The sequence below is a fragment of the Microbacterium sp. NPDC055502 genome (assembly GCF_053643635.1).
The window spans coordinates 451,168-506,767 of the sequence record NZ_JBSHKJ010000002.1 but is presented as its reverse complement, the minus strand read 5'-3'; the positions used below and the strand labels follow the sequence as shown (position 1 = coordinate 506,767).

General features: G+C 70.0%; 57 protein-coding genes (2 of these 57 running past the window's edge). 18 read left to right on the top strand and 39 right to left on the bottom strand.

Going from position 1 to position 55,600, the window contains the following annotated elements; genetic code table 11:
- The 4 genes in view from ACWH95_RS13440 to ACWH95_RS13425 are tightly spaced (at most 33 nt apart) and all read left to right on the top strand, a layout consistent with a single transcriptional unit that may run on beyond the window.
- A protein-coding gene (locus ACWH95_RS13440; protein ID WP_136037380.1) for a LysE family transporter crosses the window boundary here: on the top strand, window positions 1-74 show its end. It extends 556 nt beyond the left edge of the window; 74 of the gene's 630 nt are visible here — the last part of the coding sequence; the start codon falls outside the window, past its left edge; the stop codon is at window positions 72-74.
- A 33-nt stretch (window positions 75-107) separates the two neighbouring features.
- Window positions 108-455: a metallopeptidase family protein gene (locus ACWH95_RS13435; RefSeq protein ID WP_136031862.1), complete on the top strand. Its 348-nt coding sequence runs from the start codon at window positions 108-110 to the stop codon at window positions 453-455.
- Window positions 456-457: 2 nt separating this feature from the next.
- The gene (gene clpS / locus ACWH95_RS13430) at window positions 458-748 is read left to right on the top strand and encodes an ATP-dependent Clp protease adapter ClpS (RefSeq protein ID WP_136031860.1); all 291 of its coding nucleotides are present in this window, start codon (window positions 458-460) and stop codon (window positions 746-748) included.
- On the top strand, window positions 745-1,227 hold the full coding sequence (locus ACWH95_RS13425) for a DUF2017 family protein (protein WP_206251291.1): 483 nt from the start codon (window positions 745-747) through the stop codon (window positions 1,225-1,227). The genes clpS and ACWH95_RS13425 overlap by 4 nt, the downstream gene beginning before the upstream one ends.
- A 16-nt stretch (window positions 1,228-1,243) precedes the next feature.
- On the opposite strand, the gene ACWH95_RS13420 is transcribed toward ACWH95_RS13425, so the two are convergent.
- The 6 genes from ACWH95_RS13420 to gatC are packed head-to-tail and all read right to left on the bottom strand — an operon-like array spanning window position 1,244 to window position 6,802.
- The gene (locus tag ACWH95_RS13420) at window positions 1,244-1,825 is read right to left on the bottom strand and encodes a hypothetical protein (protein ID WP_454120807.1); all 582 of its coding nucleotides are present in this window, start codon (window positions 1,823-1,825) and stop codon (window positions 1,244-1,246) included.
- The gene (locus tag ACWH95_RS13415; RefSeq protein ID WP_136031854.1) at window positions 1,809-2,126 is read right to left on the bottom strand and encodes a hypothetical protein; all 318 of its coding nucleotides are present in this window, start codon (window positions 2,124-2,126) and stop codon (window positions 1,809-1,811) included. Before ACWH95_RS13415 ends, ACWH95_RS13420 begins: the two co-directional genes overlap by 17 nt.
- A gap of 38 nt (window positions 2,127-2,164) precedes the next feature.
- Window positions 2,165-3,424, bottom strand: a complete 1,260-nt coding sequence (locus tag ACWH95_RS13410; protein ID WP_136037383.1) for a DNA polymerase IV — start codon at window positions 3,422-3,424, stop codon at window positions 2,165-2,167.
- Between the two features lie 47 nt (window positions 3,425-3,471).
- Complete coding sequence (gene gatB, locus ACWH95_RS13405) at window positions 3,472-4,989, bottom strand: Asp-tRNA(Asn)/Glu-tRNA(Gln) amidotransferase subunit GatB (protein ID WP_454120806.1); 1,518 nt, start codon at window positions 4,987-4,989, stop codon at window positions 3,472-3,474.
- Window positions 4,989-6,506: an Asp-tRNA(Asn)/Glu-tRNA(Gln) amidotransferase subunit GatA gene (gene gatA, locus ACWH95_RS13400; protein WP_136031847.1), complete on the bottom strand. Its 1,518-nt coding sequence runs from the start codon at window positions 6,504-6,506 to the stop codon at window positions 4,989-4,991. The genes gatB and gatA overlap by 1 nt, the downstream gene beginning before the upstream one ends.
- Window positions 6,503-6,802, bottom strand: coding sequence for an Asp-tRNA(Asn)/Glu-tRNA(Gln) amidotransferase subunit GatC (gatC, locus tag ACWH95_RS13395; RefSeq protein WP_136031845.1), 300 nt, complete (start codon window positions 6,800-6,802; stop codon window positions 6,503-6,505). Before gatC ends, gatA begins: the two co-directional genes overlap by 4 nt.
- A 64-nt stretch (window positions 6,803-6,866) precedes the next feature.
- On the opposite strand from gatC, the gene ACWH95_RS13390 reads away from it, so the two are divergent.
- Genes ACWH95_RS13390 through ACWH95_RS13380 form a run of 3 tightly spaced genes read left to right on the top strand, consistent with a single transcriptional unit; the run spans window position 6,867 to window position 10,931 of the window.
- Window positions 6,867-8,567 (top strand): long-chain-fatty-acid--CoA ligase, encoded by a 1,701-nt coding sequence (locus ACWH95_RS13390; RefSeq protein WP_454120805.1) that lies wholly within the window; start codon window positions 6,867-6,869, stop codon window positions 8,565-8,567.
- A 46-nt stretch (window positions 8,568-8,613) separates the two neighbouring features.
- Entirely contained in the window at window positions 8,614-10,467 is a 1,854-nt protein-coding gene (locus ACWH95_RS13385) for a DEAD/DEAH box helicase (protein WP_378803671.1), read from the top strand.
- A 2-nt stretch (window positions 10,468-10,469) separates the two neighbouring features.
- Entirely contained in the window at window positions 10,470-10,931 is a 462-nt protein-coding gene (locus ACWH95_RS13380; protein WP_454120804.1) for an N-acetyltransferase family protein, read from the top strand.
- A 15-nt stretch (window positions 10,932-10,946) separates the two neighbouring features.
- Here ACWH95_RS13380 and ligA read toward each other — a convergent pair whose 3' ends face one another.
- The 3 genes from ligA to ACWH95_RS13365 are packed head-to-tail and all read right to left on the bottom strand — an operon-like array spanning window position 10,947 to window position 15,583.
- Window positions 10,947-13,262: an NAD-dependent DNA ligase LigA gene (ligA, locus tag ACWH95_RS13375; RefSeq protein ID WP_454120803.1), complete on the bottom strand. Its 2,316-nt coding sequence runs from the start codon at window positions 13,260-13,262 to the stop codon at window positions 10,947-10,949.
- Between the two features lie 38 nt (window positions 13,263-13,300).
- Window positions 13,301-14,398 (bottom strand): tRNA 2-thiouridine(34) synthase MnmA, encoded by a 1,098-nt coding sequence (gene mnmA / locus ACWH95_RS13370; RefSeq protein WP_136031836.1) that lies wholly within the window; start codon window positions 14,396-14,398, stop codon window positions 13,301-13,303.
- Between the two features lie 9 nt (window positions 14,399-14,407).
- Window positions 14,408-15,583, bottom strand: a complete 1,176-nt coding sequence (locus ACWH95_RS13365) for a cysteine desulfurase family protein (protein ID WP_454120802.1) — start codon at window positions 15,581-15,583, stop codon at window positions 14,408-14,410.
- 104 nt (window positions 15,584-15,687) lie between these two features.
- Here ACWH95_RS13365 and glgX point away from each other — a divergent pair, with 104 nt between their 5' ends.
- The 3 genes from glgX (at window position 15,688) to glgB (ending at window position 22,101) form a co-directional block, all read left to right on the top strand.
- The gene (gene glgX / locus ACWH95_RS13360; protein WP_247981636.1) at window positions 15,688-17,760 is read left to right on the top strand and encodes a glycogen debranching protein GlgX; all 2,073 of its coding nucleotides are present in this window, start codon (window positions 15,688-15,690) and stop codon (window positions 17,758-17,760) included.
- 64 nt (window positions 17,761-17,824) lie between these two features.
- Complete coding sequence (locus ACWH95_RS13355; RefSeq protein ID WP_454120801.1) at window positions 17,825-19,897, top strand: maltotransferase domain-containing protein; 2,073 nt, start codon at window positions 17,825-17,827, stop codon at window positions 19,895-19,897.
- Entirely contained in the window at window positions 19,894-22,101 is a 2,208-nt protein-coding gene (gene glgB, locus ACWH95_RS13350) for a 1,4-alpha-glucan branching protein GlgB (protein ID WP_454120800.1), read from the top strand. The genes ACWH95_RS13355 and glgB overlap by 4 nt, the downstream gene beginning before the upstream one ends.
- A 51-nt stretch (window positions 22,102-22,152) precedes the next feature.
- On the opposite strand, the gene ACWH95_RS13345 is transcribed toward glgB, so the two are convergent.
- Window positions 22,153-23,088, bottom strand: coding sequence for a tetratricopeptide repeat protein (locus tag ACWH95_RS13345; RefSeq protein ID WP_454120799.1), 936 nt, complete (start codon window positions 23,086-23,088; stop codon window positions 22,153-22,155).
- Complete coding sequence (locus ACWH95_RS13340) at window positions 23,085-25,046, bottom strand: glycosyl transferase (RefSeq protein ID WP_378803664.1); 1,962 nt, start codon at window positions 25,044-25,046, stop codon at window positions 23,085-23,087. The genes ACWH95_RS13345 and ACWH95_RS13340 overlap by 4 nt, the downstream gene beginning before the upstream one ends.
- 177 nt (window positions 25,047-25,223) lie before the next feature.
- On the opposite strand from ACWH95_RS13340, the gene ACWH95_RS13335 reads away from it, so the two are divergent.
- Entirely contained in the window at window positions 25,224-26,285 is a 1,062-nt protein-coding gene (locus ACWH95_RS13335; RefSeq protein ID WP_136031823.1) for an AI-2E family transporter, read from the top strand.
- Between the two features lie 27 nt (window positions 26,286-26,312).
- On the opposite strand, the gene ACWH95_RS13330 is transcribed toward ACWH95_RS13335, so the two are convergent.
- The 9 genes from ACWH95_RS13330 to rpsB all read right to left on the bottom strand — a co-directional run bounded on the left by ACWH95_RS13330 (window position 26,313) and on the right by rpsB (window position 33,039).
- Window positions 26,313-27,035 (bottom strand): alpha/beta hydrolase, encoded by a 723-nt coding sequence (locus ACWH95_RS13330; RefSeq protein WP_168442836.1) that lies wholly within the window; start codon window positions 27,033-27,035, stop codon window positions 26,313-26,315.
- Complete coding sequence (locus ACWH95_RS13325; protein WP_136031821.1) at window positions 27,032-27,319, bottom strand: hypothetical protein; 288 nt, start codon at window positions 27,317-27,319, stop codon at window positions 27,032-27,034. Before ACWH95_RS13325 ends, ACWH95_RS13330 begins: the two co-directional genes overlap by 4 nt.
- Before the next feature lie 9 nt (window positions 27,320-27,328).
- Window positions 27,329-28,003, bottom strand: coding sequence for an aggregation-promoting factor C-terminal-like domain-containing protein (locus tag ACWH95_RS13320; protein WP_136031819.1), 675 nt, complete (start codon window positions 28,001-28,003; stop codon window positions 27,329-27,331).
- 65 nt (window positions 28,004-28,068) lie between these two features.
- Window positions 28,069-28,650 carry a DivIVA domain-containing protein gene (locus tag ACWH95_RS13315; protein ID WP_247981632.1) on the bottom strand — a complete coding sequence of 194 codons (582 nt, stop codon included), beginning with the start codon at window positions 28,648-28,650 and terminating at the stop codon, window positions 28,069-28,071.
- Window positions 28,650-29,792: a phosphatidate cytidylyltransferase gene (locus ACWH95_RS13310; protein ID WP_205814445.1), complete on the bottom strand. Its 1,143-nt coding sequence runs from the start codon at window positions 29,790-29,792 to the stop codon at window positions 28,650-28,652. The genes ACWH95_RS13315 and ACWH95_RS13310 overlap by 1 nt, the downstream gene beginning before the upstream one ends.
- Window positions 29,793-29,798: 6 nt before the next feature.
- Entirely contained in the window at window positions 29,799-30,353 is a 555-nt protein-coding gene (gene frr / locus ACWH95_RS13305) for a ribosome recycling factor (RefSeq protein WP_136031814.1), read from the bottom strand.
- 66 nt (window positions 30,354-30,419) lie between these two features.
- Window positions 30,420-31,136, bottom strand: a complete 717-nt coding sequence (gene pyrH / locus ACWH95_RS13300; protein ID WP_136031812.1) for a UMP kinase — start codon at window positions 31,134-31,136, stop codon at window positions 30,420-30,422.
- A gap of 90 nt (window positions 31,137-31,226) precedes the next feature.
- Complete coding sequence (gene tsf, locus ACWH95_RS13295; protein WP_136037397.1) at window positions 31,227-32,054, bottom strand: translation elongation factor Ts; 828 nt, start codon at window positions 32,052-32,054, stop codon at window positions 31,227-31,229.
- A gap of 43 nt (window positions 32,055-32,097) precedes the next feature.
- Complete coding sequence (gene rpsB, locus ACWH95_RS13290; RefSeq protein WP_136031920.1) at window positions 32,098-33,039, bottom strand: 30S ribosomal protein S2; 942 nt, start codon at window positions 33,037-33,039, stop codon at window positions 32,098-32,100.
- Window positions 33,040-33,343: 304 nt separating this feature from the next.
- Between rpsB and ACWH95_RS13285 the strand changes: the two genes are divergently transcribed.
- Window positions 33,344-33,991, top strand: coding sequence for a murein hydrolase activator EnvC family protein (locus tag ACWH95_RS13285; RefSeq protein ID WP_454120798.1), 648 nt, complete (start codon window positions 33,344-33,346; stop codon window positions 33,989-33,991).
- Window positions 33,992-34,086: 95 nt separating this feature from the next.
- Here the strand turns inward: ACWH95_RS13285 and ACWH95_RS13280 are convergent, their stop codons facing one another.
- The 9 genes from ACWH95_RS13280 to ACWH95_RS13240 all read right to left on the bottom strand — a co-directional run bounded on the left by ACWH95_RS13280 (window position 34,087) and on the right by ACWH95_RS13240 (window position 41,162).
- Entirely contained in the window at window positions 34,087-34,989 is a 903-nt protein-coding gene (locus tag ACWH95_RS13280; RefSeq protein ID WP_136031809.1) for a tyrosine recombinase, read from the bottom strand.
- Window positions 34,990-35,065: 76 nt separating this feature from the next.
- Window positions 35,066-36,244 (bottom strand): DNA-processing protein DprA, encoded by a 1,179-nt coding sequence (gene dprA, locus ACWH95_RS13275; RefSeq protein WP_136031806.1) that lies wholly within the window; start codon window positions 36,242-36,244, stop codon window positions 35,066-35,068.
- Window positions 36,241-37,770: a YifB family Mg chelatase-like AAA ATPase gene (locus tag ACWH95_RS13270; RefSeq protein WP_454120797.1), complete on the bottom strand. Its 1,530-nt coding sequence runs from the start codon at window positions 37,768-37,770 to the stop codon at window positions 36,241-36,243. Before ACWH95_RS13270 ends, dprA begins: the two co-directional genes overlap by 4 nt.
- Window positions 37,767-38,129, bottom strand: a complete 363-nt coding sequence (locus ACWH95_RS13265) for a YraN family protein (RefSeq protein ID WP_454120796.1) — start codon at window positions 38,127-38,129, stop codon at window positions 37,767-37,769. Before ACWH95_RS13265 ends, ACWH95_RS13270 begins: the two co-directional genes overlap by 4 nt.
- Window positions 38,130-38,276: 147 nt before the next feature.
- On the bottom strand, window positions 38,277-38,603 hold the full coding sequence (locus ACWH95_RS13260) for a DUF2469 family protein (protein ID WP_017204525.1): 327 nt from the start codon (window positions 38,601-38,603) through the stop codon (window positions 38,277-38,279).
- Between the two features lie 53 nt (window positions 38,604-38,656).
- Window positions 38,657-39,316: a ribonuclease HII gene (locus ACWH95_RS13255; RefSeq protein WP_136037023.1), complete on the bottom strand. Its 660-nt coding sequence runs from the start codon at window positions 39,314-39,316 to the stop codon at window positions 38,657-38,659.
- Window positions 39,313-40,038 carry a signal peptidase I gene (gene lepB / locus ACWH95_RS13250; RefSeq protein WP_136034606.1) on the bottom strand — a complete coding sequence of 242 codons (726 nt, stop codon included), beginning with the start codon at window positions 40,036-40,038 and terminating at the stop codon, window positions 39,313-39,315. Before lepB ends, ACWH95_RS13255 begins: the two co-directional genes overlap by 4 nt.
- A gap of 118 nt (window positions 40,039-40,156) precedes the next feature.
- Entirely contained in the window at window positions 40,157-40,504 is a 348-nt protein-coding gene (gene rplS, locus ACWH95_RS13245) for a 50S ribosomal protein L19 (RefSeq protein ID WP_136034604.1), read from the bottom strand.
- Window positions 40,505-40,673: 169 nt separating this feature from the next.
- A complete protein-coding gene (locus ACWH95_RS13240) occupies window positions 40,674-41,162 on the bottom strand; it encodes an MFS transporter permease (RefSeq protein WP_136034602.1) in 489 nt (162 codons plus the stop codon).
- Window positions 41,163-41,271: 109 nt separating this feature from the next.
- On the opposite strand from ACWH95_RS13240, the gene map reads away from it, so the two are divergent.
- Complete coding sequence (gene map, locus ACWH95_RS13235) at window positions 41,272-42,054, top strand: type I methionyl aminopeptidase (RefSeq protein ID WP_136037021.1); 783 nt, start codon at window positions 41,272-41,274, stop codon at window positions 42,052-42,054.
- 9 nt (window positions 42,055-42,063) lie between these two features.
- On the opposite strand, the gene ACWH95_RS13230 is transcribed toward map, so the two are convergent.
- From ACWH95_RS13230 to rpsP, 6 genes are read right to left on the bottom strand one after another with little or no spacing between them, the layout of a single operon-like run.
- Window positions 42,064-42,495, bottom strand: a complete 432-nt coding sequence (locus ACWH95_RS13230; protein ID WP_454120795.1) for a pyrimidine dimer DNA glycosylase/endonuclease V — start codon at window positions 42,493-42,495, stop codon at window positions 42,064-42,066.
- Window positions 42,492-43,223, bottom strand: coding sequence for a class I SAM-dependent methyltransferase (locus tag ACWH95_RS13225; RefSeq protein WP_454120794.1), 732 nt, complete (start codon window positions 43,221-43,223; stop codon window positions 42,492-42,494). Before ACWH95_RS13225 ends, ACWH95_RS13230 begins: the two co-directional genes overlap by 4 nt.
- A gap of 46 nt (window positions 43,224-43,269) precedes the next feature.
- Window positions 43,270-43,977 (bottom strand): tRNA (guanosine(37)-N1)-methyltransferase TrmD, encoded by a 708-nt coding sequence (trmD, locus tag ACWH95_RS13220; RefSeq protein WP_454120793.1) that lies wholly within the window; start codon window positions 43,975-43,977, stop codon window positions 43,270-43,272.
- A gap of 12 nt (window positions 43,978-43,989) precedes the next feature.
- Window positions 43,990-44,598 (bottom strand): ribosome maturation factor RimM, encoded by a 609-nt coding sequence (rimM, locus tag ACWH95_RS13215; RefSeq protein WP_136034591.1) that lies wholly within the window; start codon window positions 44,596-44,598, stop codon window positions 43,990-43,992.
- 1 nt (window position 44,599) lies between these two features.
- Entirely contained in the window at window positions 44,600-44,830 is a 231-nt protein-coding gene (locus ACWH95_RS13210; RefSeq protein WP_136034588.1) for an RNA-binding protein, read from the bottom strand.
- A gap of 6 nt (window positions 44,831-44,836) precedes the next feature.
- On the bottom strand, window positions 44,837-45,271 hold the full coding sequence (gene rpsP / locus ACWH95_RS13205; protein WP_136037018.1) for a 30S ribosomal protein S16: 435 nt from the start codon (window positions 45,269-45,271) through the stop codon (window positions 44,837-44,839).
- Between the two features lie 207 nt (window positions 45,272-45,478).
- Between rpsP and ACWH95_RS13200 the strand changes: the two genes are divergently transcribed.
- Complete coding sequence (locus ACWH95_RS13200) at window positions 45,479-46,630, top strand: glutamate--cysteine ligase (protein WP_136034584.1); 1,152 nt, start codon at window positions 45,479-45,481, stop codon at window positions 46,628-46,630.
- Window positions 46,631-46,645: 15 nt separating this feature from the next.
- On the opposite strand, the gene ACWH95_RS13195 is transcribed toward ACWH95_RS13200, so the two are convergent.
- Window positions 46,646-47,617 (bottom strand): sugar-binding transcriptional regulator, encoded by a 972-nt coding sequence (locus tag ACWH95_RS13195; RefSeq protein WP_136034582.1) that lies wholly within the window; start codon window positions 47,615-47,617, stop codon window positions 46,646-46,648.
- Window positions 47,618-47,720: 103 nt separating this feature from the next.
- Between ACWH95_RS13195 and ACWH95_RS13190 the strand changes: the two genes are divergently transcribed.
- The 3 genes from ACWH95_RS13190 to glpK all read left to right on the top strand — a co-directional run bounded on the left by ACWH95_RS13190 (window position 47,721) and on the right by glpK (window position 51,825).
- On the top strand, window positions 47,721-49,430 hold the full coding sequence (locus ACWH95_RS13190; protein WP_378803660.1) for a glycerol-3-phosphate dehydrogenase/oxidase: 1,710 nt from the start codon (window positions 47,721-47,723) through the stop codon (window positions 49,428-49,430).
- 91 nt (window positions 49,431-49,521) lie between these two features.
- Complete coding sequence (locus ACWH95_RS13185) at window positions 49,522-50,277, top strand: MIP/aquaporin family protein (RefSeq protein ID WP_136034578.1); 756 nt, start codon at window positions 49,522-49,524, stop codon at window positions 50,275-50,277.
- 33 nt (window positions 50,278-50,310) lie between these two features.
- The gene (gene glpK / locus ACWH95_RS13180) at window positions 50,311-51,825 is read left to right on the top strand and encodes a glycerol kinase GlpK (protein ID WP_136034574.1); all 1,515 of its coding nucleotides are present in this window, start codon (window positions 50,311-50,313) and stop codon (window positions 51,823-51,825) included.
- A 52-nt stretch (window positions 51,826-51,877) separates the two neighbouring features.
- Here the strand turns inward: glpK and ACWH95_RS13175 are convergent, their stop codons facing one another.
- Complete coding sequence (locus ACWH95_RS13175; RefSeq protein WP_247638734.1) at window positions 51,878-52,771, bottom strand: LysR family transcriptional regulator; 894 nt, start codon at window positions 52,769-52,771, stop codon at window positions 51,878-51,880.
- 78 nt (window positions 52,772-52,849) lie between these two features.
- Here ACWH95_RS13175 and ACWH95_RS13170 point away from each other — a divergent pair, with 78 nt between their 5' ends.
- Complete coding sequence (locus tag ACWH95_RS13170; protein WP_136034570.1) at window positions 52,850-53,764, top strand: EamA family transporter; 915 nt, start codon at window positions 52,850-52,852, stop codon at window positions 53,762-53,764.
- 3 nt (window positions 53,765-53,767) lie between these two features.
- On the opposite strand, the gene ffh is transcribed toward ACWH95_RS13170, so the two are convergent.
- Window positions 53,768-55,324, bottom strand: a complete 1,557-nt coding sequence (gene ffh / locus ACWH95_RS13165) for a signal recognition particle protein (RefSeq protein ID WP_136034568.1) — start codon at window positions 55,322-55,324, stop codon at window positions 53,768-53,770.
- Between the two features lie 36 nt (window positions 55,325-55,360).
- On the bottom strand, window positions 55,361-55,600 hold the 3' portion of the coding sequence (locus tag ACWH95_RS13160) for a TetR/AcrR family transcriptional regulator (protein ID WP_136037014.1). It continues 348 nt past the right edge of the window; the window shows 240 of its 588 coding nt (coding positions 349-588); its start codon lies off the right edge, out of view; the stop codon is at window positions 55,361-55,363.

Here is a 55,600-nt window from a genome sequence, read left to right as displayed (position 1 = left end):
GGCAGCGCATCCTCAACGCCGTCTTCGGCGGCCTGTTCATCCTCGTGGCAGCGCTGCTGGTCCTGCTGCACTGACCGGTGTCCCGAATGGCCCCTAGGCTGGTCTGGATGGACATGGACGCCGGCGCATTCGAGGCCCTCGTGATCGAGGAGCTGGACCTGCTGCCCGACGACATGGTGGACCGCCTCGACAACGTCGTGTTCGTGGTCGAGGACCGCCCCGAGGACGGCAGTCTCGACCTGCTGGGGATGTACGACGGTCTCGCACTGACGGAACGCACACAGTACGGCATGGGCGAACTCCCGGATCGGATCATCGTCTACCGCGAGCCGCACCTCGCCCAGTGCGAGACCCTCGATGAACTGCGCGACGAGATCCACACGACGCTCGTGCACGAGATCGCGCACTTCCACGGCATCGACGATGCGCACCTGCACGAGCTGGGATGGGCGTGACGATGAGCACGGCACTCCCCGATCTCGACGAGAGCACGGATCTGTCCGCCGCACCGCTCGAGCCCTGGCAGGTCGTCGTCTGGAACGACCCGGTGAACCTCATGAGCTACGTGGTCCGTGTCTTCCGCACCTACTTCGGCTACACCGAGGAGCACGCCACCGCACTCATGCTCGCCGTGCACAACGAGGGCCACGCGATCGTGGCGACAGGGCCGCGCGAGACGATGGAGGTCCACGCGCAGGCGATGCACGACTACGGGCTCTGGGCGACCGTGCGGAAGGCATCCGCATGACCGCCCCCCTCATCCTCACCGTCGCCGCCATCGAGGGCGCCCAGCTCCTGCGGATCGTCGACGACTTCCTCGCCCTCATCGCCGAGCAGGATCCGAATGACCCCGCGATCGCCCGACTGACGCCCAACCCCTATCCCGACGACGAGGGTGCCGCGGCCGCGTTCGCAGCGGCCACTCGCGACGACGTGACCGACCGGCGTGTCCTGGATGCGCGCACCGTGCGGTCGGCGCTCTCCGCCTTCGACCCGGAGGCGCCGTTCACGCCGGAACAGGCCCGCGAGCTCCGGGAGGTGACGATCCGGCGAAGCGACATCGACTCCTGGCTGCGCACCCTCACCGCCATCCGTCTGGTGATCGCGACGCGGCTCGGCCTCACCGTGGAGGAGCCCGTCGCGGGTGGTGAGGCGATGGCCGTGTACGACTGGCTCGGCTACCGGCTCGAACTGCTCATCGAAGCGGCCGACGACATCGGGGCCTGAGACCGGATACCGGCGGTCACGGCACCGTGACGATGCGCGTCGCCAGCTCGCGCGGGTGGTGCTGCAGGCGGTGCTGACGCTCCTGCGCCGCCCACCGCTCCCAGTGCGGTCGGTACGTGTCGCCGTCCCTCGCGAGCGCGCGCGCCTTTCGCGACTCCTCCCCCGCCTCCACCCAGATGCGGACATCGGCGAGGTCGGCCGTCGACGGACGGAGGATGCCGCTGCCTTCGACGATCACACCGAGCGATGGGTCGACGGCATGACTCTCCGCCTCCGTGTTCTGCTCCCAGTCCCACCGACGCCAGGAGCCGAGCAGGCCCCGCCCGTGCGGCCGCAGGATTCCGTCCACCGCTCGCTCCACGCCGGACTCCAGGCCGTCCCAGCCCGGGTACAGCGAGTCGAGGGCGATGACCTGCACCCGTCCGACGAGCGGCCAGTTCCGCGCGAGCAGCTCCGCCAGCGAGGTCTTGCCAGCACCGCTCCCGCCGTCGATGACCACCATCGGGTTCGCCGCAGCGAGGCCGCGGATGTCCTGCGCGATCAGTGCCGCGGCCTGGCGAAGCGCCGCCGCGACGGGATCGTCACTTCTTGAGGGCACGGATGATGCGCGTGAGGGCACGACCGGTGACCCACACGAAGGGCACCGCCACGACGAGCAGCGTCACGATGTTCGGCTCGAAGCGGAGCCCCTCCTCGCGGCGCACGTAGACGCCGACGGGAATCGAGACACCGCCCCCGCCGCCGCCCTCGGCACCGTCGCCGCTGCCGCCCCCGAAACCGGAGTAGGTGAATGCGACCGGCGTCACGCTCACGCCGTCGACATCCTGCGGCTCACCGTACGCGCTCTTCACGCCGAAGGACGCGACCTGCTTCCCGAGTTCCAGTGCAATGTTCGGCATGCTCCCACGGTAGCCGACCCCGCCCGCGTGCGCGCCCCTCAATCCGCGATGCCGTGGTCTTTCGGATGCCGCGCGGCCCCGCGACCCTCGCCGCGACCGATGTGACGCGCGCGGCTGATCGTCGCCGTCCCGAAGCGGGCGATCGCCTCGTCCACCGCCCCCTCCACGCGGCGCCAGTCCTCGTCGTCGTCCCAGAGCGCCAGGGCGGAGCCGCCCGCCGGCTGCAGTCTCTCGGCCCGCACGCCGACCAGACGGATCGGATCGCGCCGATCGATCTGCTCGAACAGACTCTGCGCCGCTTCCCCGATGCGCTGGCTCACGGCGGTCGGGTCGCTCAGGGTCTGCGACCGGGTGACCGTGCGGAAGTCGGCGAAGCGGATCTTGATCGACACGGTCGACGTCTCCCACCCGGCACGACGCAACCGCGCGCCCACGCGATCGGCAAGCCGCAACAGCTCCGCACGCAGGAACGCGCGGTCGTCGACATCGACGTCGAACGTCTCCTCGTGTCCGATACTCTTCTCCACGCGCTCGGTGTCCACCGCCCGCGCATCCCGGCCCCACGAGAGCTGCGCCAGCCGCGCACTCAGCGCCGGGCCCACTGCACGGTCGAGCATGTCGGCCGTGGTCGCCCTGATGTCGCCGATCGTACGGATGCCTCGCGCCTCCAGCGCCTCCGCCGCCTTCGGCCCCACACCCCACAACGCGCGCACCGACCGCGGGGCCAGGAAGTCGAGCGTCTCCGCGGCCGATACCACGAGCATGCCGTCGGGTTTCGCGATCGTCGACGCCATCTTGGCGACGTGCTTCGTCTCGGCCACGCCCACAGAGCACGTGATGCCGACCTCCGCCGAGACGCGCTCCCGGATCTGCGCGGCGATCCTCGCCGGGCTCCCCCACAGCCGACGCACGCCCTGCACATCGAGGAACGCCTCATCGACGGACAGGGGCTCCACCAGCGGGGTGAACGACTCGAAGATCGCCATCACCTGGCGCGAGACCGCCTGATAGCGGGGGAAGTGCGGCGGTACCACCCTGGCCGTCGGGCACAGGCGGAGAGCCTGCGAGACGGGCATCGCGGACCGCACGCCGTAGCGCCGCGCCTCGTACGAGGCGCTGGAGACGACGGAACGACCGTCCGGCGAGCCGATGATGAGGGGCAGGCCCCGCAGACTCGGATCGTCGAGCACCTCGACCGCGGCGTAGAACGCGTCCATGTCGACATGCAGGATGCGGGTTCCCGTGTCGTCGGCATCGGCCGCGGACACCATGCGCCCTCTGCCGTCACCGTGTCCCATGCGTCCATTCTCTCCCGGGCCCCGGACACGAGGCCCGGGAGAGACGGCTACTGGGCAGCGCGCTCGAGGATGAGCTCGCGCACGCGTGCGGCGTCGGCCTGACCCTTCATGGCCTTCATGACCGCACCGATGATCGCACCGGCGGCCTGCACCTTGCCGTCCTGGATCTTCGCCATCACGTCGGGCTGTGCGGCGAGGGCCTCATCGATCGCCGCGACGAGCGCGCCGTCGTCGGACACCACGGCCAGGCCCCGGGCATCGACCACCTGCTGCGGAGTGCCCTCGCCGGCGATGACGCCCTCGAGCACCTGGCGGGCGAGCTTGTCGGTGAGGGTCCCCTCGTCGACGAGCTTCTGCAACGCCGCGACGTTCTCGGGGGTGATCAGCTCCGCGGCGTCCTTCTCCTGCGCGTTCGCCAGGCGGCTGATCTCACCCGTCCACCACTTGCGCGCGGTCGCCGGCGTCGCGCCCGCCGCGATCGTCGCCTCGACGACGTCGAGCAGACCGCCGTTGCGGACGTCCTGGAACTCCAGCGGCGTGAAACCCCAGTCGGCCATGAGCCGGCGGCGCCGCGCGACGGGCTGCTCGGGCAGTGCCGCGCGCAGCTCCTCGATCAGCTCCGGGGCCGGCTGCACCGGGAGGAGGTCCGGCTCGGGGAAGTACCGGTAGTCGTCCGCGTCGGACTTCGGACGGCCCGGCGAGGTGGTGCCGGTGTCCTCGTGCCAGTGGCGGGTCTCCTGGATGATCGTGCCGCCGTCGGCGAGGATCTGCGCCTGGCGCTGGATCTCGTACCGGACGGCGCGTTCCACGGAGCGCATCGAGTTGACGTTCTTCGTCTCGGTACGCGTGCCGAGCTTCTCCTGCCCCCGCGAACGAAGCGACACGTTGGCGTCGCAGCGCAGGTTGCCCCGCTCCAGCCGGGCCTCCGAGATGCCCAGACCGCGCACGATGTCGCGGATCGCCGCCACGTACGCCTTCGCCACCTCCGGCGCCCGCTGCTCGGTGCCGAAGATCGTCTTGGTGACGATCTCCACCAGCGGCACCCCTGCGCGGTTGTAGTCGACCAGCGAGTACTCCGCGCCCTGGATGCGTCCGGTCGCGCCGCCCATGTGGGTGAGCTTGCCCGCGTCCTCCTCCATGTGCGCGCGCTCGATCGGGATGGTCACCATGGTGCCGTCTTCGAGCTCCACCTCGACCGACCCCTCGAACGCGATCGGCTCGTCGTACTGCGAGATCTGGTAGTTCTTGCCGAGGTCGGGGTAGAAGTAGTTCTTCCGCGCGAACCGGCTCGACTCCGCGATCGAGCAGCCCAGTGCGAGTCCGAGGCTGATCGACGAGCGCACGGCCGTCTCGTTCACGACCGGCAGCGACCCGGGCAGACCGAGGTCGACCGGGGCGATGAGCGTGTTGGGCTCGGCGGCGTGATACGCCTCGTTCGCCGGGTTCGGCGCGTCGGAGAACATCTTGGTGTTCGTGTTGAGCTCGACGTGCACCTCGAACCCGAGCACAGGCTCGAACAGCTCGAGAGCCCTGTCGAAGTCCATCAGCTTGGCTGCGGCGGCCATCAGCGGTTCCCTCCTGCGAGCTGCGGTGCGCGGGTGAGGAGCGGCGCCCCCCACGAGTCGACGAGGAGTGTCTCCAGCGCCGCTCCCACGCGGTAGAGACGGGCGTCCTCCCTGGCCGGAGCCAGGAACTGGATGCCCACGGGCAGGCCGTCGTCGTCGGACAGGCCGCTCGGGATCGAGATGCCGGGCACACCCGCGAGGTTCGCGGGGATCGTGGTGATGTCGTTGAGATACATCTGCAGCGGATCGTCGATCTTCTCGCCGAGCTTGAACGCCGTGGTCGGCGCCGAAGGCGTGGCGATCACGTCGACCTGGCCGAAGGCGGCGGCGAAGTCCTGCTGGATGAGCGTGCGGACCTTCTGGGCGCTGCCGTAGTACGCGTCGTAGTAGCCCGCGGACAGCGCGTAGGTGCCGAGGATGATGCGTCGCTTCACCTCGTCGCCGAATCCGGCGTCGCGCGTGGCGGACATGACGTCCTCGACCGTGGGGTTGCCCTCCGGCGTCACGCGCAGACCGAAGCGGACCGAGTCGAACTTCGCCAGGTTGCTGGACGCCTCCGCCGGGAGGATCAGGTAGTACGCGGCGACGCCGTACTCGAAGTGCGGCGCATCGATCTCGACGATCTCGGCGCCCTGAGCCTCCAGGAGCGCGAGGGCGCTGCGGAACGACGCGGCGACCCCCGGCTGGAAGCCGCTGTCGGGAAGCTCGCGGATGACACCGACGCGGAGACCTCTGAGGCCGTCCCCGCTCGCACCTTCACGCGCTGCAGCGGCGAACGACGGCCACCGCTCGTCGAGCGACGTCGAGTCCTTCGGGTCGTGGCCGCCGATCGCATCGTGCAGCAGACCGGCGTCGAGCACCGTGCGCGTGACCGGGCCGACCTGGTCGAGGCTCGACGCGAGGGCGATCGCGCCGTAGCGGCTGACTCCGCCGTACGTGGGCTTCACCCCGACCGTGCCGGTCACGTGAGCAGGCTGACGGATCGAGCCGCCCGTGTCCGAGCCGAGCGCGAGCGGGGCCTCGAACGCGGCCACGGCGGCGGCCGAACCGCCGCCGGATCCACCGGGGATCCGGTCGAGATCCCAGGGGTTCCGCGTCGGGCCGTACGCGGAGTGCTCCGTCGACGAGCCCATGGCGAACTCGTCCATGTTCGTCTTGCCGAGCGGGATGAGACCGGCCGCGCGCGAGCGGGCGACGACGGTCGCGTCGTACGGCGACCGATAGCCCTCGAGGATGCGCGAGCCGCTGGTCGTCGGCTGGTCGGTGGTGACCAGGACATCCTTGATGGCGAGCGGGACCCCCGCGATCGGGCCGAGCTCCTCCCCTGCCGCACGGCGTGCGTCGACGGCAGCGGCCGCGTCGAGCGCGTGCTCGTTGATGTGGAGGAACGCGTGCACGTCGCCGTCGACCGCGGCGATACGGTCCAGGTGCGCCTGGGTGGCCTCGACGCTGGAGACCTCACGCGCCGCGAGCTTGTCGGCGAGTTCCGCCGCGGTCAGCCGGATGATGTCGCTCACTGCTCTTCTCCCAGGATCGCGGTCACCCGGAAGCGGCCGTCGGCGGCGTCGGGGGCGTTCTGCAGCACCTGCTCGTGCGTGAGCGTCTGCCCGACGACGTCCGGACGGAAGACGTTGCTCAAGGGGATCGGATGGCTCGTGGCGGCGACGTCGGCCGTGGCCACCTCCGACACCTTGGCGATGTTGTCGACGATGGCGTCGAGCTGGCCCGTGAGCCGCGTCACCTCGTCGTCGTTCAGCTGGATGCGCGCGAGCACGCCGAGATGGCGCACAAGATCAGGGGTGATTTCAGACACGACCCCAGTCTAGTTGGGGTGCCGTCGCCCGCTCGGCGCGTCGCGGCGCGCCTAAGCTGGGCGCGTGAGCACGTTCCAGCCTCCTCGCCCGTGGATCGCCAGCTACGCCGACGGCGTCCCCGAGGATCTCGCCCCCGTCACCGGTTCCCTCGTCGACATCGTCGCCGCGTCCGCCCGCGACTACCCCGACGCTCCCGCGCTGCAGTTCTTCGGCCGTGAGACCACGTACGCCCGACTGCAGGACGCGATCGACCGGGCCGCCACCGGACTCCGCGACCTCGGCGTGCGTGCGGGCGACCCGGTCGCGATCGTGCTGCCGAACTGCCCACAGCACATCATCGCCTTCTACGCCGTGCTGCGTCTGGGCGCCGTCGTCGTCGAGCACAACCCGCTCTATACGCCGCGCGAGCTGCGGAAGCAGTTCGAGGATCACGGCGCCAAGCACGCGATCGTGTGGAACAAGGTCGTCGCCACCGTGCAGGACTTCCCCGCCGACCTCGCCGTGACGAACCTCGTCTCCGTCGACGTGACGCGCGCGATGCCCGCCCTCACCCGCTTCGCTCTGCGGCTGCCCGTCGCGAAGGCGCGCGAGTCCAGGGCAGCGCTGACCGAGCGCGTGCGCGGAACCGTGGTGTGGGACTCGCTCGTGGCCTCCGACCCGCTTCCGGCGTCGCATCCGAGACCGAACACGGACGACCTCGCGATCATCCAGTACACCTCGGGCACCACCGGAACTCCGAAGGGCGCCGCGCTGACGCACCGCAACCTGCTGGCGAACGCGGCGCAGGCGCAGGCATGGGTGCCGTCGATCCAGCGCGGCAAGGGCTGCGTGGTGTACGCCGTGCTGCCGATGTTCCACGCCTACGGGCTGACGCTGTGCCTCACGTTCGCGATGTCGATGGGGGCGCGGCTCGTGCTGTTCCCCAAGTTCGACCCCGACCTCGTGCTCGATGTCGTCAAGAAGCACCCCGCGACCTTCCTCCCGCTCGTGCCCCCGATCGCCGACCGGCTGCTCGGGGCCGCGCAGGCGAAGGGCATCTCCCTGGACGGCATCGAGGTCGCGATCTCCGGGGCGATGGCCCTGCCGCACGAGCTGGTCGTCCCCTTCGAGGCCGCGACCCACGGGTACCTCGTCGAGGGCTACGGGCTGAGCGAGTGCTCGCCCGTGCTGATGGCGAACCCCGTGGCCGACAACCGCGTGCCGGGCACCGTCGGCCTCCCCCTCCCCGGAACGGAGTGCCGCGTGGTCGACCCTGAGAACCCGACGCAGGACGTACCGGCGGGGTCGGCGGGCGAGCTCGTCGTCCGCGGCCCGCAGGTGTTCTCCGGCTACTACGGCAAGCCGGAGGAGACCGACGCCGTGTTCGTCGACGGCTGGTACCGCACGGGAGACATCGTCACGATCGACGAGGCCGGCTTCGTCCGCATCGTCGACCGCATCAAGGAGCTGATCATCACCGGCGGCTTCAACGTCGCCCCCACCGAGGTCGAGAACGCGCTGCGGCAGCACCCGTCGGTCGTGGACGCCGCCGTCGTCGGACTGCCCAGCGAGCACTCGGGCGAGGAGGTCGTCGCCGCGATCGTCGTCGACGGAGGAGCCGATGTCGACGTCGAAGCGATCCGCGCGTACGCCCGCAGAATCCTCACCCCGTACAAGGTGCCGCGCCGCGTGTTCGTGGTCGACGAGCTGCCGAAGTCGCTCATCGGCAAGGTCCTGCGCCGCCAGGTCAAGGAGAAGCTGCTCGCGCTCACCACCGGCGCCTGAGCCGTCTGCACAGGTGGTGGCGGCCGGCGCGCGCTACCCTTGGGAAGTGACCCCTGAAGACGCAGTGCCCACCGACGCCCCCGACGAGTCCCCCGCAACCCCCGGATTCGAGGAGCTCGGCATCACCGGGCCCGTCCTCAAGGCCATCCGAGACCTCGGCTACGAGACCCCCTCCCCGATCCAGGCCGCGACGATCCCGACCCTGCTGTCGGGCCGCGACGTGGTGGGCATGGCGCAGACCGGTACCGGCAAGACCGCGGCCTTCGCGCTCCCCGTGCTGGAGCGCCTCGACACCGCACAGAAGACCCCGCAGGCCCTCGTGCTCGCCCCCACGCGCGAGCTCGCGCTGCAGGTGTGCGAGGCGTTCGAGTCGTACGCCTCACGCATGAAGGGCGTCCACGTGCTGCCCGTGTACGGCGGTCAGGGGTACGGCGTGCAGCTGTCGGCGCTGCGCCGCGGTGTGCACGTGGTCGTCGGAACCCCCGGTCGCATCATGGACCACCTCGCCAAGGGCACGCTCGACCTCTCGGAACTGCAGTACCTGGTGCTCGACGAGGCGGACGAGATGCTGAAGATGGGCTTCGCGGAGGATGTCGAGCAGATCCTCGCCCAGACGCCGGAGGAGAAGCAGGTCGCGCTGTTCTCCGCCACGATGCCCGCCCAGATCCGACGCCTCGCGCAGCAGTACCTCCGCGACCCGGAGGAGATCACGGTCAAGTCCAAGACCGCGACCAACACGAACATCACCCAGCGGTACCTCGTGGTGTCGTACGCGCAGAAGGTGGACGCCCTCACGCGCATCCTCGAGGTGGAGAACTTCGACGGGATGATCGTCTTCGTCCGCACCAAGAACGAGACCGAGACGCTCGCGGAGAAGCTCCGCGCTCGCGGCTACTCCGCCGCCGCGATCAACGGCGACGTGCCGCAGGTGCAGCGCGAGCGCAGTGTCAACCAGCTCAAGGACGGCAAGCTCGACATCCTGGTCGCGACCGACGTCGCCGCGCGCGGTCTCGACGTGGAGCGCATCAGCCACGTCATCAACTTCGACATCCCCACCGACACCGAGTCGTACGTGCACCGCATCGGCCGGACCGGGCGCGCCGGGCGGACCGGCGACGCGATCAGCTTCATCACCCCGCGCGAGCGCTACCTGCTGAAGCACATCGAGAAGGCCACGCGTCAGACGCCGACGCAGATGCAGCTGCCGACCACGGAGGACGTCAACACCACGCGCCTCGCACGCTTCGACGACGCCATCACGACCGCGCTGTCCGAGACCGCCCGCATCGACGCGTTCCGCGACATCATCGCCCACTACGTGCGCCACCACGACGTACCGGAGAGCGATGTCGCCGCGGCTCTCGCCGTGGTCGCGCAGGGTGAGCGTCCACTCCTCCTCGACCCCGCGGACGACCCGCTCGCCCGAGCTGTCGCCGCCGACAACCGTCCTCCGCGTGAGCGCGCACCGCGCGACGCGCGGGAGACGCGTGAGCCCAGGGAACGCCGGGGCCGTGGAGACTACGCGGCGTACCGCATCGAGGTCGGACGACGGCACCGCGTGGAGCCGCGGCAGATCGTCGGCGCGCTCGCGAACGAGGGCGGCCTCGGTCGCGACGACTTCGGCGCCATCAACATCCGCCCCGACTTCTCGATCGTCGAACTGCCGGCCAACCTCGACCCCGCCGTCCTCGAGAAGCTCCGCGACACCCGCATCTCCGGGCGGCTGATCGAGATCGCGCCCGACCGTGGCCCCGGGGCACGCCGGGGAGCTGCGCGCGACCGCGGGAACGACGACAGCGCGGGCCGCGGCTACCGCGGTGACCGCCATGACCGTGACGATCGCGGACCCCGCGGTCCCCGCGAGGACAAGCCGTTCCGGAAGCCCCGTCACAAGAGCTGATCGTGCGTATCGACCGTGCGGACCGCCGAGACGTCGCGGGGCTCGCACTGCTCAAGTGGCAGGACGTGCCAGACGAGCTGACGGCGGGACGGTCGTTCGACGAGTTCACGGCGGAGCTCGCCGCCTGGTGGAGCCTCCACGAGGACACGCACTCGGCGTTCGTAGCGAGGGCGGACGACGGCGACCCCGTCGGGGTCGCCTGGGTCGCGATGCTCCCCCGGGTGCCGCGCCCCGGGGCCGCGGACCGGGTCTCGGCCGACGTGCAGAGCGTGTTCGTGCTGCCGGAGCACCGCGGGCGCGGGACCGGGCAAGCACTGGTCGCGGCGGCGTGCGCTCACGCGGTGTCCCTCGGCGCAGCACGCGTCACCGTGCACTCGAGCGAGGAGGCCGTGACGCTGTACCGCGGGCTCGGCTTCGCCGACTCCCCTCGGCTGCTGCAGTTCCTGCCTCCCACGGACACCTGACCCGCGGGCACCCGTTCAGCCGAGGGCGTCGGGTCCCTCGGTCACCAGCAGGTGGAACTGTGCAGCGTCGAGGATGCGGATGCCCAGTTCCTCGGCCTTCGCGAGCTTGGAGCCGGCGCCCGGACCTGCCGCGACGAAGTCGGTCTTCTTCGACACGCTCGACGCGGCCTTGCCCCCCGCCTTGATGATCGCCTCCTGCGCTCCCTCGCGCGTGTACCCGTCGAGCGAACCCGTCGCGACGACCGTGAGCCCGTCGAGCACTCCGCCCTCGGCGACCGCAGCCCCAGGCCCCGGGTGCCCCGGCGTCGCCCACTGCACCCCCACCTCGCTCCAGCGCCGCACGATCTCCTGGTGCCAGTCGACCTCGAACCATGCGAGCAGCGAGTCGGCGATGATCCCGCCGACGCCCTCGACCGCGGCGAGCTCCTCCCGGGAGGCCGCCCGGATCGCGTCCAGCGAACCGAACCACTGCGCGAGGGCTCGAGCCGCCACCGGGCCCACGTGACGGATGTTCAGCGCGACGAGGAGTCGCCACAGGTCTTTCGTCTTGGCCTTCTCGAGCTCGGCGAGGAGCGTGAGCGCCTGCGAGGAGGGCTGCGGGCCCTCGCGCCCCGCCTTCCTCTCGGCCGCCGTCGGGTTCCGGCGGAACGGCGCCCTCGTCTTCACCAGGCCGTCCTCGTCCTCACGCGGCAGCCCGGTCTCGGCATCCCGGACCACGACCTCGATCGGCACGAGCTGGTCGAGCGTCAGCGCGAACAGCCCGGCCTCCGTCTCCAGCGGCGGCACGGCGGGTGACGTCGGCTGCGTGAGGGCCGCGGCCGTGACCTCGCCCAGCGCCTCGACGTCGAGCGCGCCGCGCGACCCGATGTGCTCGACACGCCCGCGAACCTGTGCGGGACACGAGCGCGCGTTCGGGCAGCGCAGGTCGATGTCGCCCTCCTTCATCGGCCGCAGCGGTGTTCCGCACTCCGGACAGTCGGCAGGCATCACGAACTCGTGCTCGGTGCCGTCCCGCTTCTCCACGACCGGCCCGAGCACCTCGGGGATCACGTCACCGGCCTTGCGCAGCACCACGGTGTCGCCGATGAGCACGCCCTTGGCCTTCACGACGTCCTTATTGTGCAGCGTGGCCTGACGCACGACCGACCCCGCGACGTGCGCGGGCGCCATCACCGCGAACGGGGTCGCCCGGCCCGTGCGTCCGACCGACACCACGATGTCGAGGAGCGTCGTCTGCACCTCCTCCGGCGGGTACTTGTAGGCGATCGCCCACCGGGGTGCCCGGCTGGTCGCGCCGAGCTCGTCATGCAGCTCCAGCTCGTCGACCTTCACCACGATCCCGTCGAGCTCGTGCTCGATGTCGTGCCGGTGCTCGCCGTAGTACTCCACGAAGTCGACGACCTCATCGATGCTGCGGCACACCCGCGTGTGCGGGCTCGTCGGCAGGCCCCATTCAGCCAGCAGGTCGTACACCTGGCTCTGCGCGGCCACCGGCGGCTGTGCCCAGGCGCCGATTCCGTGCACGTACAGCGCGAGCGACTCGATCCGCAGGAGCCCCGCCTCCAGTTCGAGCCCGTCCTTCTTGTCGATCTGCTGGCGCAGACCACCGCTGGCGGCGTTGCGCGGATTCGCGAACGCGGGGAACCGCCGTGCCGCAGCCGTGCGCGCCTTCTCCTCGTCGAACGGCTTCTTCACGCCGCCGCGGGCCTCCCACCGGGCGAGCGCGTCGGCGTAGGCGCGCTCGCGGAAGGCGGCCTGCGCGGCGTTGAGCCGTTCGAACGCCGCGACCGGGATGAACACCTCGCCGCGGACCTCGACGATCGGCGGATGCCCCTCACCACGCAGTCGCTGCGGGATCTCCGGCAGACGGAGCGCGTTCTCCGTCACGATCTCGCCCACCCGGCCGTCACCGCGTGTGGCGGCGGAGGTGAGCACCCCGTTCTCGTAGCGGAGGTTGATCGCGAGCCCATCGATCTTGAGCTCGGTGAGCCAGTCGACGTCACGACCGGCCGCCGCGCGGGTCTTGGCCGCCCACTCCCGCAGCTCGTCGACGGAGAACACGTTGTCGAGGCTGAGCATGCGCTCGGCGTGCTCGATCGTGGCGAGACCGGTGGCCTCCGCCGCTCCCACCATCTGCGTCGGCGAGTCCTGGCCCTGCAGTTCGGGGTGCAGGCGCTCCAGCTCTTCCAGACGCCGCATCCACCCGTCGTAGGTCGCGTCGTCGACGAGCGAGGTGTCGCGTCCGTAGTAGGCGTCTTTGGCCTCGAGGATGCGGGTCGTCAGCTCCTCGGCCTCGATCCGAGCGTCTTCCAGTGAGATGTTCTCCGCCACCTGCTCAGTCTAGGAGCGGCCGCCGACATCCGCCGGGATCAGACGCCGACCGGAACCGCCGAGACCGTGGTGTCGATCGTGAACTGGCCCAGCACGCGCGTGCCGACGTACAACACCGCGGTCTGCCCCGGTGCGACGCCGTCGAGCGGAACCTCCGGAGCCACACGGACGCCGTCCGCGGTCACGGTGGCCGTGGCGGGAACGGGGTCGGCGTGCGCGCGGATCTGCACGTCGCATGCGAAGGACGACTCCACGGGCGCCGCGCCGGCCCAGCTGAACCGCTCCCCCGCGATCTCGGCGATCGCGAGCGCCTCCTTCGGCCCGACGACCACGGTGTTGGACACCGGCCGGACCTCCAGCACGAACCGGGGCTTGCCGTCCGCGGCCGGCACCCCGAGCTTGAGCCCTCGCCGCTGCCCCACCGTGAAGGCGTGCGCGCCCTCGTGCTCGCCGACCACCGCGCCGCTGCGGTCGACGATCTCCCCGGTCTCCGCACCGACCTTCTCCGCCAGCCACCCGCGCGTGTCGCCGTCCGGGATGAAACAGATGTCGTGGCTGTCGGGCTTCTGGGCGACGGTCAGGCCCCTGGCTGCCGCCTCAGCGCGCACGACCGCTTTGGAGGGCGTCGTGCCGAGCGGGAAGTAGGTGTGCGCGAGCTGCTCGGCGGTGAGCACACCGAGCACGTACGACTGGTCCTTGGCGTTGTCGGATGCCCGGTGCAGCTCCCGGCCGTCCGGCCCCTCGATCAGGGTGGCGTAGTGCCCCGTGCAGACGGCGTCGAAGCCCAGCTCGATCGCCCGTTCCAGGAGCGCGGCGAACTTGATCTTCTCGTTGCAGCGCATACAGGGGTTCGGGGTGCGCCCGGCGCGGTACTCGGCGATGAAGTCGTCGATCACGTCGTCACGGAACCGCTCCGAGAAGTCCCACACGTAGAAGGGGATCCCGAGCAGGTCGGCGGCGCGGCGCGCGTCGAGCGCGTCCTCGATCGTGCAGCAGCCGCGGCTGCCCGTGCGCAGCGTCCCGCCCGCGCGGGACAGGGCGAGGTGCACGCCGACGACGTCATGCCCGGCCTCGACCGCCCTCGCCGCGGCGACGGCGGAGTCGACGCCGCCGCTCATCGCCGCAAGGATCCGCATGGGTCCAGTCTACGAGCGCGCAGCTGAGCCGGCGCCGGACGCACGCGCATACGCGTCCGCGATCACCGACAGCACGGCGTCCACGTCATCATCGCGGGAGGTGCGCCCCAGAGAGAAGCGCAGCACGCTGCGGGCGTCTCGCTCCGACCGGCCCATCGCCATCACCACGTGGGAGGGCTCCGCGACCCCCGCCTGACAGGCCGAGCCGGTGGACACCGATACCCCGGCGACGTCGAGGAGGAAGAGCAGGCTCTCCCCCACGGCCCCCGGGAACAGCAGCTGCGCATTGCCCGGCAACCGCACGTGCGGGTCGCCCAGGAGCTCGGCGGCGGGCACCCGCGCGCGAACGCCCTCGACGAGGCGGTCACGCAGAGCACGCAGCCGCCGCGCCTCCTTCTCGCGCTCGCTCTCGGCGAGCTCGACCGCGGTGGCCAGCGCCGCCGCGCCCGCCACGTCCTGCGTGCCCGCCCGGAGTCCCCGCTGCTGTCCACCGCCGCGCAGCAGCGGAGCGAGACGAGCCGACCGGGCGACCAGCAGTGCGCCGGTCCCGACCGGAGCACCCACCTTGTGGCCCGCGATGCTCAGCGCGACGAGCCCGCCATGACCCTCCGCCGACCCGCGCAGGCCCCGGAAGGAGAGCGGCACGTGGCCCAGGGCCGCGACCGCGTCGAGGTGCAACGGCACGCGGTTGTCGGCCGCGGCCGCAGCGAGGGCGGCCACATCGTTGATCGTGCCGGCCTCGTTGTTGGCGACCAGAGCCGTCGCGAGCGCGGCACCCGGAAGCGCGGCGGCGAAGCGGGGGTCATCGATGCGCGCCTCCGGCGACACCGGGACCGCGCGGACCTCCGCGCCCTCCTCGGCGAGAGCCGCGACGGTGTCCATCGTGGCGTGATGCTCCCCGTCGGGCAGCACGATCGCGGTGGTGCCCGCGTCCCGTGCGCGCCAGAGCCCCTGCACGGCGAGGTTGATCGACTCCGTGCCCCCCGAGGTGAACACGACCTCGATCGGGTCGGCGTGGAGCACCGCGGCAAGCCGCTCCCTCGACTCCTCCAGCAGGCGCCGCGCGTCCTGTCCGGCGCCGTGCGTCGACGAGGCGTTGCCCACGACGGTCGCCGCCTCGAGCCAGGCGTCGCGGGCCTCCGCGCGCAGAGGCGTGGTCGCCGCGTGATCGAGGTAGTGCCGCATACCTCGATTCTCCCCCGATCCCCGGTCGTGCGGACACGGTCGTGCCTCTGGGACCGGGTCCGCGCCGACATGAGACTGAAATGCAACACGCCTAGGGTGTAGTCATGCCTGACTCCCGCGTCCCCGTCGTCCCCGGTGGATCGGCCCTCGACGATCTCGGCGTCCGCCTGCACGACGGCGGCGGCACCCTGCGGGTCTGGTCGGGCAACGCCTCGTCGATGGAGCTGGTCGTCTTCGACGCCACCGACCTCGACTGGGTCACGGACCAGGCCGCGCTCGAGCGTCGGCCGGGCGGCGTGTGGGAGGTCACGTCTGCCCTGCTCCAGCCAGGAACCCGGTACGCGGTCCGTGTGGGTGGGCCGCACGGCCCCGGCAACACGTTCAACCCCGAGACGCTGCTGCTCGACCCGTACGCGAAGGGCCTCGCCCAGGGACACGGCTACCAGGAGTGGCGGTCGGTGGTCATCGTCGACGGCTTCGACTGGGGGAACACGAGCAAGCCGCGCATCCCGCTCGATCGCACCGTGATCTACGAGGGCCATCTCAAGGGCATGACCAAGCGCCACCCCGAGGTGCCGCCCGCGCTGCACGGCACGTACGCGGGTCTCGCACACCCCGCGATGATCGAGCACTTCCACGCGCTCGGCATCACCTCCGTCGAGCTCCTGCCCGTGCACGCCTTCGTGCCGGAGCCGCGCCTGCTCGAGCGCGGCCTCACCAACTACTGGGGCTACAACACCCTCAACTACTTCACGCCTCACGCCGCGTACGCCACCGAGGACGCCCGCAAGCGCGGACCGGAGGCGATCATCGCCGAGTTCAAGGGCATGGTGAAGCTGCTCCACGAGGCCGGGCTCGAGGTCATCCTCGACGTCGTCTACAACCACACCTCGGAGGAGGGCATCGGCGGCCCGCGCTCGAGCCTGCGCGGGATCGACAACGCGAGCTACTACCGGCAGGACGGGAACGGCGTCTACATCGACACCACCGGGTGCGGCAACACGCTGGACACCAGCACCGACGCCGGCGCCCGCCTCGTCCTGGACTCGCTGCGGTACTGGGCGGAGGAGATGCAGATCGACGGTTTCCGCTTCGACCTCGCGACCGCGATCGCCCGAGACGCCGCCCACACATACAACCCGGAGCATCCGCTGCTGCGGGCGATCGCCGCCGACCCCGTGCTCGCCGACACCAAGCTCATCGCCGAGCCGTGGGACGTGGGGCTGGGCGGCTGGCAGACGGGCAACTTCCCCACGGGGTGGCACGAGTGGAACGACCGCTACCGCGACCGGGTGCGCAACTTCTGGCTGAGCGACATCGACTACGCCCGTCGCGCCTCCGCCCCGGTGGGCATCGGCGGCTTCGCCACGCGCCTCGCGGGCTCCTCCAACACCTTCAGCGAGGAGCGCGGTCCGCTCGCCAGCATCAACTTCGTCACGGCACACGACGGCTTCACGCTCCACGACCTCGTCTCGTACGACGTCAAGCACAACGAGGCGAACGGCGAGAACAACCGCGACGGCGCCGACACCAACCGCGCCTTCAACCACGGCGTCGAGGGCCCCACCGACGATCCTGCGATCCTCGCTGCCCGCCGGAAGGCCATGCGCAACCTCCTGGGCACGGTCCTGCTGTCCGCGGGCATCCCCATGCTCACCGCCGGCGACGAGGTCGGGCGCACTCAGCGCGGGAACAACAACGCCTACGCCCAGGATTCTCCCCTCACGTGGCTCGGATGGGAGCTGGAGCCGTGGCAGCAGGATCTGCGCGCGCACGTCACGCGGCTCATCCGGCTGCGCCAGGAGAATCCCGCTCTGCGCCCCAGCCGCTACGCCCGGCTCGGCGAGCACATCCCGAACGCCTCGGTCATGGACTGGTACGACCAGAACGGCGAGACGATGGAACCGGGGCAGTGGAACGATCCCGGCAACCGCACGCTGCAGTACGTCGCCGCCTCCACGCCCGACACCGAGGCGGCGAACCGCATCCTCCTGATCGTGCACGGCACGGAGGCGCCGATCGACGTGCGACTGCCGCTGGAGATCGACGGCGCGAACCGGTTCGTCTCGCTCTGGTCGAGTGCCGACGAGCACCCCTCCGCGCACGCGGAGGTCTTCGAGCCCGGCGACGTCCTGTCCGTTCCCGGCACCTCGATGCGCCTGTTCCGCGTCGAGTGATAGCACGGTTCTGCGCCCGGGTCGAGCGGTAGGCTCCGGCACACCGGAGCGGTAGATTCGCACTGTGACTGCACGTGCTGGTACCCGGCCCCCGGCTCTCCGGAGCCCCGCTCAGATCCCGCCGCGCGAGTTCGACGGCGCCGACCTCCCCGGCGAGCTGCGCACGACGCGGATCCCGCTCCTCGACGGCTCGCCCTCGGTCCCCGGCGGCTTTCCCGCGAAGGCGTTCGCCGGCGAGGTCGTGCCGTTCCGGGTGGTGTCGTTCCGGGAAGGGCACGACCTCATCGGCGTGCGCGTGCGCCTCACCGACCCCACCGGAGAGCGGAGCCTGCACCGCCTGACCGCGCTCGCGGACGGCACCGACACGTGGATGGTCTCGATCGCGCTGGACCTGGAGGGTCCGTGGCGGTATCGCTTCGAGGCCTTCTCCGACGACTACGCCACCTGGGCGCATGCCGCACGGCTCAAGCTCGCCGCCGGCGTCGATGTCCCGGTCGTGGCCGCACTCGGCGCCGAGCTGCTGGCCAGGGCCGCCGCCGAGAAGGACCGGCCAGCGGCCCAGCGTCGCCGCCTGCGCGAGGGCGCCGAGGCGCTGCGCACGGGAGACGCCGCGATCGCCGCCTCCCTCGCGGCAGACCCGGAGCTCGCGGTCGTCTTCGCCGAGCGTCCCCTGATGTCGCTGCGCTCCGCCTCTGCGGACCAGCACCTCCACGTCGATCGCACGCGAGCAGGGGTGGGTTCCTGGTACGAGTTCTTCCCCCGCTCGGAGGGGGCGCGGCGGCTGAAGGACGGCTCGGTGCGGAGCGGCACCTTCCGGACGGCTGCGAAGCGGCTCCCCGACGTGGCGGCCATGGGGTTCGACGTGATCTACCTCGTGCCCATCCACCCCATCGGCTCGACCAACCGCAAGGGACGCAACAACACGCTGGTGGCCGAGCCGGGCGACCCCGGATCCCCGTATGCGATCGGTGCGGCCGAGGGCGGGCACGACGCCATCCATCCCGACCTCGGTAGCGCCCAGGACTTCCGGGCCTTCGTCCGGGCTGCTGAGAAGGAAGGGCTCGAGGTCGCGCTCGACCTCGCGTTGCAGGCGTCCCCCGACCACCCGTGGGTCCGCGAGCATCCGGAGTGGTTCACGACCCTGCCGGACGGCACGATCGCCTACGCGGAGAACCCGCCCAAGAAGTACCAGGACATCTATCCGCTCAACTTCGACAACGACCCCGAGGGCATCGCCGCGGAGATGCTCCGGGTCGTGCAGCACTGGGTGGCACAGGGCGTGCGCATCTTCCGGGTGGACAACCCACACACGAAGCCGCTCCGGTTCTGGGAGTGGCTCATCCGCACCGTGAACGAGAGCGATCCGGGGGTCGTGTTCCTCGCGGAGGCCTTCACCCGTCCCGCCGTCATGCGGGCGCTCGCTGCGGTGGGTTTCCAGCAGAGCTACAGCTACTTCACCTGGCGCAACACCAAGGCGGAGCTGGAGGAGTTCCTCACCAGCATCTCCCACGACACCGCGGACTACATGCGACCGAATCTGTTCGTGAACACGCACGACATCCTCACCGAGTACCTCCAGTTCGGCGGCCGGGCGGCCTACCGCATCCGGGCCTGCATCGCGGCCACCGCGGGGCCGGTGTACGGGGTGTATGCGGGATACGAGCTCTTCGAGAACGTGGCGCGTCCCGGCTCGGAGGAGAACATCGACAACGAGAAGTACGAGTACAAGTTCCGCGACTGGCGCGGTGCCGAGGAGCGCGGTGAGTCCCTCGCCCCGCTGCTGCGTCGGCTCAACGCGATCCGCGCCGAGCATCCGGCGCTGAGGCAGCTGCGGAACCTGGAGACCCACTGGAGCGACGACGACGCCGTCCTGGTCTACAGCAAGCACCTCGATGCGGCGTTCACCGGCACCGGACAGGCAGACACGATCATCGTGGTCGCGAACGTCGACCCGCACTCGGTCAGGGAGACCACGGTCCACCTCGACACGACCCGCTGGGGTGTCCCCCCGGGCGAACCGTTCGAGGTCGAGGATCTGCTGACCGGCAGTGTCTGGACCTGGAGCGACCACAACTACGTGCGGCTCGACGCCTTCGCCGAGCCGGTGCACATCCTGAAGGTGAGGGAGAGAGCATGAGCTTTGCCGAAGAAGCGATCGCATCCGCCGAGTGGATCGCCGTCGCCGAGGGACAGCACCACGATCCGCACGCCGTGCTGGGAACCCATCCCGCGGAGGACGCCGCGGGGCGGACGGTCACGATCATCCGCGCCCGCCGCCCGCTGGCCTCCTCCGTCGCCGCCGTGTTCGCCGACGGCACCCGGCTCGAGCTCTCGCACGTGACCCACGGGCTGTGGGAGGGCCGTCACCCCGGGCCGCCCGTCCCCTATCGACTGGCGACGCGCTACCGCGACGTGGACGACGAAGCGATCACCGGCGACCCGTACCGTCACTCCCCCGCGCTCGGCGAGCTCGACCTGCACCTCATCGCGGAGGGACGGCACGAGCGGCTCTGGGAGGTGCTGGGAGCGCATCCCACCACGCACGACGGCGAGGCGGGTGTCGCGTTCGCGGTCTGGGCGCCGAACGCCAGCGCCGTACGCGTGGTCGGAGACCACAACGGGTGGAACGGCGAGACGCACGCCATGCGGTCGATGGGCGTGAGCGGCGTCTGGGAGCTGTTCATCCCCGACCTGCCGCTCGGCACCCGGTACAAGTACCAGATCCGCACCCGCGCCGGTGCGTGGATCCTCAAGGCCGACCCGATGGCGCTCGCCGCGCAGCTGCCGCCGGAGACCGCGTCGGTCGTCACCGCCTCGACCTATGCGTGGCAGGACGGCGCGTGGATGACCCGGCGCGCCGCGACCCACGCGGTCGCGCAGCCGCTCTCGGTCTACGAGGTGCACCTGGGCTCCTGGCGGGGCGGCCTCGGCTACCGTGAGGTCGCCGATCCCCTCATCGAGCACGTGCAGCAGACGGGGTTCACCCACGTGGAGTTCCTCCCGCTCGCCGAGCACCCGTTCGGCGGCTCCTGGGGCTACCAGGTCAGCGGGTACTACGCGCCGACGAGCCGCTACGGCACGCCGGACGATCTGCGCTACCTCATCGACCGCTTGCACCAGGCGGGCATCGGCGTGATCCTCGACTGGGTCCCCGGCCACTTCCCGAAGGACGAGTTCGCGCTCGCCCGCTTCGACGGCCAGCCCCTCTACGAGCACCCCGATCCCCGCCGCGGCGAGCATCAGGACTGGGGCACGCTCATCTTCGACTACGGTCGCCCCGAGGTCCGCGGCTTCCTCGTCGCGAACGCCCTCTACTGGCTGGAGGAGTTCCACGTGGACGGGCTGCGCGTCGACGCGGTCGCCTCGATGCTGTACCTCGACTACTCGCGCCGCGACGGCGAGTGGGAGCCCAACGTCCACGGGGGTCGCGAGAACCTCGAGGCGATCCGGTTCCTCCAGGAGGTGAACGCCACCGCCTACCGCCTGCACCCCGGGATCCTCATGATCGCGGAGGAGTCGACGAGCTTCCCCGGCGTCACCGCGCCCACGGATCACGCGGGACTCGGGTTCGGGTTCAAGTGGAACATGGGCTGGATGAACGACTCGCTGCAGTACATCGCCCGCGACCCGATGTATCGCGCGCACCATGAGGGCGAGATGACGTTCTCGTTCGTCTACGCCTTCGGCGAGAACTACGTGCTGCCCATCAGTCACGACGAAGTGGTGCACGGGAAGGGCAGCCTGCTCGCGAAGATGCCCGGCGACCACACGCACAAGCTCGCCAACGTCCGCGCCTACCTGGCCTACATGTGGGGACACCCGGGCAAGAAGCTGCTGTTCATGGGCCAGGAGTTCGGGCAGCTCGCCGAGTGGTCGGAGGGGCGCGAACTCGACTGGTGGCTGCGCGAGCAGCCCTCGCACGCCCAGCTGCAGGACTTCGTCGGCGCGCTCAACGGCGTGTACCGCGGCCAGGCGCCGCTGTGGGAGCGTGACAGCGACGGATCGTCGTTCACGCGGCTCGGCGCCCCCAGCTGGGACCCCTCCGTGATCGCCTTCGAGCGGCGCGACGCCCACGGCGGGCGGCTGGTGGTCGTGAGCAACTTCGCCGGGGTCGAGCGCACCGGCTACCGACTCGCACTCCCCCGCGAGGGCGTGTGGCAGGAGGTGCTCAACTCGGACGCCGCGGAATACGGAGGACACGGATCGGGCAACCTCGGCATGGTGGTCGCCGTGCGCGACGACAGCGGCACCGCGACGGCGGCGATCACGCTCCCCGCGCTGTCGACCCTCTGGCTGCGTTACCAGCCCGAGCCGCACGTCCCCACCGTCAACAACGGCTGAGCTGCGCCGGCCGCGCCCCGCGAGGACGACCTCGACCGGGGCGCGGACGCCTCAGAACAGCAGCGAGGACAGCCGGTTGCGCGCCGACACGACGCGCGGGTCGGCGGGGCCGATGAGGCCGAACAGCTCCACGAGCCGCTCGCGCACCGGCGCCCGCTGGTCCGACGGGAGCTGAGCGAACAGATCGAGGAGCCGCGCGAACGCGTCATCCACGTGCCCTCCGGCGAGGTCGAGATCCGCCACGTCGAACTGCGCCTGCACGTCGAGCGGTCCGGCGGCGGCCGCGGCCCGCGCCTCCTGCAGATCGAGGCCCTGCACGCGGTGGAGCAGGCGCACCTGCCCGAGCCCGGCGATGGCGTCTTCATCGCGCGGGTTCTCGGCCAGCGCCTTCTCATATGCGCGGATGGCGGCGGCGTAGTCGCCCGCCTCGATCGCGGCGTACGCCTCGGCGTGGAGCGGGGGCAGCTCGGGCTCGACCGGCTCGGGCGCATCCGCTGCGGCATCGCCCGAGATCGAGAGCGTCCCGGACACGCCGTTCTGCGCCGCTACCTTGAGCAGCTGGGCGAACACCTCGCGCACCTGCTGCTCCGGCACGGCACCCGTGAACATCGGCACCGGCTGCCCGGCGATCAGCGCGACCACCATCGGGATCGACTGCGCGCGGAAGCTCTGGGCGAGCTGCGGGTTCGCGTCCACGTCCACCTTCGCCAGCAGCACGCGACCGCCCAGCTCGCGGGTGACCTTCTCGATGATCGGGCTCAGCTGCTTGCACGGCCCGCACCACTCGGCCCACAGGTCGACCACGACCGGGACGGTGCGGGAGATCTCCAGGACCTCGCCGAAGGTCTCGTCCGTCGCATCGACGACCACATCGGTGATGCCCTGGCCCTGCGTCGCGGGGCCGCCCCCGGAGGACGGGGTGGGGCGGTTGCGGAGACTCGAGAGGTCGACGGCGCCACGCAGCGCCGCGGGAGAGATGTCGGTCACTTGATCACCTTCACGGAGAGCAGGTCCTGGGTGGAGGCCAGGAGCTTGATCGGCTCGCTCGAACCCTGCGAGGGGACGGCGAAGAACAACTGACTCAGGTACGTCGTCTCGACACCCGTCGACGACTCGGTCACGCCCGTGAGCGCCTTGGCCTGCTCGTTGTTGCCGAAACGGATGACGACGTCGGAGTTGACCGGGGTGATGGTCTCGACGTCGAGCACCGAGACGGCGACGATCGCGCCGCTGTCGAGGGTGGTCATGGAGACCGGCTCGGCGGTCGTGGGCGCCGCCTTGAACGCCGTCTTCGATGTCTCGGCAGCATTGGCATCCACGAGCCCCTGCACCACGGTCTGCCGCCCATCACGGATCGACTGGGCGACCGCCAGCGAGAGATCGTCGAACTGGCCGTAGTACTGGCTCTTCTCCACGTTGTCGACCACGTCGGAGAACGCCGTGGCCACCTGGTCGGGCGGCAGCGTCAGGAACGCGGAGTCGGCCGGCACCATGGAAGTGCCGAGCCAGCTCGCCGCGACCTCCGGGAACTGTGCGTCGGCGGCCATCTGGGCCAGGTTGGTCACCTTGTAGTTCGACCACGGGTCGTCCTGCGTCATCGTGAGCAGCACGGGCGGGACGGTGTCGTCGTCGGCGCTCTGCGAGAGCATGAGAACGGTGCGCGGCCAGCGGTCCGTGGCCTCGGGCAGCACGACCCGCACGTCGTCGGTGGGGATGGCGACGGGAGGCGCGTCGTTGGTGACCTTCGCGCGGATGGCGTAGTCGGCGACGCGCTCCTCGAGCGCGGGGCCGACGAGGCGGGTGGCCGCGAGGTCGGCGTCGAGGGTGCTGTCGGCCTCGGCGACCGTGTCGGCCAGGCTCTTCAGGATGCGCTTCGCCTGGGCCTCGGTGACCGCCGGCGGCTTCTGGTTCTCGGGGGCGATGACGGTCGGCGACGGCGAGGGCGTGGCGGAGGCGTCGCCCAGCTGCGGCCAGGAGTCGGCCGAGCACCCGGCGGCCAGGAGCGCGGTGAGCCCCAGGGCGGGCAGGACCAGCATCCGACGGCGGCGCGTCGCTCCGGCGGCGCGCAGGGAGGACTTCCCCTCCGGCTCTGTGCGAGGCGTCGGCTCGTCCTCCACCACCTCGGCGTCCTCGACACCGGGGTCGGACGTCGGCTTCGCGTCGGCCGCATCGAGAGCCGCGCGCTCGCCCGCGGGCAGTGCGGCGACCTCGATCGGCTCCGTCATCGGGAGCGGCCCGGGGCCTTTCCGGCGCGGCCCACGTCCGCGGCGCTGGTGGCGGATCGCGAGGATGTAGAGCACGAGGCCGATCACGAGCACGATCCCACCCGCGACCATCAACGGTCCGGCGAGCGGGGTGCTGTTGTCGAGGGGCCAGGAGACCACGATGTCGTCCGGAGCGTCTTTCGTGCCGTCGTAGGCGATGAGCACGCTCGTGCCCTCCGGGAGCTGCATGTTGTCGGCCGTAAGCAGGTTCTCCTCGCTGAAGGAGTCCAGCCACAGGTCGGAGCCGACCGGGTCGCGACCTGCGGGCTCCTCGGTCTCGGCGTCGGTGGCCGGCGTCTCTTCGGGTGCCGGCGTCGCTCCCGTCTCGTCGCCGGGCTCCGTCGTCTCCTCCTCAGCGGGAGCCGAGACGTGCTCCACCACGAACTCACCGTCGTCACCGACCGAGACGTGGTTGTAGTCGGAGTCGGCCAGCCAGGCCTGCATGTCGGCGGTCCGGCCGTAACTGGCGAAGATCTCGCCCTCGCCGCTCACCACGAGTTTCTGCGAGCCCGGGTTGGTCCGCAGCACGTCGCCGTCCATCAGCACGAACGGCGCGGGCTCCTCGATCGAGACGCGCTCCTGCTGGTTCGATGGGCCCATGAAGACGGTCCGCTGAGCGATACCCGCGCCGATCAGCACGGCAGCCAGCACGAAGGCCACCACGGCCCATACGAAACGCACGAATAGTCTCCTCACGCATCGCGAATACCCGCCCGCGACGCCACACTCGACATTTCAGACTAGCGAAGTCACCTGTGTGTTGCCCACGAGCAGTTCCCGTGGGCAACGGACGGCACGTCGTCGCGGCACCGTGCTCCGGGCTCGATAGCCTTGCTGCAGCCGTCTCGAGGAGCACCGATGAAGATCCACAATCCGTTCCGCACCGCCCTCGTGGCGACGCTCGGCGTGGGACTCGGGATCCTGCTGATCAGCAGCGTGCAGACCCTCTCGACCGTGCTGCTCTACATCGGGACGGCGCTCTTCCTGAGTCTGGGCCTCGATCCGCTCGTCTCGTTCCTCGAGCGACGGCGACTCCCCCGGTGGCTCGCCGTGCTCGTCACGATCCTCGCGGTCCTTGCGGTCTTCGTCGGGATCATCCTGATCGTGCTGCCGGTGCTCGTCGACCAGATCTCGCAATTGATCGCGCAGATCACCACGATCGTCCAGCGCGGCACCGCGATCGACGACCTGAAGGACTGGATCCAGGAGACGTTCCCGAACCTTCTCGTCGACGACGTCTTCAACTACATCGAGGACTGGCTGACCACGAACCTGGCGGAGATCGGGGGGTCGATCGGACAGGGAGTGCTGATCGCCAGCGGCGCCGTGCTGAGCGGCGTGTTCGGGGCCTTCATCGTGCTGATCCTCACGATCTACCTCACGGCGTCGACCCCGTCGCTCAAGCGAGCCGTGTACCAGCTGGTGCCGTCGTCGAAGCGCGACCGGTTCATCGACCTGTCCGAGCAGATCACCGATTCGGTCGGCTACTACGTCATGGGCCAGGTGTCCCAGGGCGTCATCAACGGCGTGCTCAGCGCGATCTACCTGACGATCATCGAGGCGCCGTTCCCCGCCGTCCTCGCAGTCATCGCGTTCTTCTTCTCCCTGATCCCGCTGGTGGGCACACTCACCGGTTCCACGATCATCGTGCTGGTCTGCCTGATCCCCGGGCTCGGCTCCCCCGCCACCGCGCTGGCCGCGGGGATTTACTACCTGATCTACATGCAGATCGAGGCGTACGTCATCTCCCCGCGCATCATGAGCCGCGCGGTCTCCGTCCCCGGCGCGGTCGTCGTCGTCGCCGCGCTCGCCGGCGGCAGCCTGTTGGGTCTGCTCGGGGCGCTCATCGCCATCCCCGTCGCGGCGAGCATCCTGATCATCTACCGCCAGGTGCTGATCCCGCGCATGAACGACCTCTGACGCGTCGTCCGACGCGCCGCGCGACGGTCAGGAGTCGTCAGACCAGTGCGTCGGCAGTGGGAGCGCCGACGGGTTCACAGCAGCGACCACCTCGGTGAGCACGCGTCGCGTCTGCGTCTCCCCCACCCAGAGGTGCTTACCGCCCTCCACGGGGATCAGACGCGCGTGCGGGATCGAGGCGAAGCGCTTCTCGGCCTCGGCCGGCCGCAGATAGTCGTCGAACTCCGGAACCAGGACCACGACCTCACGATCGGCTTCCGCCCAGGCGGCGACCTCTTCGTCCGTCGCGCGGTGCAGCGGCGGCGACAGCAGGATGATGCCCTCGATCGCGTGGTCGCGGCCGTACTTCAGCGCCAGCTCCGTGCCGAACGACCAGCCCAGCAGCCAGGGGCGCGGCAGCGCGCGAGCGTGCACGAACTCCATGGCCGCGGCGACGTCGAACTGCTCCAGAGCCCCGCCGTCGAACGCACCATCGCTCGTGCCGCGCGGAGACGTGGTGCCACGGGTGTTGAAGCGCAGGACCGCGAGATCGGCGAGGGCGGGCAGACGAGCCGCCGCCTTCCGCAGGATGTGCGAGTCCATGAATCCGCCGGCCGTGGGAAGCGGATGCAGCGTGACGAGCGTCGCGACCGGCTCGCTCTCCGCGGGCAGGGCGAGCTCCCCGACCAGGGTCAGGCCGTCCGCCGTCGTCAGCTCGATGTCCTCGCGGCGCGCCGGCAACTGCAGCGGTCCCCGGATCTCGATGGTCATGCGATCCTCCAACAGTGGTTGTGCCAATGCCGGCGGTCGGCGAGGGCGGCAGCCTCCCCCAGAACCCCGTCCGCCCGCCAGGCGACGACGTGCGCGGTACCGGGCTCGATCACCCGTCCGCACCCCGGGCAGACGTACTCCTTCAGCGCCTGCACCGCGGAGACGGGCTGAACGGTCCACTCGACACCGCGACGGATCTCCGTGCGCTTCCACCCCGCCAGCAGGCGATCGAGCGACGCGTCGGGGTCAGGGCGCGCCGGAGGGCGTCGACGTGAGCGGGGCATGGTGCCTGCTCACCACCAGTGGTTGGTGGTCCAGAAGTTGTACGCGCCCGCCCAGCTGCCGTAGCGACCCGTGGCGTAGCCGGTGGCCCAGCGCAGGTTGTCGACCGGGTTGTAGCCGTTTCCGGGCACCTTGCTGCACGGCAGCGCCTGCACGAGACCGCAGGCACCGGACGACTTGTTCGTCGCGTTGGGGTTCCAGCCGCTCTCGCGCGACACGATGTAGTCGACGTACTGCCAGTCGCTCTGAGCGATGCCGGCCGCAGCCATCCACTCGGCCGGCGCACCGCCACCGCTGTACGGCGGGAGCGATCCACCGCCGGAGGGCTTGCCCTTCGATCCGCTCGTCGCGGTCGGGGCGGGCGGCGGGGGCGGCGGCTTCGGCTTGACGTAGATCTCGAACGTGCCACGGGCGAGCGGAGTGATCTCGGCGCCCTTCACCGTCACCGTCAGGTCCTGCGTGTCGGCGAGGGCAGCGGCGTAGACCGACTCCGGCGACTCCTGCGGGGCGGGCTCTGCGAGAGCGACGCCGGTCGGTGCGACCATCGCGGCGGCCAATCCGACGACAGCCAGCCCGCTGAAGGCACCGGCGACGCCACGACGTCGCGTCCACCGGCGGGCTCCTCGGGACACCGACGTCGCGGTCGCGGCAGGCACCGGCGACGCAGCGGTTCGATCGAGGTTCATGTCGTTTCGGGAGTACACGATGGGAGACAGTTTACGCACAGGAGCCTGGACAGGCCATCCACGACTCAGCGGACCGCCAGGATCACGTCGATCGTCGCGTCCAGGAGCGCGTCCACCTGCTCCTCCCGGTACCCCCCGCGCTGCATGCGGAACGCCGCGGATCGGAGCTGCTCCGCGGTCAGGGGGTCGCCGTCGCGCAGGTAGCGGACGATGCGCGACATCACATGATCGACCTCGTCGACGCGGTAGCCGAAGGTGAGGATGCCGGTCCGGCCGAAACGGTGGCGCGCCGGCCGCGCGAGGTGATCGAGGATGACCTGCGCGTCCGCCCTCGCCTGCTCGACCCAGGCACCCGCACCCAGCGATCGCACGGCGCGCTCCCGCTCGCGTGCAGCGAAGGCGTCCTCCACCCGTCCGAGTGCGGCGTCCACGTCAGCGACGACGTAACCCTCCTTGACGAGGGGGAAGGAGGCCGTGCGGACGGCGTCCGCCGTGAGCTCGTCGCTCCCGGTCTCGAACGCGCGGCGCGCCGACGCGAGGAACGTGTCGACGGCTGCACGGTGATATCCCCGCGTGCGCCCCGACGTCACCGCGAACGCAGGGGGCGCCGAAGGCCGGGTCTTCTCGTCGGTCCGGTTGTCGGTCATCACAGCACCACCCAGGGAGAGAGGAGGAAGTAGAGGCACAACGCGGGGATCGTCGAGGGCAGGATGCTGTCGAGTCGATCCAGCAGACCGCCGTGACCGGGCAGCCAGGAGCTCATGTCCTTGATGCCGAGATCGCGTTTGAGCATGGACTCGCCGAGGTCACCCAGCGTCGCGGACAACAGGATCGCTGCTCCGAAGATCAGTCCGCCCCACCAGGGCAGATCGAGCAGAAGGATCGCGAGGAGCACACCGGCGACGAGCGACGCCACGACAGCACCGCCGAAGCCCTCCCAGGTCTTCTTGGGACTGATCCGCGGTGCCATCGGATGGCGTCCGAACGCGAGACCGGCCGCATAGGCACCGGTATCAGCGGCGACGGCGATGGCGATGAAGCTCAGGACCCACCACTGCCCGCCCTCCTGCTCGAGCAGGATCAGCGCCACTCCCGCCAGGAACGGGACGTACACCTGCACGAAACCGCCGATGACCGCATCGGTGAGCACGTCGCCGTAGGTGCGCCCGTCCTTGGCGATCATCTGGGCCACCAGACGCCAGACGATGACGAACGCCACCGACACGAACAGCATGACCCACGACAGCCACGGCGCCGCGAAGTAGGCGCCGAGGACGAGGAACGTCGCAGCGATCAGCTGCGGCACGACGTCCACACGGCGCCCTGCCGCCCGCAGCGCGCGGGACAGCTCGTACACACCGAGCAGCGCGGCGGCGAGGGCGAACGGCACGAACAGCGCCTTGATGAAGAGAAGCGAGGCGAGCAGGGCACCGCCGAACGCGAGCCCGATCAGGATCGCCAGCATGAGGTCGCGCCCCGTCCGCTGCTTGATCCGCTCGTTCGCCTGATCGAACTGATCCCGTGCGTGCGACACGTGCGTGCCGAACTCGTCGCGGGCGGCGCGCCACTGCTCGCGGATCGCGTTGTGATCGGCCGTGTCGAGGCGTCGCGCCGGACCGGCCGGCGTCTCGGGCTCGGGAAGCGGCGGGCGGGGCGGCACCGCGGCGACGTCGAACCCCGGGAACGCTGCATCGGCGAGCGGGGCGCCGGCCTCGGACACGCCATCGTCACGCGCATCGCGGCGCGTGAGCGGCTTGCCCTCCTCGGCGTCTCGCGTTTCGTCGGTCATGCGGGCTTACACCTCGAGGAGTTCGGCCTCTTTGCGCTTGAGCGCGTCGTCGATCAGATCGACGTGCTGACGCGTCAGCGCGTCCAGCTCCTTCTCGCCGCGGGCGATCTCGTCTTCACCGAGCTCGCTCTTCAGCGCATCGAGCTCGTCCTTCGCCTTGCGACGGATGCCACGCACGTGCACCTTCGCGTCCTCGGCCTTCGACTTCACGAGCTTGACGTACTCCTTGCGACGCTCAGCCGTGAGCTCCGGCATCGTGACGCGCACGAGGTTGCCGTCGTTGGTGGGGTTCGCACCGAGGTTCGGCATCTCGCGGATGGCCTGCTCGATCGCCTTCAGCGCCGACTTGTCGTACGGGGTGATGATGAGCGTGCGCGCCTCCTGGTTCGCCAGGGAGGCCAGCTGCGCGAGCGGCGTCGGGGTGCCGTAGTAGTCCACGAGCACCTTCTGGAAGAGCTGGGGGTTGGCGCGGCCCGTGCGCACCGTGGAGAAGTCCTCCTTGGCAGCCTCGACGGCGCGAGACATGCGGGTAGTGGTTTCAGCGAGGACATCCGCGATCACGGTGACTCCTATCGTCGGGGTGTTCAGAAATTCTATCGGTCGGGCGTGCTCGAACCGCGCAGGCCGTCAGGCGGTGACGAGCGTGCCGATCGTCTCGCCCAGAAGCGCGCGGGTGACGTTCCCGGCCGGCTCCATCCCGAAGACGCGCATGTCCATGTTGTTGTCCATGCACAGGCTGAAGGCGGTGGAGTCGACGACCTTGAGGCCCTGCTGCAGCGCGTCGCGGTACGTCACGCGTTCGATGCGCTCGGCGTCGGCGTGCTTGTTCGGGTCGGCGGTGTAGATGGCATCGACGCCGTTCTTGGCGACGAGCACCTCCTGCGCACCGATCTCCAGGGCGCGCTGCGCCGCGACGGTGTCGGTCGAGAAGTACGGCAGTCCGGCACCCGCGCCGAAGATCACGACGCGCCCCTTCTCCATGTGTCGCTCCGCCCGCCGCGGGATGTACGGCTCGGCGACCTGCGTCATCGCGATCGCCGACTGGACGCGGGTCGCCGCCCCCGCCTGCTCGAGGAAGTCCTGCAGCGCGAGAGCGTTCATCACGGTGCCGAGCATGCCCATGTAGTCCGCGCGGCCGCGGTCCATGCCGCGCTGACTCAGTTCGGCGCCGCGGAAGAAGTTGCCACCGCCGACGACCACGGCGACCTCGACCCGATCCACCGCCGCCGCGATCTCCCGCGCCATCTGGCTGACGACGTCCGGGTTCACCCCCAACTGCCCCGCTCCGAAGGCCTCTCCGGAGAGCTTGAGCAGGACGCGGCGGCGTCCGGTGCGTTCAGTCATGGGTGGTGTCCTCTCGTCCCGATTCAAGATAGTGCCTAGTGGGCATGAAGAAGGGGTTCGGATCATGCGATCCGAACCCCTTCGACGGTGTTACGCGCCGACCTTGAAGCGCGCGAAGTCCGTCACGGTGATACCGGCGTCCTTCGCCACCTGGGCGACGGAGAGCTTGTTGTCCTTCGCGTAGTCCTGCTCGAGCAGGGCGACCTGCTTGATGAACGCGGCGACACGGCCCTCGACGATCTTCGGCAGGGCGGCCTCGGGCTTGCCCTCGTTGCGGGAGATCTCGGTGACGATCTCACGCTCCTTCTCGACCGCGTCCGCCGGCACGTCCTCGCGGGACAGGTACGACGGGTTCGCGAACGAGATGTGCTGAGCGATGCTGCGCGCGGTCTCGGCGTCGTCACCCGAGTAGGCGACGACGACGCCGATCTGCGGCGGCAGGTCCTTGCTGGTGCGGTGCAGGTAGACCTCGACCTTGTCGCCGGAGATCGTGCGCACGCGACGCAGCTCGACCTTCTCGCCGATGATCGCCGCCTCCTCCGAGATGAGCTGCTCGACGCTCTTGTCGCCGGCCTGGGCGGCCAGCGCGGCCTCGACCGAGTCCGCCTTGACCGCGGCCGCGGCGTCGGCGACCTTGTCGGCCAGCGCGATGAATCGGTCGTTCTTCGCGACGAAGTCGGTCTCGCAGGCGAGCTCGATCAGGGTCACGGCGCCGTCCTGCTCGCGAGCGACGACGAGGCCCTCGCTCGTGGAACGGTCAGCGCGCTTGGCGTTGCCCTTCGCACCCTTGAGACGCAGGATCTCGGTGGCCTTCTCGACGTCGCCGTCGGCCTCCTCGAGCGCCTTCTTGGTGTCGACCATTCCGGTGCCGAGCTGCTCGCGCAGCGCCTTGAGGTCCGCGATGGTGAAGTTGGCCATGTGTGGTGGCTCCTTGCTTCGTGATGTGGGTGTGAACGAGGGATTACTTGTTGTCTGCGGCCTCGGCGGCGGCGACCTCAGCGGTCTCCTCACCGGAAGCGGCGGCGATCGCCTCGTCGTGCGCCTCGGCACCGGCCTTGTCGGCGGCGGTCTCGTCGGCAGCGGGCGTCTCGACGACAGCGGCCTCATCGGCGGCGGTGACCACCTCAGCGGCGTCGGCCGACTCCTCGACCGGAGCCTCGAGCAGCTCCTTCTCCCACTCGGCGAGCGGCTCGGCGTCACCCGACTCGGGGTTGTGCTTCTGCTGCAGGCCCTCGGCCGCGGCGTCAGCGATGATGCGGGTCAGCAGCGAGACGGAGCGGATCGCGTCGTCGTTGCCGGGGATCGGGTACTGGAAGTCGTCCGGGTCCGCGTTGGTGTCGAGGATGCCGATCACCGGGATGCCGAGCTTCTTGGCCTCGTCGATCGCGAGGTGCTCGCGCTTGGCGTCGACGACCCACAGGGCCGACGGCGTCTTGGTGAGGTTGCGGATGCCGCCGAGCGACTTGTGCAGCTTGTCGAGCTCGCGCTTCTTGAGCAGCAGCTCCTTCTTGGTGAAGCCCGAAGCGGCCGGGTTCTCGTAGTCGAGCTCCTCGAGCTCCTTCATGCGGGCGAGACGCTTCGCGATCGTGGAGAAGTTGGTGAGGAGTCCACCCAGCCAGCGCTGGTTCACGAACGGCTGGCCGACGCGCGTGGCCTGCTCCGCGAGGATCTCCTGCGCCTGCTTCTTGGTGCCGACGAAGAGGATGGTGCCGCCGTGCGCGACGGTCTCCTTGACGAAGTCGTACGCCTTGTCGATGTAGCCGAGCGACTGCTGGAGGTCGATGATGTGGATGCCGCTGCGCTCCGTGAGGATGAAGCGCTTCACCTTCGGGTTCCACCGACGGGTCTGGTGTCCGAAGTGCACGCCGCTGTCGAGCAGCTGGCGGATGGTGACCACAGCCATGGTCGTCTCCTGGTTCTGGCGCTCGAAGGCGCCGTTGAGGTTGTTCACGCCGACCGGATGATCGGACGCCCTGGTGCCCGGCTCACGCCCACCTGCGGGAAGCAGGACCTGCGGGAGTGGATGCCACGAGAGAATCGCTGTGGGCACGCGTAGTCACCCCGAGATCGAGGTGCTCGTCCAGCATACAGGATCACGGTGCGGCGCTCGCACTGCACAGCCTGGAGCTCGCGCGACTTGTTCCCGGCCGCCGAACGAGCGACTCGCCCGCCCGCCATGCGTCTGCCGCCCCCCTCAGACTCGCCGCATGACCTCAGAACACCGATCGGTCGTCCTCACTCTCGGGCTGGTCGCAGCCGTGCTCTCGGGCACCCTGAGCGGCGCGGCGGCCACGACCGCTCCCGTCGCGGGCTCGGGCCCGGAGCTGACGAACGTCGCGGCGGTTGATCGCGCGCCGACCGGTCTCTCCCTCGGGGTGTCGCGCGTACGGATGGAGGGTTCGAGCACCGGGAGGCCGCGCGACCGCACGCGCGAACCCGCCGGCGACTGGCACTGGCCCGTGGAGGGCGCGCGCTCCGTCGTGGTCCGCTTCCGTGCTCCGGCGCAGCCGTACGGCCCGGGTCATCGCGGTGTGGACATCGCTGCGCCCGTCGGCGCCGCGGTGATGGCTCCGGCGGACGGTGTCGTGGCCTTCCGGGGTGTCGTCGTCGATCGGCCTCTTCTGACCATCACTCACGCCGGCGGTCTGGTCACGACGTTCGAGCCGGTGGACTCTTCGCTCTCGCCGGGCGAACGTGTGACACGTGGACAGCAGGTCGGCACGGTCGCGCGGGGCGGACACGCGGCCGATGGCACCGTCCATCTCGGCGTGCGGCTGCAAGGCCTGTACGTCGATCCACTGACGCTGTTCGGAGAGGTGCGACGCGCGGTGCTCCTCCCCTGCTGTCGCGAGTGATCCGGCGAGTCCGACGACCGGCAGCCTCCTCGCGTGCCCGTCGCGCCCCCGGGGTGCTGCAACAGGGGTGCGGGACGTGAGCGGCTCGGGCGCCGTCAGGCGCGGGGATGAGCGAGACGATAGGTCGCCGTGAGGCGCTCCGCGGAGACATGCGTGTAGATCTGGGTCGTGCCCAGGCTGGCGTGGCCGAGGATCTCCTGCACGGCACGCAGATCCGCGCCTCCGTCGAGGAGGTGGGTCGCCGCGCTGTGTCGCAGCGCATGCGGGCCGATCGTCTCCGCCCCCACGACCGGCGCCAGCGCTCGGGCCACCAGGGCGTACACGGCTCGCGGTCCCATGCGTCCCCCTCGCGCTCCGAGGAAGACTGCCGTTCCGGGGGACATGGCGCGGGCGAGCAGCGTGGGCCTGGCACGGGTGAGGTACGCACCTGTGGCCACGACGGCCGGAGCCCCGAAGGGCACGACCCGCTCCTTCGCGCCCTTGCCGAGGACGCGGACGGTCCCGCGCTCGAGGTCGACATCGTCGACGTCGAGGCCGCACAACTCGGAGACGCGGATGCCTGCCCCGTATAGGAGCTCCAGGATCGCGTGATCTCGCAGTGCTACCGGGTCTCCGTCGCTCGCGGCCGCGCGGTGCGCGTCGAGCAACTGGGTCATCGCATCCTTCGACGCCACGGTCGGCAGCGTCTTCGCTCGTTTGGGGGCCACGAGGCGGATGCTCGGGTCGGTCGCGATCAGCTCGCGTTCGCGCGCCCAGGCGAAGAAGGATCGTGCGGCGGCCGCGCGACGTGCCAGGGTGGAGCGGGCGTCGCCACGCTGGGTCGCGTGCCAGAGCCACTCCCGAAGATCTTCCAGGTCCACGCTCGCCACCGGCCCGATGCCCACCGTGGACCCGAGGTCTCGCAGGTCTGCACGGTAGGCGCGCACGGTCGCGGGCGAGAGCCGGCGCACCTTCTCCAGGTGGTCGGTGAACGCCTCCACCGCGACTGCGTAATCCACATCTCCAGCTTGCCCGGATCGTCGGCGAGTTCGTCGCGCCCCGCCGCACCGCGACGTTCGGCGGTACACGGGCAACTCAGCGGCGGCGCCACCCCCGCTCGTCTCGGCGCACGGTGCCCTCCAGATCGAGAAGCCCGAGGATCGCGCGCGCCCGCCCTGCCTCGACCCCCGCTCGTTCCGCGATGTCGGCGATCGTCAGGGAGACCGCCGTGCTCATCGCTGCCTCGACACGACTCCGATCGGGGCCGAGGGAGGAGACGCCAGGAGGCGCCCCCACCGACTCCCCCATGAGCTCTCTGACCTCCGCGGCCGACGTCACGCAGGTCGCGTCGTACTCCCGCAGGAGCCGATGGCACCCGGCCGATGATGCGGACGTCACGGGTCCCGGCACCGCGCCGAGGGGCCGTCCGAGAGTCGCGGCATGGCCCGCGGTGTTCAGGGAGCCGCTTCGCCACCCCGCCTCGACGACGACCGTCGCATGCCCCAGCGCCGCGATGAGTCTGTTTCGAGCGAGGAACCGCCACTTGGTGGGAGCGGCCCCGCACGGGGGCTCGCTCACCACGGCACCGCGCTCCGCGATGCGCGTCAACAGGTCGTGATGACCGGCGGGGTAAAGACGGTCCACGCCGCCGGCGAGCACCGCGACCGTCTCCCCTCCCACCCCGAGGGCCGCGCGGTGTGCCGCTCCGTCGATGCCATACGCACCACCCGACACGATCACCGCGCCGGTCGTCGCCAGGTCTCCCGCCAGCTCCGACGCCACGCGGTCGCCGTACCCGGTCGCAGCCCGCGCGCCGACGACGGCGACCTGGGGCTGCGCAACGAGGAGCTCGCAGCGCCCGCGCACCCAGAGAGCCGCGGGTGCCTGTGTGCCGAGATCGGACAGACGGACCGGCCAGCAGGCGTCACCGGGCACGACGAGGTGAGCCCCGACCGATTCCGCCGCGCGGAACGCACGACACACCGCTGCTGGTGACGCGCGGGGTGCCCAGCGCCTCCGTGCCTCAGCGAGCGCGCGTACAGCTCCGGCACGGCGCACTTCGGGTTTCGTGCGCGCACTCGCGTCGAAGGCGTAGCGGAGCCCACCAACCGCTCCGAACTCCTGCGTCAAGACTCCGGCGACGGCATCTCCGGGTTCGGCGATGACGCTCCAGGCCGCGCGGGCGACGACGTCCGCAAGTCCTTCGGATTGGCCTCCTCGAATCCGACGGGCGACCGCGCACGTGCTCTCGTCGGCGAGCAGAGCGTCGATCATGCCGCCACCCCTCGACGTAGGTGCAAGGCGCGACCGATCTCCTCTTCGCCGGGCCGCTCCCGGCCGGCGAGGTCCGCCATCGTCCACGCAACCCTGAGCACACGGTCGTAACCGCGGAGCGTGAGCGCACCGCGCTCGAGGGCACGATCGAGGATCATCCGCTCGGTCTTCTCCACATGGAACGGGGCCCGTCGGAGGACGGGACCCGGCACCTCGGCGTTCTTCTGCCAGGGTGTCCCACGCCAGCGATGCGCCGCGCGCTCCCGTGCTGCCTGCACGCGCTCACGCGCGAACGCCGTCGTCACCCGGGCACGCTCGTGGGAGATGGCTTTCGACGCGGCAACACGGGTGAGCCCGAGATCGATGTCGACTCGGTCACGCAAAGGGCCGGATATCCGTGCGGCATACCGTCGGACGGCGCTCGGCGGACAGGCGCATTCCGCGTTCCGCACACCGAAGTTGCCGCAGGGACACGGGTTCGTGGCGAGCAGGAGTTGGAAGCGGGCAGGGAAACGCGCGGTGAAGCCGGATCGGTGCACGTCCACCACCCCCGATTCCAACGGCTGGCGAAGCGCGTCGAGCGCGACGCGGGAGAACTCCGCCGCCTCGTCGAGGAACAGCACCCCGCGATGCGCACGAGCCACGGCTCCCGGCCTCGCAGAGCGCGATCCTCCGCCGATCAACGCCACGGTGGAAGCCGTATGGTGGGGCGCCTCCAGCGGCGGTCGACGGTCCAGAGCGGTGACGGACTCGCCGCTCAGCGACCGGATCGATGCGACCTCCAGCGCCTCTCGCTCATCGAGCAGCGGCAGGATCCCCGGCAGACGTGCGGCGAGCATGGACTTCCCCGCGCCAGGAGGACCGCTGAGGAGCAGATGATGGCCGCCCGCGGCGGCTGCGATGAGGGCCTCGACCGCCTCGTCCTGTCCGATGACGTCTGCGAGGTCGTGCTCGTCCTCGCGCCGGGAGACGGGGGCCGGAAGCAGGACCGGCTCGACGTCGTCCACGTCCACGGCGGCGCCATGCCAGACGGCGACCTCGGCCAGCGACGCCGCGGACCGCACTTCCACACCGGGAACCAACCGCGCCTCCGGCTCGTTGCCGCGCGGCACCACGACCTGGGTGAACCCCGCCCGCACGGCGGCGAAGACCGCCGGCAGGACGCCGGGCACCGGGCGGATCCTCCCGTCGAGCCCGAGTTCGCCGAGATGTACCGTCCGTCGGACCGCTCGCTGGTTCAGAGTGCCGCCCGTGGCGAGGCTGGCGATCGCGATGGCGAGGTCGAAGGCCGAGCCGTGCTTCGGGAGACTGGCCGGCGACAGGTTGACGGTGAGACGGCGCCGTGGGAGATCCAGCCCGGAGTTCTGACAGGCGTTGTGGACTCGCTGTACGGCCTCGCCGAGCGACTTGTCCGGAAGCCCGATGATGCGGAACTCGGGCGTCTGATTGGACAGATCGGCCTCCACCTCGACGAGGTGTCCGACAGCACCGTTGAGGGCGACGGACCAGGTGCGCGCGGTGGTCACGCGATGTCCTCGAGATGGTCGACGACGCCCTGCGCGGCGTCCGGACCGGTGATCCCGATCGCCTCGAGCCGCAGCGCCAGGCCCGCCGCCGCATCCGCGTGCGCGGCCCGCCAGGCGTACGCGAGCTGCCAGAGACGACGGCGTTTCCGTGCATCGATCGCCTCGAGCGGATGCCCGAATGCGGCGCTCCGCCGTGTCTTCACCTCGACGATCGCGAGCCATCCGTCCCGCTGGGCGACGATGTCGATCTCGCCCTGCGCACACCGCCAGTTCCGGTCGAGGATGGTGTACCCGCGGTATCGGAGGTACTCCGCCGCACGTTGTTCGCCCGCTCGTCCGAGCTCGTCTTTCGCTGCCATGCGGAGAGGATCCCGCACTCCCGCCCTGCGCCGTGGGGCTGTCGGGCTTTGCGAGGGAGGCCGCGGAGAAGACCCTCGTTCCTGCGGTCGGTGCAGAAGGGGAGTCGCAGCCGACCGGCGCGTCTGGACCTCTCCGACGGCGTCAGGTCACTCGCCGTCGAGGGACAGCTCCTGCGGGAGCTCGAACTCGCGTCGCTGCAGTTCCTCGACGTTGACGTCCTTGAAGGTGAGGACCCGCACGGCCTTCACGAAGCGGTCCGCGCGATAGATGTCCCAGACCCAGACATCGCTCATGGAGATCTCGAAGTAGAAGTCGTGCTCGGTGTCGCGTCGCACGACGTTGACCTCGTTGGCGAGGTAGAAGCGCCGCTCGGTCTCGACCACGTACTGGAACTGCGAGACGACGTCACGGTACTCACGGAACAGCGCCAGCTCGAGCTCGCGGTCGTAGTCGTCGAAGGCTTCCTCATCCATGATGACTCCATCCTATGGCGGCGGACCGCACGGAGCGGTATCCGCGGGCGCCCTCAGAAGAGCGTCGGGGCATCGGCGATCGCCCAGGACGACCGGTGGAACGGTGACAGGCCCAGAGCGCGGATGGCGTCCCGATGCTCGGGGCTCGCGTAGCCCTTGTTCCGATCCCACTGATAGCCGCTATGACCCTCGTGCAGCTCGGCCATGTGCCCGTCGCGTGCGACCTTGGCGATCACGGAGGCGGCCGACACGGAGGCGCAGTCGCGGTCGGCCTTGACCACCGGCCGCACACGGAGGGGGACGGGATGGACGCGGGACACGTAGTCGTGATTCCCATCGAGCAGCACCAGCGCATTCTCGAGGGCGGCCCCCTGGTCCACCACGGCCTGAACGGCCCGCGACGCGGCGAGACCGAGCGCCCGCATGATCCCCACCTCGTCGACCTCCCTCGCCGTCGCCCAGCCGACGGCGGAGGCCTGGACCCACGCCGCGGCGCGCGCAGCCACCTCAGGGCGCCGTCGTTCCGTGACGAGTTTCGAGTCGCGCAGGCCCTCGGGAACCCGCCGGCGCGCTCCCTTGGCGTCCATCACGGCGGCCCCCACGGCGACCGGCCCCGCGAGGGCACCGCGACCGACCTCGTCGAGCGCGATGATCAGCTCGCATTCGCCGAGGAGCCGTCGCTCGAGCGTCAGACGGGGCGCGACGACGGTCATTCCGACTCCGGTACCCCGTTGAAGATCTCGTGATGCCCGTCGATCGTGCCGAACCGATCGAGCGGCCAGGTCGTCAGGAACGCCTTGCCGACGATGTTGCCGACGGGCACGAAGCCGCCGCTCGGGAGATCCTGGTGGGCGCGCGCGTCTCGCGAGCGATCGCGGTTGTCGCCCAGGAGCCACACCGAGTCCTCAGGCACGACCACGTCGAACGGCTCGTTGGAGGCGGCGGTGTCGCCCTGCGGGAGGTTAAGGTATCCGAGCTCGTCGATCGGTGCACCATTGATCGTGATCTGCCCCAGCGCGTTGCAGCACACCACGTGGTCGCCCGCGACCCCGATCACGCGCTTGACGAGATGGTCCTGCGAGTCCGTCGCCGAGATACCCACGAAGTTCAGCACCCAATCCACGGCCTGGATCAGAGGCGGCTGCGCCGGTGTCTGCACTTGACCGTCGAGCCATCCCCCGGGGTCCTTGAACACGACCACGTCGCCCCGCTCGTAGCCGGTCCAGCGCGGTGTCAGCTCGTCGACGAGGATCCGGTCGTTGATGAGCAGCGTCCGCTCCATCGAGGCCGAGGGGATGTAGAACGAGCGGACGACGAACGTCTTGATGACGAACGACACCAGCGCCGCGATCAGGACGATCACCAGCACATCACGGAGGAAGACCAGGAACCCGCGGCGCCTTCTCGTCGGACGTGCGGACGGAGAGTCAGTCATCTGGTTCCTTCTCGAGTGGAGCACCGTTGGCACACGGCAGTAACAAGGGTCGCACACCCCGCGCACGACAAAGCACCCCGGGACATCGTGTCCCGGGGTGCTGTGAGGAAGCTGCGACTCAGTTGTCGCGCTTCTCCTTGATCTTCGCCTTCTTGCCACGCAGCTCGCGCAGGTAGTAGAGCTTCGCACGACGAACGTCACCGCGCGTGACGACCTCGATGTGGTCGATCACCGGGGAGTGCACGGGGAAGGTGCGCTCCACGCCCACCTGGAAGCTGATCTTGCGGACCGTGAAGGTCTCGCGCACGCTGTCGCCCTGGCGGCCGATGACGACGCCCTGGAAGACCTGGATACGGGAGCGGTTGCCCTCGGTGATGTTGACGTGCACCTTGACGGTGTCACCGGGGAAGAACTCGGGGATGTCGGAACGGAGCGAAGCCGCGTCGACGGCGTCGAGGATCTGCATGATCGTCTCTCTCTGCACTCGCCACAGGTCGGATGCATGATGATGGAAGGAACAAGAACGGGTGTGTGCTGAACGGCGCTGACGCGTCCGCGGGCTCCCCTGAGGCAGAGCCGGTCACGGCACAAGAATCCATTCTGCCACGGATGGCAGATGCGACCAAAACGGTCACTCAGTCCCGGGGATCACTCTCGCGCACGACGATGATCTCATGGGGCTCCGCGCGCACGGTCGGCTCGTCCGCGGCGGGGATCGTGGACCACGTGATGGTCTCTCTGATGCGCGCCCCACTGCCACGGGCCTCGTTCCACAGCTGCCACAGCTGCAGCCAGACGAGCGCGATCCCGACGACGATCGCCGCCGCGAGCAACCAGCCGAACGCGCCGTCGATGAAGAACCCCACCGCGATGGTGAGGCCGTGCCACAGCGCGAAGCCGGCGACATCCCACCAGGACACGGCACGCTCAGCGCGGACCGACGGCCGCGAACGCGTGAGCAGTGTGAGCAGGAGCTGCCCGATGAAGACGGACGGCATCGCGATGAGCAACACCCACAGGATGGCCCAGCCGCCCTGGAACACGCCCCAGCCGACGAGGAGCCACAGCGGGAGCACGAAGGCAGACGGCAGGAGCCACCGGAAGAACGCCTGACGCAACCACATGCTCCGATGCTACGTCGGTCGCCCCTCGTCGGGTCAGCGTGTTCGCTCTGAGCGCGCGGCTCCCCTGGGCGCTCCGATCAGGGAGAATGGAGGAAACGAGAGGACACCCATGATCGAACTGCGCACCCCTGCCGAGATCGACGAGATGCGCGCGGCAGGCCGGTTCGTCGCCGAGACCCTGGCGACCCTGCGCGACGAGACGAAAGTGGGCACCAACCTTCTGGCGATCGACCGTCGCGCCCACGACATGATCCGCAGAGCGGGCGCGGAGTCCTGCTACATCGACTACCACCCGTCCTTCGGGGCGAGCCCCTTCGGCAAGGTCATCTGCACCTCCGTGAACGACGCGGTCCTGCACGGCCTCCCCCACGACTACACCCTGCGCGACGGCGATCTGGTCACCCTCGACTTCGCGGTCTCCGTCGACGGATGGGTGGCCGACTCCGCCGTCTCGTTCGTGGTCGGCACGCCGCGCGACGAGGACCTGCGTCTGATCGACACCACCGAGCGGGCTCTCACGGCCGCGATCGAGACCTCTGTCGTGGGCAACCGCATCGGCGACATCTCCGCTGCGATCGCCGACGTCGCCCACGGCGAGGGCTACTCCATCAACACCGACTTCGGCGGGCACGGCGTCGGACGCACCATGCACGGAGACCCGCATGTGGCGAACGACGGCAGAGCGGGCCGCGGCTTCCCGCTCCGCGCCGGCCTGGTCCTGGCTCTCGAGCCGTGGTTCCTCGCGACCACCGACGAGCTCGTGACCGACCCCGACGGCTGGACGCTGCGCAGCGTCGACGGCTCCCGCGGTGCGCATTCGGAGCACACCATCGCGATCACGGATGACGGGCCGATCATCCTCACCGACCGTTCCTTCCTCGGCGTCGACTGACCCGCGACGTCACGCCCGTTCCCACGACGCCACGGGGCCCTCGACCACGACGAACAGCGGATGAGGCGCCGGACGGTGCGTGTGCGCATGCAGGGCCAGGCGGTCCGGGCTTCGGGCGGCGAGCTTGGCACGCAGATGGCGCCACTCGAGGTCGAGTTGACCGGTGGTGACCTCGAGGGGCGGCACAGTGGTGCCGAGGGTACGGATGCGCGAGCGATCGAAGCGGTAGCCACGCGCGTCAGCCTCGTCCGCAAGACCGCGCAGATAGGCCGACACCGCCGTCGACGGCTCGGGTGCCTCGCGGAAGCGCGCCAGTTGGGGGTGCTCGCGATAGCCCTTCGTCGTTCCGGCGAGCACAGCCTGAGCGAGCAGGGTCTCACGCCAGCACGCCACGAGGCCCTGCCGGTCGAGGTACATCGGATGCAACGACCAGATCCTCATGCGCGCCGGTAGCGGAAGACGTCAGTCAGATGCGGAAGGTCGAAGGCCGCCCTGCCCGCTGTCTCCGGGCTGTCGTCGAGCACGGCCTCGATCGCATCACGCATCGCGCGGCGCCCGGACTCGTTCGCGACGAGATAGCTGCTGACCGTGGCCCACCGGGCGACGTAGCCGGCACGGCTGATCCGTTCCGTCCAGCGGATCTCGTGGTGCCCGACGAAGTCGAAGCCCGGCAGCTCCACGGCGGTCGCGGTCGTGGCATCGGCATCGCCCACGGCCGGGTGCGCGATGCGGTGACAAGCGACGTCCCACGCGCACGTCGGATCCGCGCGATTCCAGAGCAGACCCAGCACACCCGCCGGCCTCAGCACCCGCGCGATCTCCGCCGCGGCCGTGTCCCGGTCGAACCAGTGGAAGGCCTGCGCAACGCAGACCGCGTCGACGGCGCCGTCGCCCAGGGGGATGCGCTCAGCCGTACCGTCGAGAGCGCTGACCGTTGGCAGCTTGGACCGAAGCACCTCGCGCATCGGCGCGGAAGGCTCGACGGCCAGCACGCGATCCGCGCGCTCGAGCAGGAGCTCGGTGAACTTGCCCGTCCCCGCGCCGAGGTCGAGCACCGTAGGAACCGCGGCGGGGAGGATGGCTTCGACCGCTGCAACGGGGAATCCCGGCCGATGACGGTCGTACTCCTCGCCGATCGTCTCGAACGACTGCGCGAGTGCCCTGTCCACTATGCTCCGACGCTAACAGGTGCGCGACACGCGTTCGGAGGTCGGTTCAGGCCTCGGCCGGTGGAAGGAGGTCCGGCCGACGGCGCCGAGTCCGTTCGATCTGCTGTTCGCGGCGCCAGGCCGCGATCGCCCCGTGGTTGCCGCTGAGCAGCACCTCCGGCACCGCACGCTCGCGCCAGACCGAGGGCTTCGTGTACGACGGGTACTCCAGCAGCCCGTCCTCGTGCGACTCCTCGACGAGGCTCTCCGGATTGCCGACGACACCGGGGATGAGCCGTCCGACAGCCTCGATCATCGCCATCGCGGCGACCTCGCCGCCGTTCAGCACGTAGTCGCCGAGGCTGATCAACCGGACCTCGCCCAGGCCGGACGCGTACTCGAAGACGCGCTCGTCGATCCCCTCGTAGCGGCCGCAACCGAACAGGAGATGTCCCCGCGTCGAGAGATCGCGCGCCGTCGCCTGCGTGAAGACCTCCCCCGCCGGAGACGGGAAGATGAAGGTGGGAGCTTCGGTGCCGGACACGTCGGAACCGGCGATCTCATCGAGGGCGAGCCCCCACGGCTCCGGCTTCATGACCATGCCCGCTCCCCCGCCGTACGGGGTGTCGTCGACCGTGCGATGGCGGTCGTGCGTCCAGTCGCGGAGGTCGTGGACGCGCAGATCGAGCAGACCGGTGTGCCGCGCCTTTCCGAGCAGCGACAGCGTCAGGCCGTCGAAGTACGACGGGAAGATGGAGACGACATCGATGCGCACGGGGGAACCGTATCAGCGCGATTCGGAAGCGTCGTCCGCCTCCGTCGACTCGTCCGCCTGGGCATCCTCCGAGTCGGGGAGTTCCTCGAACAGACCGGACGGCGGCGTCACGATGACGCGGCCGCCCGCGACATCGACGGTCGGCACGATCGCCTCGACGAACGGCACCATGATCTCCTGCTCGCCCGCCTTCACGATGAGGAGGTCCTGGGCGGGGAAGTGATCGACGCGGACGACGCGACCGACCACGGTCTCGTCGCGGACGACGTCGAGTCCGACCAGCTGGTGGTCGAACCAGGCGTTCTCCTCGACCTCGTCCTCGTCCTGATCGATCCAGAGGATCGCGCGCACGAGGCTCTCGGCGGCCGTGCGGTCGTCGACGTCGTCGAAGAACACGACCGGGTTCCCGTTCATCACGCGGTACTCGCGGACGGTGATCTCCTTGCCGTGCCACGGAGATGCCTCGGGCACCTGCAACGTGAACACGGCCCCCGGGGTGAATCGGCCCTCGGGGTTGTCGGTGTACAGCTCCAGCTTCAGGGCGCCCTTCAGCCCGTGCGCCTTGACGAGCCGTCCGACGCGAAGCTGGTTCCTGCCCTGGCTGCGGTCCTTCGCCACCACGTCAGTCGTCCGCGACGTCGACACGAACGCGACGCCCGTCCGCGAGAGCGCTGACGAGAGTGCGCAGGGCTTTGGCCGTGCGGCCGCCGCGCCCGATCACGCGTCCACGGTCGTCGGGGTGCACACGCACCTCGAGGAGGTCGCCTCGCGGCGAGGTGGATTCGGTGATGCGCACATCCTCCGGGTGATCGACGATCCCCTTGACGATGTGCTCGAGCGCGGCGGCAAGCACGATGGATTACTCGGCGTCGGCGGCGGGAGCCTCGGCGGCCTCCGCGTCGGCGTCAGCGGCGGGAGCCTCCTCAGCGGGAGCCTCCTTCTTCTCCGCCTTCGGCTTGATGACCGACTTCTTCGAGGAGTCGGCCTCGAACGCCGTCTTCTCCTCGGCGACCTTGAGCGTGGACTTCGCGTCCTTGTCGCCCTTGAAGATGCCCCAGTCGCCCGTGATCTTGAGGATGGCGGTGACCTGCTCGGTCGGCTGAGCGCCGACGGACAGCCAGTACTGCGCACGCTCGGAGTCGACCTCGATGAAGGAGGGCTCCTCGGTGGGGTGGTACTTGCCGATCTCCTCGATCACACGACCGTCGCGCTTGGTGCGCGAGTCGGCGACGACGATGCGGTAGTAAGGCGCGCGGATCTTGCCCAGGCGCTTGAGACGAATCTTGACAGACACGATTCTCCTGAATGGTGTGGAAGGAAACGAACCGATCGCCTGGAGAGTGGGGTGCACACCCGGCGGAAGCTCAATAGGGAGGACGAATGCTGGATAGAGGGTCGAGCACGTCGTCCGACCCTCTATTCTGCCAGATGCACCGGCCCCGCGCGAAACGCGGCGACACGGCGTGGCCGCGTGTCGGCGACGCCGTGTCAGACTGTGGTCGTGCAGCTCGACTTCGCCGCTTCGGCCCGCTCCACCGTCGGTCTCGAATGGGAGATCATGCTCGCCGATCCCGCGACCGGCGATCTGGTCGGCCGCGCGCCCGAGCTCCTCGCCGCGCTGGAAGCGGAGAGCGAGGACGAACGCCACACCGTGACCGGGGAGCTCCTCACGAACACGATCGAGGTCACGAGCGGCATCGGCGACTCGGTGGCCCACGCGGTCGACGACATCGCCAACGCCATCTCCGCGGTCCGGGCCTCCACCGACCCGGCGGGGATCGAGCTCCTCTCCGCCGGCAGCCACCCGTTCGCGCAATGGTTCGATCAGCAGGTGACGGACAAGACCCGGTATCACACCCTCATCGAGCGCACCCAGTGGTGGGGACGCAACATGATGATCTGGGGCATCCACGTGCACGTGGGCGTGGAGGACCAGCGCAAGGTGTTCCCGATCATCAACGCCCTGTCCGCCTACCTCCCCCACCTCCAGGCTCTGTCGGCGTCGAGCCCGTTCTGGGCCGGGGAGCGCACGGGATACGCCTCCAACCGCGCCCTGGTGTTCCAGCAGCTTCCGACCGCTGGGCTCCCCTGGCCGCTGCGCGACTGGGCACAGTTCGAGCGGTACCTCGACGACATGGTCCGCACGGGCGTCATGGCCGACGCGACCGAGGTGCGCTGGGACATCCGCCCCGCACCGCGCTGGGGCACAATCGAGGTGAGGGCGTGCGACGGGCTGTCCACGCTGTCCGAGATGGCCGCCGTCGCGGCTCTCGTGCAGGTGCTGGTCGAGCACTTCTCGCGGCTGCTGGACGAGGGCGCGGCGCTTCCGGAGCTTCCCGCCTGGTACCACCGGGAGAACAAGTGGCGCGCCGCCCGCTACGGCCTCGACGCTCGCGTGATCGTCGACGCGATCGGAACGCAGCGTCTCGTAGGAGATCATCTGGCGGAGAAGATCGAAGAGCTCGCCCCGGTCGCGGTCGAGCTCGGCTGCGGGCGGGAGTTCGCGAGCATCGGCGGCATCCTCGAGGGAGGCGCGAGCTATGCGCGTCAGTTGGCCGTCGCCGACGCGACGGACGGCGACCTCGCCGCGGTCGTGCAGCACCTGATCCGCGAGTTCCGCTCGGGGCCGGAGTCGTCGATCGACGGCGAGTGACGCCCCGTCGGCGGTTCAGTCCTCGATGAGCCGGCGCGCGAGGCCCTCGTCGAGCACGACGTCGGTGATGAGCTCCGCGGCGATCGCCGCCCGCAGGCTCGCGAGCTTCGGCACCCCGGACACGACGCACACCCGCCGGGGCACGCGCCGCAGGCGGTCGAGGCCCGGCCCGGTCGCCCTGGCGTTGACGCGGATGTCGCGCCACGAGCCGTCCGCGCGGAAGAACACGGTCGCGACGTCGCCGATCGCGTGATCCTCGCGGAGGCTCCGGTAGTCCTCACGCCCCAGATACCCGCCGACGTAGACGCGACTGGGGACCTCTGCCGCTGGCGAGCCGAGGCTGAACACCGCGATGTCCATCTTCGCCTGGAGGTCGAGCACCCGCCGTGTGCTGCGCTCCCGCCACATCGCCTCTCGCGTCGCGGGGTCGTCGAAGAACGCCGGGACCGGGAACTGCTGCACCTGCGCGCCGAACGCACTGCCGAAGCGCTGCAGGATGTCGCTGGAGTACTCCACACCGCTGGTCTGCGTGTTGCCGGCGCCGTTGAGCTGCACGAACGTGGTGTTGTGCGTCTCCTTCTGCGTGAGACCACGGCTGACGGCACTGATGGTCGATCCCCACGCCACGCCCACGATCATGTTGGAGTCGACGAACTGAGACAGGAGTCGTCCCGCCGTCAGGGCGACGCGCTCCAGCCGCTCCACCTCGCTCACGATCTCGGCCATCGGCACCACGTGTGCGACGACGCGGTGGCGATCGCGGATGCGCTGTTCGAGCATGCCGAGCCGTTCGAGCGGTGAGTTGATGCGGATGTCGACGAGTCCGCTCTCCCGCGCGAAGCTCAGCAGCCGTGAGACCGAGGACCGCGACGTGCCGAGCTCCGTGGCGATGACCTCCATGGTCTTGTCCTGCATGTAGTAGAGCTGAGCGGCGGTGAGCGCCGCGATCAGCTTGCTGTCGCGGGATTGCGCGCCGGAACCTGCCATGACTTCCTCCTGTCCTTCGATCCTTGCACATATGTGCAGCGGACTTGCGCGCCCACGTCAGACGGGTCGATGCTGGTGGCAAGCAAGGAAGAGAGGGTCGACGATGATCGATTCCACACACGCGTCCCCCGAGCGCGCGGACGTCCGCGCTGTCCGCGAGTCCGGACGCACCACCGTCCTCGTCATCGGCGGTGGCATCAACGGCATCTCCACGTTCCGCGACCTGGCGTTGCAGGGGGTCGATGTCCTCCTGGTCGAGCGCGGCGACTTCGCGTCCGGGGCCTCCGCCGCCTCCAGCCACATGATCCACGGGGGCATCCGCTACCTGGAGAACGGCGAGTTCCGCCTCGTCCGCGAGTCGGTGGAGGAGCGCAACGGTCTGCTCAAGATCGCGCCGCACTACGTCAAGCCGCTGCAGACCACGATCCCGATCTACTCGACGTTCTCGGGCATCCTCTCCGCGCCGCTCCGCTTCCTCACCCACAAGAGCGGCAAGCCGAAGGAGCGCGGAGCGTTCCTGATCAAGGTCGGCCTCACGATCTACGACACCTTCTCGCGCGACGGCGGCACCGTGCCGCGCCACCGCTTCCTCGGACGTAAGAAGTCGCTCGCTGAACTGCCGTCGCTCGACCCGGACATCAAGTACACCGCGACGTACTACGACGCCTCGATGCACGACCCGGAGCGGCTCGCCCTCGACGTGCTGCAGGACGGGCGCGCCGCGCACCCCGGCGCCGTGGCTCTCAACTACGTCGAGGCGGTCGGTCGCGACGGCGACAGCGTGCTGCTGCGCGACCGCGAGAGCGGCACCGAGTTCGTCGTGTCCGCCGACGTGATCGTCAACGCGTCCGGCCCCTGGACCGACCTCACCAACGAGGAGCTCGGCCTCCAGAGCCGTCTCATGGGCGGCACCAAGGGCTCGCACATCGTGCTGGACCACCCGGAGCTGCTGGACGCCACCCGCGGCCGCGAGATCTTCTTCGAGCACTCCGACGGCCGCATCGTGCTGATCTATCCGCTGAAGGGCCGCGTGCTCGTCGGCACCACGGACATCGACGCCGACCCGCGCGAGGTCCCGGTGTGCACCGAGGAGGAGATCGACTACTTCTTCGACCTCATCCACCACGTGTTCCCGACGATCTCGGTGACCCGCGAGCAGATCGTCTACAACTTCTCCGGCATCCGCCCGCTCCCCCGCCACGAGGACACGGCCCCCGGGTTCGTCTCGCGCGACTACCGGGTCGAGGTCGACCGCCAGGGCGCCGTCCCGCTGGTGAGCCTGGTCGGTGGCAAGTGGACCACGTTCCGCGCGCTCGGCGAATCGCTGTCCAACCAGGTGCTCGACCTCCTGGGTCGCACGCGCACGGTGTCGACCGCGGGTCGTGCCATCGGCGGCGGACGCGAGTTCCCGCGCACCGAGAAGGCCAAGCGCATCTGGATCCAGGAGAACCTGCCGGGCGCCGGAGCACGTGCCGAGCAGCTGCTGGCCCGTTACGGCACGCGGGCGGCCGAGGTCTGGGCGCACGTCGAGCAGGGACCGGACGCGCCCCTCGCCGGCGGCGACCTCTCCACACGGGAGCTCGAATGGATGGTGCAGAACGAGATGGTCGCACGGCTGGAGGACGTGATCCTGCGCCGCACCAGCATCGCCTTCACGGGCGGCGCCAACGCCGAGGTGCTCGACGAGATCGCTGAGGCGCTCGCTCCCCTCCTCGGCTGGGACCGCGAGCGGCACGATGCCGAAGTCGAGCAGACCCGCCTCCTCCTCAACGAACGACACGGACTCCACCTTCCGTCCCGCGCCCGCGGCTGACGGAAGTCCGACCACCGCCCTCCTCGCGGTGCTACCCCCATAGGGGGTCGGGGCAGAGGGGCCCCGACCCGTAAGAAAGGTCAATGAAGACATGACTGACGTCAATCTCGGTCTTTACTTCCTGTCCGAGCTCGTCGGCACGGCGATGCTGGTGCTGCTCGGCTGCGGTGTCGTCGCGAACGTCGCCCTGGCGAAGAACAAGGGCTTCGGTGGCGGCTTCCTGATGGTCAACTGGGGGTGGGGTCTCGCGGTGTTCGCCGGTGTCCTCGTCTCGGCCTACTCGGGCGCCATCCTGAACCCCGCCGTCGGCATCGGCCTGCTCGTCGCCGGCAAGATCGACTTCGCGATGTTCCTGACCGCGACCGGGGCGGAACTGCTCGGTGCGATCCTCGGTGCGATCGTCGTGTGGCTCGCCTACAAGCAGCACTTCGACGAGGAGCCCGAAGCGGCCAACAAGCTCGGCGTGTTCTCGACCGGCCCGGCCATCCGCTCCTACGGCTGGAACCTCGTCACCGAGATCATCGGTACGTTCGTGCTGGTGTTCGTGATCTTCGCGTTCGCCGACTACGGCGACATCGAGATCGGCACCCCCGGTGGCCTCGGCCCGCTCACGGCGCTTCCGGTCGCCCTGCTCGTGGTCGCGATCGGCGCCTCCCTCGGTGGCCCGACCGGCTACGCCATCAACCCCGCCCGTGACCTCGGCCCGCGCATCGCTCACGCCATCCTCCCGATCAAGGGCAAGGGCGCGAGCGACTGGTCCTACTCGTGGGTCCCGGTCGTCGGCCCGCTCATCGGTGGTGTCATCGCCGCCCTCGCGGCACCCGTTCTGCTCGGCCTCGCCGGCTGATCCCTACCCGCAAGCGAATTCAAAGGAGAACACATGGCTGACTACATCATCGCGATCGACCAGGGCACGACGTCGAGCCGCGCGATCATCTTCGACAAGAAGGGCAGCATCGTCGCCACCGGCCAGAAGGAGCACGAGCAGATCCTCCCGAAGGCTGGCTGGGTCGAGCACGACGCGGCGGAGATCTGGCGCAACGTGCAGGAGGTCATCGGACTGGCGCTCGGCCGTGCCGACCTGACCCGGCACGACATCGCCGCGGTCGGCATCACCAACCAGCGCGAGACCGCGGTGGTCTGGGACAAGACCACGGGCAAGCCGGTGTACAACGCGATCGTGTGGCAGGACACCCGCACGCAGGAGATCGTCGACCGTCTCGCAGCCGACGGTGGCGTCGAGCGCTTCAAGCCGGTCGTCGGCCTGCCGCTGGCGACCTACTTCTCCGGCACCAAGATCGCGTGGATCCTGGAGAACGTCGAGGGTGCGCGCGAGAAGGCCGAGGCGGGCGACCTGCTGTTCGGCACGACCGACTGCTGGGTGCTCTGGAACCTGACCGGCGGTGTGGACGGCGGCGTGCACGCCACCGACGTCACCAACGCCTCGCGCACGCTGTTCATGGATCTGGAGACGCTCGAGTGGCGCGACGACATCCTCGAGGTGTTCGGCGTGCCGCGGTCGATGATGCCGGAGATCCGCTCCTCCTCCGAGGTCTACGGCACCGCCGAGAGCTCGTCGCTGCTGCGCGAGACGCCGATCGCCGGGATCCTCGGCGACCAGCAGGCGGCGACCTTCGGTCAGGCGGCGTTCCAGAAGGGCGAGAGCAAGAACACCTACGGGACGGGCTGCTTCCTGATCTTCAACACGGGCGAGGAAGTCGTCCACTCGAAGAACGGGCTGCTCACGACCGTCGGGTACAAGCTCGGGGACCAGCCGACGCACTACGCGCTCGAAGGGTCGATCGCCGTGACGGGCTCGCTGATCCAGTGGCTCCGCGACCAGCTGGGGATCATCTCCTCGGCGCCCGAGGTCGAGAAGCTGGCGGAGCAGGTCGAGGACAACGGCGGCGTGTACATCGTCCCCGCGTTCTCCGGTCTGTTCGCGCCGTACTGGCGTCCGGACGCCCGCGGCGCGATCGTGGGTCTCACCCGCTACGCGAACAAGAACCACATCGCGCGCGCAGCGCTCGAAGCCGTCGCGTTCCAGACCCGCGACGTGCTCGATGCCGTCAACGCGGATGCGGGCGTGGACCTGAGCGAGCTCAAGGTCGACGGCGGCATGGTGGCCAACGACGCGCTCATGCAGTTCCAGGCCGACGTGCTCGGGGTCCCGGTCGTGCGCCCGGTCGTCGCCGAGACCACCGCGCTCGGTGCCGCCTACGCCGCCGGTCTCGCCGTCGGCTTCTGGAACGGGCTGGACGACCTCTCCGCCAACTGGCAGGAGGACAAGCGCTGGGAGCCGACGATGGACGACGCCGAGCGCGAGCGCCAGCTGCGGCTGTGGCGCAAGGCCGTCACCAAGTCGATGGACTGGGTCGACGAGGACGTGAAGTAGTCCGAGGAAGGATGAAGCGGGTCCGGGGTCTCCCCCGGGCCCGCTTCTCGTTTCACCCGCGCTCCGATTCCTGGTTCCGCATCCCGTCCAGGACGGCCAGCAGCGCCCGCGCCACGCCCCTCGGAGCCACGGCATCCCACGCGACGTATTCCGTCCGCTCGGGCCCGTCGCTCACCGCCACCGCGACCACACCTTCTGCGCCGTCGACCACCCCCGGGGCCAGAAGGGTCACGGCGAGCCCCGCCCTCACGAGTCCGAGAAGCAGCGGAGCGGTGTCGACCTCGAAGGCCACGTCCCGCTCGAGTCCTGCGGCGGTGAAGGCGGCGTCACTCTGCGCCCGACCCGATGTCCCGGCGGGGAAGTCCGCGAAGGCGCACCCGGCGAGATCGGCGAGCCGGAGCCGCCGCCGCGTCGCGAGCCCGTGGTCATGCGGCAGCACCGCGACCAGTCGCTGATGCTGTACCGCGCGAGACGCGACCCCCGCGGGTTCCAGGTCGCCGCGCAAGCCCAGCAGCGCGATGTCGAGGTCGTCGCGGCGGAGCGCGGCGATGAGCTCGTCGCTGTTGCCACCGCGCAGCTCCACCCGTGCCGCGGGATACGCCTCCCGGAACGCGCGCAGAAGCTCCGGCACCGAGATCGCTGTCACGGTGGGGATCGCGCCGAGGCGGAGCGTTCCGGTCACCTCGCCGGCAACCGCAGCGACGGCGTCCTTCGCCTGCTCGGCGGCGCGGACGGCGACCCGTGCATGCTCGAGGAACGCCTCGCCCGCCTCCGTGAGGCGCACACTGCGGCTCGATCGCGCGAACAGCCGATGGCCGAGCTCGCGCTCGAGCGCCGCCATCTGGTGGCTCAGCGCCGACTGCGTCACGAAGCACTGCTCCGCCGCGCGGGTGAAGCTCCCGGTCGCCGCGACCGCGACCACGTACCGCAGTTGCTGCAGATCCATCCGATCATGATCGCGCCTCATGGATAGGATGACAAGCCCGCGTTGGACTCATGCGCGGGAAGCCCCCACGCTGGAGCCATGAACAGATGGCGCATCGTGCTGCTGACCGCTCTGGCCCCGCTGTCGTGGGGCACGACCTACCTCGTCACGACCGAGCTCCTCCCTCCTGGCCACCCGCTGTTCGCGGGGCTGCTCCGCTCGCTCCCGGCGGGTCTCGTGGCCGTGCTTCTCGCTCGTCGCCTGCCGCGCGGCACGTGGTGGCCGAAGATGCTCGTGCTGGGCGCGCTCAACATCGGCGCGTTCTTCCCGTTGCTCTTCCTCGCCGCCGAGCGGCTGCCCGGCGGGGTCGCCGCCGCAGTCGCAGGGGCGCAGCCGCTCATCGTGCTGGTGCTGGGTGCCCTGGTGCTCCAGGAGCGGATCAGGGCGGTGTCCGCCGCGGCCGCCGTGACCGGAGCGGGCGGTGTCGCACTGGTCGTCCTCGGTCCGGCGGCGCAGCTCGACCTCTGGGGCGTGCTCGCGGCGCTCGGCGGCGTCACCGCGACGGGCCTCGGCATGATCCTCACCAAGCGCTGGGGCCGTCCGCGGGACATCGGCCCCGTGGTCTACGCCGGATGGCAGCTCACCGCGGGTGGTCTGCTCCTGCTTCCCGTGACCCTCGCCGTGGAGGGCGTGCCGTCGTCCATCGACGGGGCCGCAGCGCTCGGCTACCTCTGGCTGGGTACGGTCGGGGGCATCGTCGCCTACACCCTCTGGTTCCGGGGCATCCAGCAGTTGCCGGTGATCGCGCCCGGCCTGCTCGCCCTGCTCTCGCCGCTCGTGGCCGCCCTGCTGGGCGTCATCGTCCTCGGGGAGAGCTTCACCGCGGTTCAGGGCGTCGGACTGGCCCTCGCTCTGGGTGCGCTCGTGGTGGGACAGCTGACGGCGCGGCCACGGCGAACACCGACGACGCCGACGATCGGCGAGGAGCCACCGGTGCCGGCGGCACGCGCCTGAGGATCAGCTCTTGCCGAAGAGCTTCTGGATCTCGGCGAGATCCGCCTCGGTGGGCGCAGGAGCTCCGCCGAGACCGAAGCCCGAGCCGTTCGCGGAGGCGGATGCTGCCAGGCCAGCGTTCTCGGCCGCCCGCTTGGCGGGGTTACCCGAGCGCGAGCGTCCCTGAGACCCCTTGCCCTTCTTGCCGCGCTTGGACGATGCTCCCGGCTTGCCCATGCCGGGCACGGGACCCATGCCGGGGATGTTCGGCGTGCCACCGCGCGCGACCGTCTTCATCATCTTCGCCGCCTGGTCGAAACGCTGCACCAGCTGGTTCACGTCGGTCACGGTCATGCCGGAGCCCCGGGCGATGCGCAGACGACGCGACCCGTTCAAGATCTTGGGGTTACGCCGCTCCCCCGGCGTCATCGAGCGGATGATCGCCTCGGTGCGATCGATCTCCCGCTCGTCGAAGTCCTCCAGCTGCTGCTTCATCTGGCCCATGCCCGGCAGCATGCCGAGCATCTTCTTCATCGAGCCCATCTTCTTCATCTGCTGCAGCTGCTCGAGGAAGTCCTCCAGCGTGAAGGCCTCGTTGGCGAGCTTCTCGGCGACCTTCAGCGCCTCTTCCTCGTCGAACGCCTGCTGCGCCTGCTCGATCAGGGTCAGGATGTCGCCGAGGTCGAGGATGCGGCTCGCCATGCGGTCGGGGTGGAACGGCTCGAGGTCTTCGAGGCGCTCACCGGTCGAGGCGAAGATGATCGGCCGGCCGGTGACGGAGGCGACCGAGAGCGCCGCACCACCGCGGGCGTCACCGTCGAGCTTCGACAGGACGACGCCGGTGAAGTCGACGCCCTCCTGGAAGGCCTTCGCCGTGTTGACCGCATCCTGACCGATCATCGCGTCGATGACGAACAGCACCTCGTCCGGGTCGACCGCCTTGCGGATGTCGGCGGCCTGCTTCATCAGCTCGGCGTCGACACCGAGGCGTCCGGCGGTGTCGATGATCACCACGTCATGCTGCTGGCGACGGGCGTGCTCCACGCCGTCGCGCGACACCTTGACCGGATCGCCGACGCCGTTGCCCGGCTCGGGTGCGTACACGGTCGCACCGGCCTGCTCCGCGACGACCTGCAGCTGGTTGACGGCATTCGGACGCTGCAGGTCGGCGGCGACCAGGAGCGGGGTGTGCCCCTCCCCCTCCAGCTGCTTCGCGAGCTTGCCGGCGAACGTCGTCTTTCCGGAGCCCTGGAGCCCGGCGAGCATGATGACGGTCGGCGCCGTCTTGGCGAACTGCAGACGACGCTGTTCCCCGCCGAGGATCTGCACGAGCTCCTCGTTCACGATCTGCACGACCTGCTGGGCGGGGTTCAGCGCCTTGTTGACCTCGTCGCCGAGCGCGCGCTCGCGCACCTTCGCCGTGAAGTCCTTGACGACCGCAAGAGCGACGTCCGCGTCGAGCAGCGCGCGACGGATCTCGCGCACGGTGCCGTCGACGTCGGCGGCGGTGAGCTTCCCCTTCGTGCGGAGGTTGCGGAAGGTCTCGGTGAGACGGTCGGAGAGCGTTCCAAAGGTAGCCATGGTGCTCCCGATTCTACGCGAGCGCCGACGACTCGCTCAGCCGGACCACGGGAGGTCGTGGATCGCGCCGAGGGCGTCGTCGAGCACGGCCTGCGGGGTTCCGAGCCCCGCGCCCTGCTCGGCCCACACGCGCAACGCGGAGAACACGGCGGCCGCGAGGGCTGCGCCGAGGATGTCCGCCCTGATCGCGTCGACGCCGGAGCCACGGGCCGCGGTGGCGATCGCCTCCGACAGCCGCGCCAGGCGCACCCCGGTGTCGCGGACGAGTTCATCCTG

Bases quoted from the DNA above. Each gene is read 5' to 3' on its own strand.
- lepB (WP_136034606.1), bottom strand. From the start codon at position 40,038: ATGACTGACTCTCCGTCCGCACGTCCGACGAGAAGGCGCCGCGGGTTC.
- ACWH95_RS13190 (WP_378803660.1), top strand. From the start codon at position 47,721: ATGATCGATTCCACACACGCGTCCCCCGAGCGCGCGGACGTCCGCGCT.
- ACWH95_RS13325 (WP_136031821.1), bottom strand. From the start codon at position 27,319: ATGCCCCGCTCACGTCGACGCCCTCCGGCGCGCCCTGACCCCGACGCG.
- ACWH95_RS13265 (WP_454120796.1), bottom strand. From the start codon at position 38,129: ATGGCAGCGAAAGACGAGCTCGGACGAGCGGGCGAACAACGTGCGGCG.
- ACWH95_RS13315 (WP_247981632.1), bottom strand. From the start codon at position 28,650: ATGACCGACAACCGGACCGACGAGAAGACCCGGCCTTCGGCGCCCCCT.
- ACWH95_RS13410 (WP_136037383.1), bottom strand. From the start codon at position 3,424: ATGGGACACGGTGACGGCAGAGGGCGCATGGTGTCCGCGGCCGATGCC.
- ACWH95_RS13195 (WP_136034582.1), bottom strand. From the start codon at position 47,617: ATGGCAGGTTCCGGCGCGCAATCCCGCGACAGCAAGCTGATCGCGGCG.
- ACWH95_RS13170 (WP_136034570.1), top strand. From the start codon at position 52,850: ATGAACAGATGGCGCATCGTGCTGCTGACCGCTCTGGCCCCGCTGTCG.
- map (WP_136037021.1), top strand. From the start codon at position 41,272: ATGATCGAACTGCGCACCCCTGCCGAGATCGACGAGATGCGCGCGGCA.
- mnmA (WP_136031836.1), bottom strand. From the start codon at position 14,398: ATGCGGATCCTTGCGGCGATGAGCGGCGGCGTCGACTCCGCCGTCGCC.
- ACWH95_RS13415 (WP_136031854.1), bottom strand. From the start codon at position 2,126: ATGCCGAACATTGCACTGGAACTCGGGAAGCAGGTCGCGTCCTTCGGC.
- clpS (WP_136031860.1), top strand. From the start codon at position 458: ATGAGCACGGCACTCCCCGATCTCGACGAGAGCACGGATCTGTCCGCC.
- ACWH95_RS13365 (WP_454120802.1), bottom strand. From the start codon at position 15,583: ATGCGGCACTACCTCGATCACGCGGCGACCACGCCTCTGCGCGCGGAG.
- ffh (WP_136034568.1), bottom strand. From the start codon at position 55,324: ATGGCTACCTTTGGAACGCTCTCCGACCGTCTCACCGAGACCTTCCGC.
- ACWH95_RS13185 (WP_136034578.1), top strand. From the start codon at position 49,522: ATGACTGACGTCAATCTCGGTCTTTACTTCCTGTCCGAGCTCGTCGGC.
- ACWH95_RS13320 (WP_136031819.1), bottom strand. From the start codon at position 28,003: ATGAACCTCGATCGAACCGCTGCGTCGCCGGTGCCTGCCGCGACCGCG.
- ACWH95_RS13335 (WP_136031823.1), top strand. From the start codon at position 25,224: ATGAAGATCCACAATCCGTTCCGCACCGCCCTCGTGGCGACGCTCGGC.
- pyrH (WP_136031812.1), bottom strand. From the start codon at position 31,136: ATGACTGAACGCACCGGACGCCGCCGCGTCCTGCTCAAGCTCTCCGGA.
- ACWH95_RS13240 (WP_136034602.1), bottom strand. From the start codon at position 41,162: ATGTGGTTGCGTCAGGCGTTCTTCCGGTGGCTCCTGCCGTCTGCCTTC.
- rpsB (WP_136031920.1), bottom strand. From the start codon at position 33,039: ATGGCTGTGGTCACCATCCGCCAGCTGCTCGACAGCGGCGTGCACTTC.
- ACWH95_RS13175 (WP_247638734.1), bottom strand. From the start codon at position 52,771: ATGGATCTGCAGCAACTGCGGTACGTGGTCGCGGTCGCGGCGACCGGG.
- ACWH95_RS13285 (WP_454120798.1), top strand. From the start codon at position 33,344: ATGACCTCAGAACACCGATCGGTCGTCCTCACTCTCGGGCTGGTCGCA.
- ACWH95_RS13260 (WP_017204525.1), bottom strand. From the start codon at position 38,603: ATGGATGAGGAAGCCTTCGACGACTACGACCGCGAGCTCGAGCTGGCG.
- glgX (WP_247981636.1), top strand. From the start codon at position 15,688: ATGCCTGACTCCCGCGTCCCCGTCGTCCCCGGTGGATCGGCCCTCGAC.
- ACWH95_RS13330 (WP_168442836.1), bottom strand. From the start codon at position 27,035: ATGACCATCGAGATCCGGGGACCGCTGCAGTTGCCGGCGCGCCGCGAG.
- rplS (WP_136034604.1), bottom strand. From the start codon at position 40,504: ATGCAGATCCTCGACGCCGTCGACGCGGCTTCGCTCCGTTCCGACATC.
- glpK (WP_136034574.1), top strand. From the start codon at position 50,311: ATGGCTGACTACATCATCGCGATCGACCAGGGCACGACGTCGAGCCGC.
- tsf (WP_136037397.1), bottom strand. From the start codon at position 32,054: ATGGCCAACTTCACCATCGCGGACCTCAAGGCGCTGCGCGAGCAGCTC.
- ACWH95_RS13310 (WP_205814445.1), bottom strand. From the start codon at position 29,792: ATGACCGACGAAACGCGAGACGCCGAGGAGGGCAAGCCGCTCACGCGC.
- ACWH95_RS13230 (WP_454120795.1), bottom strand. From the start codon at position 42,495: ATGAGGATCTGGTCGTTGCATCCGATGTACCTCGACCGGCAGGGCCTC.
- dprA (WP_136031806.1), bottom strand. From the start codon at position 36,244: ATGATCGACGCTCTGCTCGCCGACGAGAGCACGTGCGCGGTCGCCCGT.
- ACWH95_RS13435 (WP_136031862.1), top strand. From the start codon at position 108: ATGGACATGGACGCCGGCGCATTCGAGGCCCTCGTGATCGAGGAGCTG.
- ACWH95_RS13425 (WP_206251291.1), top strand. From the start codon at position 745: ATGACCGCCCCCCTCATCCTCACCGTCGCCGCCATCGAGGGCGCCCAG.
- ACWH95_RS13255 (WP_136037023.1), bottom strand. From the start codon at position 39,316: ATGACCGTCGTCGCGCCCCGTCTGACGCTCGAGCGACGGCTCCTCGGC.
- glgB (WP_454120800.1), top strand. From the start codon at position 19,894: ATGAGCTTTGCCGAAGAAGCGATCGCATCCGCCGAGTGGATCGCCGTC.
- gatB (WP_454120806.1), bottom strand. From the start codon at position 4,989: ATGGCCGCCGCAGCCAAGCTGATGGACTTCGACAGGGCTCTCGAGCTG.